The following is a 57,491-nucleotide window of genomic DNA, read 5'->3' as shown; positions in this document are numbered from 1 at the left end:
GCCCCCTCATCGGCAGGACAGGGATCCCCGCCCGACGAAAGAAGCTGGATGACGTCCGAAGAACCGACATGGATCGACTACGCCGAATTCGGCGAGCGGTTCGTGGCGGCGGCGGTGACGGAATCCCGGATCGAGTCAGCGGTCTCGAGCGTCGCCGGACGCGGGATGACCATCGGTCCCTTCGGAATCGGCCCCGCCGGACTCGCCCGCTTCGTGGCCAAGGGCAGCATCGGGAAACCCAGCATCGTGCGCCGCGGGCCACACGTGCACTTCGACGTCATGCTCCCGGTGAAACTGCGGGTCGACGTCACCCTGGGCGGGCAGCGGCTGCGCCTGGAAGCCGTGGTGGAGATCGACCTCGACATGCACGCGCGCACCGCCGACCCGCTGCTCATCGTCATCGACATTCCCCCGGTCACCGGCCGCGACGTCAGCTTCGTGATGCGCGCGCAGGCCATCGGCACCGCCTGGGAAGTGCTGCTCGACCCGATCGCCAAGCTCATCCAGAACGAGGTCGCCAACCGCGTCAACGGCATTCTCGCCGACCCGGATTCGCAGCGCGGCCGCACCTTCGACGTGGAAGCCATTCTCAACGGGACGGATTCGGCCTATCGCGGCCGCCCGACCCACGACTGGATCGGCTACGACGAATTCGGCCGCCGCTTCTTCAGCCGCATCGTGACCGCGGACCGGGTGCGGGAGGTGGTGGAGAACCTGGCGGGCAAGCCGATCGAGGTCGGCCCGCTGCGCACCGGACCCGGCAACAAGGCCGAGGTGTGGGTGCAGGGCAGTGTCCGGCTGCCCAAGGTGTCGGACCCCCGGCCGGTGCTGCCGCAACCCGAACCGCGGATCGCCGAATTGCCCAGCACCGCACCGAAACCCGAGGTCGAGCCGGAGCCGCACGATCCCGCGCTGGTGCGCTTCGAGCTGACCATTCCGGTGACCCTCGACATCTCGGTGGATGTGCTCAAGACCAACCGCTATCGGGCCGAGGTACAGGTGCCGGTCGCGCTCACCGCGCGGGCTGCCGAACCGTTGCTGATCGTCATCGACGCGGTGCCGCCGTCGGCGCGGGACATCGATCTGGAGATGACCGCCGAGGGCTGGCGGGCCGCCGCGCTGGGCAAGATCGCCGGGATGCGCAAGCAGATCGCCGTGCAGGTGGCGTCGGTGGTGCGCAAGGAGGTGGCCGACGTGTCGCGTCGGACCATCGATGTCGGCGCGCGTTTGAACGCCACCCGCGTCCGTTAGCTGCACATTCGCCAATTTTTCGATTCCGCCCGTTTTCGTGGGGATGTGACATATGGTGCCGTTGTGCCTCATGAGCCTGGCGATTCCAATGTGAGTGTGGTGAAATGAGGACACGTTCAGGGCTCCCGGCGCACGGATGATCTTGTTGTTCATCGGGGAAGGTGCGCCGGGCACGCCGCAGTAGATCCACCGGTCGCGGATCGGGCAGTCTCCCGGCATTCGCTATCGGCAAGTTCGACCAGCGAGTGTGCGAAGGAGCCCGTGATGCGTACTGTCCATGTCAATCGCCGGAACTTCTTGACCGGCGCGACGATTCTCGCGGCCGCGGGCGCCGCCGGGCTGACGCTCCCGCCCGCCACCGCCGCGGCCAAACAATCCCTCGGCACCCTGCTCGACTACGCGGGCGGCGTGCCCTCGGCCCAATCCATCAGTGACGACGGACATCTCGGCGTCATCCGCTACGTCTCCGACCGGCGACCCGGCGCGGAATGGATGGAGGGCAAGCCCCTGCTCTCACGCGAAGTCGACGCGCTGCGCTCGTCCGGGCTGTCGGTGGTGTCCTGCTACCAGTTCGGCAAGGGACCCAGCGCCGACTGGCGCGGCGGCTACGAAGCCGGATTGAAGCACGCCGCAAGGGGATTGGTGCTGCACAAGGCGGCCGGCGGCCCCGACGCCGCACCCATCTACGCCTCCATCGACGACAACCCCAGCGACGAGGAATTCGACACCCTCATCCAGCCCTATCTGCGCGGTTGGGAAACCGTCATCGGCCACGGCCGCACCGGCGTCTACGCCAACTCCCCGACCATCGACAACCTCACCGACACCGGCCTGGGCGCCTTCTACTGGCAACACAATTGGGGCACCCCGGCCGGATACGTCCACCCCGACGCCCACCTGCACCAGTTCGAGATCGACAAGCGCCAGGTGGGCGGCATCGCGGTCGACGTGAACTCGGTCCTGGTCCCGCAATACGGCCAGTGGTGGTGATCGCCACCTCTCGGCGGCTCTCGTGCCTCGCTGCCTGACGGCAGCGAGGCACGAACAGACAAGGGGAAGAGGCGCTCTCGGCTTGCCCGCCCACAACAAGGAGCCCGAGTCAGCGCCCAGGGGTGGGCTCGGCGGGCAGGGCCACAGCGCTCGAAGTCGCAGTGCGCGAGTCTGTTCAGTGCTGTTCGAGTACTAGGTCTGGCAGTGGCAGGTGGGGTCCGCCACGAGATCCGGCTCTTCGGGGACTACACGGAGGGTGTAGTGGGGGTCGGGGGTGTCGCGGTCGTTCGAGAAGACCTGGCGGTCACCGGCCCAGGAGAACAGGGAGAAGCGGGACAGGCCGGAGAAGGCCGAGCTGAGGCTGGCGAACGAGGCCGAGGAGAGGATGGAGCCGAAGGAGCCGGCGGATCCGATCGACAGCACCGAGCCGACGCTGCCGATGGAGAGGATCGAGTACGCCGAGCCGATCGACAGGATCGATCCCTCCGAGCGAATCGAGAGGATCGATCGGCGCGATTGCAGTCCCCGCGAAGGGTGAGTCACAGCGGCCATATATAGCGGTCTACCACAGGCGGCACTCGACGGAAACGATTTCGCCCCCGTCCGCACCGACCGGAGTCGAGGGCGAACGGGGGCGAAAAGCTTCGCTACGTTTGAGTTTTCGCTCAGGCGACGGTGAAGAAACCGATGGTCGGCAGGAACGAGCAGGTGATCGGCTGCGTCTCCGGGTCGGCCTGGGTGGTCAGCGAACCCGAGACCACCGCGACCACGCGGCCGGAGCCGGTGTTGGCGATCGCCGACATGGTGGCCGGTCCGCCGGGGTTGATCTTGGCGTCGTCGGTCAGGTTCTGCACCCCGCTGGCGCGGGTGTCCAGGTTGAGCCACTGCACGGTCATCGGGGACGGCTGCGGGTCGGTCGGGCTCTTGGTGCCCAGCGCGGTGAACACGAAACCGGTCTGACCCGCGCCCGGTCCGGGCGGCGGCAGGGTGGCCGGGCCACCCACGGCCAGCGCGGTGCCCACCGAGTCGGCGGAGGCCGAGATGCAGCCCTTGCCGATGGTCGGCCACAGGAACTGCGAGATGACCGGGCCGTCCTTCGGAATGTCCGGTCCGCCACCGCCACTGCCGTCGAGGAAGGTGATGATCGCGGTCAGCGTGGTCTTGAGCGAATCGGGCAGATTCGACGACAGCAGCAGCTGCTTGGCCTGCGCGAGAATGGCGTTCTTGGGCCCGGCGTCGGCGATGTCGGCCGGACCGGCGGCCGCGCCGATGATGGCCGGAACCAGTGAAGCCAGCGCGTCGACGGGGACGCCCTCGGGGACCATCGGAATGGACGAGGCGGGCTGAGGGGCCTGCGCGGGCTTCGCGTAGGCGGTAGGCACGGCGACGGCGGCGCTGGCCGCAAGAGCCAACGCGGACATCGCGAATCGCGATCCTCGGGTGCGAAGCACTGGTGTAGCCGTCCTTACCTTCGGGTACATCTAGCGGCGATGGAGACATCGCTCCGCGCCACTCTAGGGACCGGGTTGCCTTGTTGTACAGCCACGGTGTGATCTTGGCGAACTAGATCAGGCCACGCTATCGAACGGCTGACCAGATTCCGTGTTACTGATGTGGTCAGTGATGCAAATGTTACAGACAATGACCCGCGATCCCCGGTATATCCACGGGTGCGGCTACCCTTGACCGCGCCCGCCCGCCGCGTTCGTCGGCATCAATTCCGCCGCTGACCGCCCGAGCCGAAAGTCCGTGCCGTGAATCGACGCGTCCTGTGAATCACCGTCGCCTGGCCGTCGCGGCACTGGGTATTTCGGTGCTCGTCCGCCTGCTGTGGGTGCTGCTGCTGCCCAACGGCATGAACTTCGTCGACCTGCACGTCTATGTCGACGGCTCCGCGAATTTCGGCAGCGGAACCCTCTATGACTACACGGATTCCAGTAAGACACCGGACTTTCCGCTGCCGTTCACCTATCCGCCGTTCGCGGCGCTGGTGTTCTATCCGCTGCACTTCCTGCCGTTCGGCGTGATCGCCATCGGCTGGCTGCTGGCGACGGTGGCCGCGCTGTTCGGTGTGGTGTGGCTGTCGTTCGAGATGCTGGTCGGTAGTGAGGCCATGCGTGAATCGTCTTGGCGCACAGCGGCTGTCGCGTGGACGGCGATCGGTCTGTGGCTGGAGCCGGTGCGCACCACCCTCGACTACGGACAGGTCAATGTCTTCCTGGTGCTGCTGGCCATGCTGGCGGTGCGCAGCACCCGGTCCTGGGTATCGGGCCTGCTGGTGGGCGCGGCGGCCGGGGTGAAGCTGATTCCGGCGGTGACGGGTCTGTACTTCCTGGCCCGCAGGCGCTGGGCGGCGGCGGTCTACTCGGCGCTCGCGTTCGCCGGGACCATCGTGCTGACCTATGCGATCTCACCGGACGAGACCAACAAGTACTTCCGCGAGTTGCTAGGTGATGCCCGGCGCATCGGACCGGTGGGCTCGGCAACCAACCAGTCGCTGCGCGGCGCGCTCAGCCGCCTGGTCGGCCACGATGTGGTGTCCGGACCGCTGTGGCTGGCGGCGGTGCTGGTGACCGCGGTGCTCGCGTTCTTCGCCTGGCGCGCACTGGCTTCCGACGATCGGCTGGGCACCCTGCTCATCGTGCAGCTGTTCGGCCTGATGGTGTCGCCGATCTCGTGGTCGCACCATTGGATCTGGCTGATCCCGGTCATCCTGTGGCTGCTCTACGGTCCGCTGCGGGAGGCGGCGGGGGCGCGGGTGCTGGCGGGATTCTGGTTGACCGTCACCGTGATCGGCGTGCCGTGGGTGCTCGGGTTCTTCCAGCATTCGATCTGGACCATCTCCCGGCCGGGCATCCTGTCGTGGCTGGGCGCGGTGGACGTGATCGGCGTGCTGGCCCTGTTCGTCTGGATCATCCGGGCCGGGCGGCTCAGCTCTGCGCCGCTTGCCGATCGATCTCGTGAGCCAGTGCCACATCCAGCGGGGTGAGGCCGCCCGCCGAATGGGTGGAGAGCGTGAAAGTGACTCGCCGCCAACGGATATCGATATCGGGATGATGATTGGCGGCCTCGGCGGCGAGCGCGACCCGGCGCACCAATTCGACGCCGCCCAGGAATGACGATGCTTCCACCGTGCGGGTGAGGCTGTCGCCCACGTGATTCCAGCTCGGGAGTTCGGTGAGGGCCTTGGCGATGTCGTCTTCGGAGAGCAGCGCGGGACTCATGGTCCCGGTCTACTCCGGATTCACGCGGCGCGCGCGGCTTTGAGGCCCTTCTTCAGATCTTTGCCACAGCATCCGGTGGCCTCCAGCTTTTTCATGCGCATGATGACCACGGGACATTTGAGGCACCGCGTCTTCTTACGGCAGCACTTCTTCTTGGGTTTCAACCCCGAGACGTGCTTCGCCTTCACCTTGCCCATGTTGGTTAGCTTAACCTAACTCGTGGGCGCTAAACCTGTGAGTTGGGGCTCCCGGTAATGTGTAGCTCGCCGCATGCCCGGTGGGCGCTCGCCATGTCTCGAAGTAGGCAGCCCCACGCATGAGACCCACCCGGGTCGGCATCAGACTTTTCACCAGGAGGAATCAAACGTGTCGTCTGTCGAGTTCCGCAACGTGGCCATTGTGGCGCACGTCGACCACGGCAAGACAACACTGGTCGACGCCATGCTCCGGCAATCCGGCGCGTTCGCCGAACGCGCCGAACTCGTCGACCGAGTGATGGACTCGGGTGACCTCGAGCGCGAGAAGGGCATCACCATTCTCGCGAAGAACACCGCTGTTCACCGGCATAATGCCGACGGATCGGTCACCGTCATCAATGTCATCGACACCCCCGGCCACGCCGACTTCGGCGGCGAGGTGGAACGCGGCCTGTCCATGGTGGACGGCGTCGTGCTGCTCGTCGACGCGTCGGAAGGTCCGCTCCCGCAGACCCGCTTCGTGCTGCGCAAGGCGCTGGCGGCCTCGCTGCCGGTGATCCTGGTGGTCAACAAGACCGACCGCCCGGACGCTCGCATCGAAGAGGTCGTCGAGGAGAGCCACGACCTGCTGCTCGACCTCGCTTCCGACCTCGACGACGAGGCCAGCGAAGCCGCCGAGCTCGCCCTGGACCTGCCGGTCCTCTACGCCTCCGGTCGCGCGGGCGTCGCGTCCACCAAGCGTCCCGAGAACGGCAACGTGCCGGACGCCGAGAACCTCGACGAGCTCTTCGAGGTCCTGATGAAGTACGTGCCCGCCCCCAAGGGCGACCCGGACAAGCCGCTGCAGGCGCACGTCACCAACCTCGACGCCTCGCCGTTCCTGGGTCGTATCGGCCTGGTTCGCATCTACAACGGCACCCTGAAGAAGGGCCAGAACGTGGCCTGGATGCACGGTGACGGCGTCAAGACCGTCAAGATCACCGAACTGCTCAAGACCGTCGGCGTCGAGCGTCTGCCGGGCGAAGAGGGCGTGTCCGGTGACATCGTCGCCATCGCGGGCATCCCGGACATCATGATCGGCGACACCCTCGCCGACGTCGAGAACCCGGTCGCGCTGCCGAAGATCACCGTCGACGAGCCGGCGATCTCCGTCACCATCGGCACCAACACCTCGCCGCTGGTCGGGCGGGTGTCGGGCCACAAGCTCACCGCCCGCATGGTGAAGTCCCGCCTGGACCAGGAACTGGTCGGCAACGTGTCGCTGCGCGTGCTCGACATCGGCCGTCCGGACGCCTGGGAGGTCCAGGGCCGTGGTGAGCTCGCGCTCGCCATCCTGGTCGAGCAGATGCGTCGTGAGGGCTTCGAGCTGACCGTCGGCAAGCCGCAGGTGGTCACCAAGAACGTCGACGGCAAGATCCACGAGCCGTTCGAAGAGCTGACCGTCGACTGCCCGGACGAGTACCTCGGTGCCGTCACGCAGCTGCTGGCCGCCCGCAAGGGCAAGATGGTCCAGATGAGCAACCACTCCGCCGGGTGGGTGCGCATGGAGTTCATCGTGCCGTCGCGCGGTCTGATCGGTTTCCGCACCGACTTCCTCACCGACACCCGCGGCACCGGCATCGCCAACGCGGTGTTCAACGGCTACGCGCCGTGGGCCGGCGAGATTCGCGCCCGCCACACCGGTTCGCTGGTGTCGGACCGGGCCGGTTCGGTCACCCCGTTCGCCATGATCCAGCTGGCCGACCGCGGTCAGTTCTTCGTGGAGCCGGGCGCCGACACCTACGAGGGCATGGTCGTGGGCATCAACCCGCGCTCGGAGGACCTCGACATCAACGTCACCCGTGAGAAGAAGCTGACCAACATGCGGTCCGCCACGGCCGACGTGTTCGAGACCCTCGCCAAGCCGCTGCAGCTGGATCTCGAAGCGGCCATGGAGTTCTGCACCGACGACGAGTGCGTCGAGGTGACCCCGGAGAACGTGCGCGTGCGCAAGGTCATCCTGGGCGCGACCGAGCGTGGTCGCGAACTGTCTCGCCGCAAGGCCCGCGATCGCGCTGTGACCAACTAGCGATCGCGTCACCGTTCGTGTAGTCAAGATGCGGATGCCTTTGGGTCACAACCCAAAGGCATCCGCATTTCGGTCGCCCACCTGAGGTTCGCGGCCCGCCCCGGTCTGGACTGACCGGAGCGGGGGAGCGAAGCGGAGGAGTGTAGGGAGGGAAGACCGGGGCCCAGAGGGCCGCGAACAGCCGTAGCGAAGCGGAGGCAAATTGGCACAGAAGGTGGATCCAGTAGAGTGCCGAACGTGAGCAAAGGGCCGCGGAAGCATGCAACGTTGCGTGCGCTGCTGGTGCTGGTGGCGACCCTCTTGGCGGTTGCGACCGGGTGCACCGCGAACCCGCCTCCGCCGATCGAATCCACCGACAGTCCGAAGACTCAGCCCGCCAAGCCGGGCAAGAATTCGGTCGTGGTCGCGGTGGACGACATCGGGATCGGGTTCAATCCGCATCTGCGTTCGCAGCAGTCGCCCGCGACGGCGGCCGTCGCGTCGATGGTGTTGCCGAGCCCGTTCCGGCCCAGCCCGACGCCGGGTGTGGCGGGCGGTACCGACTGGATCCTGGATCCGGCGCTGATGGTGTCGGCGGATGTCACCTCGCAGGAGCCGTTCACCATCACGTACTCGATCAAGAACGAGGCGTCCTGGTCGGATGGTGCGCCGATCGCGGCCGAGGATTTCAAATACCTTTGGCAGCAGATGATCTCGTATCCCGGTGTGGTCGATCCGGCGGGTTATCGGCTGATCTCCGACATCGCGTCCTCGGCGGGCGGCAAGACGGTGACTGTCACCATGAACGAGCCGTATCCCGCTTGGCGGCAACTGTTCTCGGATCTGCTGCCGCAGCATCTGATCAAGGATTCCGGCTTCGAACAGGGCCTGGTCGACACGATTCGGGTGTCGGGCGGGCAGTTCCGGATCAAGCAGGCCGATCGCGGTCGCGAGGAGATCCTGCTCGAACGCAACGACCGCTACTGGGGTACACCCGCGGTGCCGGATCAGATCCTGTTGCGGCGCGGCGGAACTCCCGCGCAGGTGGCGGAGTCGCTGCGGGTCGGGGACGCGCAGATGGCGCTGGTGCACGGCGGGGTGGCGTTGCAGGCGCAGCTGGCGGCGATTCCGTCGGTGCGCACGGCGATGATGCCGCAGTCGCGCGAGATGGCCCTCGTATTGAACGGCCGCACCGGCGATCTCGCCGATGTGCGGGTGCGCCGCGCGGTGCTCGGCCTGCTCGATCCGGTGCTGCTGGCCACGGTCGGCGCGCAGACGGGCAGCTGGGTGGAGCCGGTGCGGGCGCAGGTGCTCGCGCCCTCGGACCCGGGCTACGTGGCGACCGAGCCGCCGCGGTTGAGTCAGGACGAGGCGTTCGGGCTGCTGGCCGAGGCCGGATTCGCCCGTGGGACAGAGACTCCCGCCGCGCCGTCCTCGACTTCGCCCGCGCCGCAACCGCGTCCGCTGGCCAAGAACGGCAAGTCGCTGACGGTGCGGCTGGGCGCGGTCGACGGTGACACCACCACGCTGGCGGTCGCGAACACCGCAGCGGACCAATTGCGCAGTGCCGGAATCGATGTGATCGTGCGCAGCGTGACGGCGTCGCAGCTCTACGGCAAGGATCTGACCGACGCCGGGATCGACGCCGTGGTCGGCTGGGAGCGCACCGGCGAGGATCCGGCGACCGTGCTGGCCTCCCGCTATGGCTGCGCCCCCGTGCAACCGCCGGGCGACAGCGGCAGTTCGGCCGTGGTGGAGGGCGCGAAGAAGGCTCCCTCCAACCTGTCCGGCGTCTGCGATCCGACCTTGCAGCCGGAGATCGACAACGCGCTGCGCGGCATCGACCTGCCCAAGGCGATCGGCGACGCCGAGCCCAGGCTTTGGGACATGGCGACGTCCCTGCCGATCGTGCAGGACACCCAGGTCGCCGCGGCCGGTCCGCGGGTCGACGGCGCGTCGCTGAGCGGTGCCATCCAGACCGGCATCTTCGGTGATGCCGCGAACTGGCGGCGGCTGCCGTGACCGGTGCTCACCCGGGTACCGCGACGCACGGCCTGCTGCTGGTGCACGCGCATCCCGACGACGAATCCATCACCACCGGCGGCACCATCGCCCTGTATCGCCGCCGCGGTATCCCGGTGACCGTGCTGACCTGCACCCTCGGTGAGGAGGGTGAGGTGATCGGCGACGAGTACGCGCACCTGGTCGCCGATCAGGCGAATCAGCTGGGCGGCTACCGCATCCACGAATTGACCGGTGCGCTGGCCGAATTGGATGCCGGGCCGCCGTCCTTCCTGGGTGGTGCGGGCCGCTGGCGGGATTCGGGCATGGCGGGCACGCCGTCGGCGCGCAACCCGCGCGCGTTCGTGAATTCGGGGACGGCCGCGCTGGACGCGCTGGTGCAGGCGATCCTGGAGCTGCGGCCGCGGGTGGTGGTCGGTTACGACCCGCGCGGCGGGTACGGGCATCCCGATCACATTCGCGCCCACGAGATCACCATGGCCGCGGTCGCGACCGCCGCCGAGTGGGGCTGGACGGTCCCGAAGCTGTACTGGACGGTCACCGACGCCGCCGTGCTCGGCATGCACACCGAGGCGCTCAAGCGGCGCACGGTGGATCAGTTGCCGGGTGCGCTGCCGCGCGGCTGGCGGCTGCCGCACAACGGTGAATTGGCCTGTGTCCCGGCCGAATCGGTGACCACCACGGTGGACGTGTCCGAGGTGCTGGCGGCCAAGCGGGCGGCGTTGCGCGCGCATGCCACCCAGGTGACGGTGGCCCCCTCGGGCCGGGAGTTCGCGTTGTCGAACGACATCGCGCAACCGGTGCTGCCGGAGGAGCATTACATTCTGGTACGCGGGGAGCGCGGACCGCTGGGCCCCGACGGCCGTGAACACGATCTTTTCGCCGGGCTGGAATGAGAGACTGAACCTATGTACAACTGGGACCTTCAGAACGCGATCGCGGCGTTCGTCGAGAGCCAGCGCCCCAACTTCCAGGCGCAGCACGACCTGTACCTGTCGGTCCTGTACGGCTTCCTGGACATGCAGAGTCACCTGCTGACCCTGCTCGGCTTCCCGCCGGTGCCGTGACGACGACCGTCGAGGCCCGCGAGCGCGAATCACTGCTCGACACGCCACCGCTGCGTCAGCTGCTCGGTGGCGTGATCGGGGTGCTGCTGGTGGCCGACGCGGTGATCACGCTCGGCTTCGAGGTGCTGTTCCTGCCGATCTACGCCGGGCACGCGAACCTGCCGGAAACGGCTCCGGTGCTGGCGTCCGGCCCACTGGCCTCGTCGGCGACCTCGGGTGCCATCGCGGTCCCGGTGACGGCGCTGGTCGCCGCCGTGGTGAACGTGCTGCTGGTGATGGGCATGGGCGCGGTGTCGCAGAAGCCGTCGGTGATGGCGTTGCCGATCCTGGTGTGGGCGGTCGGTTTCCTGGTGTGCGCCGGGTTCAGTCCGAGCGGTTACAGCCTGCTCATCGGTGACTGGCCGACCATGCTGTTGCTGATCTGCGGTCTGCTGCCCGCCGGGTTGTATCTCTACTACCGTGCCACGGTGCGGCTGGCCGCGGCCGGGAAGTGACCCCCGCCGGATCTCGATCCGCGAAGGTCATGTCACACCTTGTCGGTGTACTTCGTCATCCTGGTGAAGCTGACTTTCGGAGCTGATACGAGGAGTGGCGATGGGTTTCGACGAACTACGCGAGACGGTCCGGGGCCGGGTACTGGTCGCGGGCGACGCGGATTTCGAGGACGTGGCGCGACCGTGGAACGTGGCGGTGACGCAGCCGGTGGCCGCTGTGGTGGAGGCCGTCGATGTCGCGGACGTGGTCGCGGTGGTGCGTTTCGCGAGCGACTCCGGCCGTGCGGTGGTGACGCAGCCGACCGGGCACGGCGCGAGCGGTGATGTCGCGGAAGCGATTCTGCTGCGCACCGGACTGCTGAACGAGGTGCGCGTCGACGTGGCCGCGCGGCGGGCGTTCGTGGGTGCGGGTGCGCAGTGGGGGCAGGTGCAGGCGGCGGCGGCCGAGCACGGGCTGGCCGGGCTGTCTGGCAGCAATCCGGTGGTCGGCGTGACCGGCTACACGCTCGGCGGCGGCCTGGGCTGGTTCGGCCGCAAGTACGGCTGGGCCTCGGAGGCGGTGCGGGCGTTCGAGATCGTGGACGCCGAGGGCGTCGAGGCGAAGGTGACGGCCGAGTCGGATCCGGAGCTGTTCTTCGCGCTGTCCGGTGGCGGCGGTGACTTCGGTGTGGTGACGGGTCTGGAATTCGATCTGTTCCCCGTTCCGGTCGTGTACGGCGGGCGCGTGACGTGGCCGGGTGAGCGGCTGCCGGAGGTGTGGGAGTTGTTCGTGGAGTTGACCTCTCATGCTCCCGACGAGCTGTCGGTGTGGTTCGAACGCTTCCAGTTCCCGGGTGCTCCCGAGATGGTGGCTCTCGATGTCGCCTACCTGGGCGATGCGGAGCCGGGGCGCGAGCTGGTGGCGGGCATCGATCGCCTCGGGGGCGCGGTGAGCGATACCCGGGCCGTGCTGTCGGTGGCCGAGATCGGGGCGATCACCGCGGAGCCGACCGCTCCGAGCCCGTCGATCTCGCGGGCGGAACTGCTCACCGAGATCGACGACGATGCGGTGAAGGCACTGTTGCAGTCGCCGGTCGCGCCGCTGATCAATATTCAGGTCCGGCATCTCGGTGGCGCGCTGGCGCGTCCGACCGCGGGCGCGCGGGGTCCGGTGACCGCGCCGTACGTGGTGTACCTGCTGGGCCTGGGGCTGCCGCAGCTGCGGGATGCGGTGCGGGACAAGGTCGATGCGGTGGTGTCGGCGCTCGGCGGGGTGATCGCGCCCGCGAAGCCGTTCACCTTCCTGGCCCCCGGCGAGTCCGCTGCCGCGGCGTTCGCTGAGCCGACGCTGGACCGGTTGCGCGAGGTCAAGCGAAACCGGGACCCGCACAGGGTGATTCGGTCGAACTTCCCGGTATCCGCCTGAATAAACCTCCGAATCCCGCAGGTTCAGCCAAATGATTTCAGACTGTGGTTGATTCGGGATCTATCCGTTATTCTCCTGCAAAGGAAGCGTGACGAATCGCTCAATTCGGCGGTGCGGTGCGAGGTGTGGCGCGGCAGCGTTCGAATAGCGGGAAGATTGACAGTGGGCAGTTGGCGGAATCTGCGGCAATCGTTCGGTCACCGCACCGATTCGAGTGACCGCAGGATCCGGGGCTGGCTGAGCGTCCGGGTCCGGCTGCTGTCCATCGTGCTCATCTCCAGTGTCACCCTGATGGCCATCGGCATCGGTGCGGCCGTCTATCTGGTCGAGACGGCCCGCGAATCCAAGCAGTGGGCCGAGTTGGCCAGCAGCACAACCTCACCCGCGATCCTGATGGTCTCGGCGTTCCAGGAGGAGCGGCGGCTGTCGATGCTGCGGCTGGCCGGTGACCCGGACGCGGCGACCGCGCTGGTGGAGGCCCGGCAGCATTCGGACGCGGGGCTGGCGGCGGTCAAGGCCAAGGGCGACGCGGCCGCGGCGCTGAACCCGGACGGTTCGGCCGCCGAGATCGAGGGCTACAGCAAGCTTTTCGCAATGGTGCCGACCATCCGGGCCGGAGTCGATGCCCGGCAGGCGCCCGCGGATCAGGTGTTCGCCTTCTTCACCGGCGTGATCGGCACCATCATCGCCGCCTCGATGCTGGCGGCCCGGGTCGCGCCGGAGGCCAAGCTGGGCATCGAACTCAGCTACGGGGTGGAGCCGCTGCGCGCGGCCGAAGCGCTCTCGCAGGCCGATACCCTGGGCGCGGTGGCGCTGACCGAGGAGGAGCTGTCCTCCACCCAGCTGGTCGAATTCAGCCACCGGGTGGGCGAATTCCGCGGTGAGGTGGCCTACGCGGCCAGCGTGCTGAAGGGGCAGCGCCTCGATCAGCTGACCGCGATCATGGGCGGCCCGGCCTGGCAGCAGGTGACCGCCATGCAGGACGCCATCCTGGTACGCGGCCCGTTCGTCCAGAGCCTGTCCGACAGCACCGACACCGGCGCGAAAACACGTGATACCAAGACGGTTTCGAAGCCGGCACCGCTGCCGATGTCGCTGGCCGTCTGGCAGGACGCCTCCGGTCAGGTCGGGGCGGCGTTGCAGAAGCTGTGGGAGGACCAGAGCCGCGACGCGCACGTGGTGGCCCGCGAGCAGGGCGACAAGGACACCCGGAATTCGATCCTGGGTGGCACCGCGGTCGCGTTGGTCGCGACGCTCGCCTTCCTGGCGGCGCTGGTGCTGGCCAATCGTTTCATCGGCCGCATGCGCCGATTGCGGCGCGACACACTGGAATTGGCCGACGAGCGGATGCCGGAGCTGATCAACCGGATCGGCCGCGGCGAGACCGTGGACGCCGCCGAGGTCACCCACCTGGACTTCGGCACCGACGAGGTGGGCCAGGTGGCCCGGGCCTTCAACCGCGCCCACCTGGCGGCGGTCAACGCGGCGGCGGCCGAGGCGCGCACGCATGCCGGAATCAACGCGCTGTTCCTGAATATCGCGCATCGCAGTCAGGGCGTGGTGCACCGGCAGTTGGCGCTGCTGGACCGTGCCGAGCGCGAGGAGCGCAATGCCGATCAGCTCGAATTGCTGTTCCAGCTCGACCATCTCGCGACCCGGGCCCGGCGCAGCGCCGAGAACCTGATCATTCTCGGCGGCGAGCAGCCGGGGCGGCGCTGGCGCAATCCGGTGGCGCTGGTGGATCTGGTGCGCGGCGCGGTCGCGGAGAGCCTGGACTACAAGCGGATCGAACCGGCCCGGATGCCGGAGGTGTGGATCGCCAGTCACGCGGTGGCCGATGTGATCCACCTGCTGGCCGAGCTGATGGACAATGCCACCGCCTGTTCGCCGCCGCAGTCGGCGGTCGCGGTGTCCGCGGTGGTGGTGGGTCGCGGGGTGGCGGTGGAGGTCATCGATCAGGGTCTCGGCATGTCGGAAGCCGAGTTCGCGCAGCGCAATACGCTGCTGGCGAGCCCGCCGACCGCGGATGTGGTGAGCCTGTCCGGTGATTCCCGGCTCGGCCTGTTCGTGGTCGCGAAATTGGCTGTGCGACACCATATCGCGGTGCGGCTGGCGGACTCGGTGTATGGCGGTGTGCGAGCCGTGGTGCTGATTCCGACGGCGCTGCTGGTGTCCGCTGCGCGCAGACCGGAGCCGAATCCGGGGATCTTCGATTGGCCGACCGAGCCGCAGACCGACTCGGTGCCGATGCCGCGCATCCCGTCGTTCCAGGGCAATGCCGGGTCCGCGACGGCCACCCGACCCCGCACCGCGGATGCCCGCCCGCCGATGGCGGTGATCAGCCTGCCCGCCTCCCCGCAGCTCCCCGGCGATCGCCCGGAACTGCCACGCAGACAGCGGAACTCGGCGGCGACCGGCGACCGGGATCCGGCGGGCGACGGCTCCGCGCCCGCCGACGGTCCGGCCGCCGCGCCCGCCGACGGCATCGCCACTCGGCATCGCACCGCCGATGAGGCCCGCAACCGGATGAGCGCGATATCGCAGGGCTCCCGCCAGGGACGCCGCCCGCTCACCGACCCCGACTCGAATCCTCGGCAATGACAGTTTCGACGAGAGGGCGACCATGACCACTTCCCAGCGAATCGACCTCGGCTGGCTGCTCGACGAGCTGATCAACAAGCTGCCCGACGCGAGAGTGGCGGTGCTGCTGTCCACCGACGGTCTGCTGCTGGGCAGTTCGGCCGGGCAACAGCGCGCGGACGCCGAGAAGTTCGGCGCCATGGCCTCGGCGCTGCACAGCCTGGCGCGCACCGCCGGGCACCACTTCAATGCCGGTGGCGTGCATCAGACGGTGGTCGAGCTCGACGACGCGGTGCTGTTCATCACCGCCGCGGGCACCAATGCCTGTCTGGCCCTGCTGGCCGCGGATTCGGCGGATCTGGGGCTGGTGGCCTACGAGATGAATCAGACGGTGCAGCGGGTGGGCACGCATCTGGGTGTCGACGCGCGCGGCTACCTCGATTCGCCCCGACCATGAGCGATTCGCGCGAGCACTGGTACGAGGAGGACGCGGGACCGCTGGTCCGGCTCTACGCCGTGACCCGGGGCCGCGGCCGGGCCGATCGGCCCGATCTGAACATGGACACCATGCTGGTGGATTCCGGCCGCGGCCTCGGATTGCGAAGACCAGAACCGGAATACGCGGCCATCGTCGCCATCTGCCGCCATCCGGTCTCGGTCGCCGAGGTCTCCGCGCACCTGCATCTGCCCTTGACCATGACCAAGGTCCTGATCGGTGATCTGATCGACGACGGTCGCCTGCGTTTCCGGATGCCGCCCGCGGCCGCGGAGAACGCCTCGGATCTGGGTGTGCTGCACGCGGTGCTGGCCGGCATCCGGTCGCTGTGAATCGCTACTTCAACTGTGCCGCCAGACGATTGGCGTTCATATAGGCGATCGCCTCGATGCTGACCATGGGATTGACGCCGGGCGCGGTCGGGAAGCTGGAGCCGTCGGCGACGACGATGTTGGGGACGTCCCAGGTGGCCCCGTCCGGGTTGGTGGCCGACAGGGCGGGGGAGCCGCCCATCCGGGCGGAGCCCATGATGTGCAGTGCGCCCATGGCGCACTGGCCGGGACCGTATCCGGCCCGCTGTGCGGCGGTGGCGAATTCGGTGAGGGAGCCCCGGGTGCCGGGTTCGTAGGAGACTCCGGCCTGATGTCCGGAGGTGATGCGGCGGGCGCCCGCGGCCTCCAGAAGTTCTGCCGCGCCGACGATTCCGGTGTGCAGGTGGGCGGCGTCGTAGTCGGAGAGGCGGTACTTCACGATGGGTTCGCCGGTCTTGTCGACGGTGACGGTGCCGGAGTCGCGGTCGCGGGTGATGATGCCGATGGCGTTGGAGTGGGCGAAGTCGCGCATGGCGGCGCGGTGGGCGTCGGCGCCGCGCCAGCCCATGAAGCCGGTGCCGAGGCCAGGATGGGTGGGGCCGGTCTCGTAGATGACGCCGTAGCCCTTGCCGTCCAGGTCGGCGTGGTGGCGGCTGATGCGGGCCTGCATCGCGCCCTCCCACGGCCGGATCTCCTCGTCGAAGACGCCGAAGACGGCGGCGGCCGGGTGCAGGCGCAGGTGACGGCCGATGTTCTTGTTGCGCAGGCCCGAACGCTTCAGCAGGGCGGGGGTCTGGATGGCGCCCGCGGCGACCACCACCGCGCGGGCGTACACGGTGATCTCGACGCCGTCGGAGGTGCGCGCGATCACGGATTCGGCTCGGCCGCCGCTGATTTCGACGCGTCGCACGTCGGCATCGACGACCAGGCGGGCGCCGTGTGCGGCCGCGTCGGCGAGCCAGGTCTTGGCGACGGACTGCTTCGCACCCAGTCGGCAGCCGTAACCACAGCGGCCGCAGTCGATTCCGGCGTCACAGGCGTCGGTCACGTTGCGCGGCAGCGCATCCACGTCCCAGCCGAGCGAGCGGGCGGCCCGGTCGAGGACGTCGTCGCGCTTCGAGAGCGGTGAGTGCCGGTCGTTGACGTTCAGGCGTTTCAGCACCACCTGTAGCGCGTCACCGAATTCGTCGGTGGCGAACTGCGGTGCGCCCAGCTCGGCCCACTCCTGGCGGACGCCGTCGGGGGTGGGCAGCGAGGTGCTCCAGTTGACCACGGTGCCGCCGCCCAGGCAGGTGCCCGACACCAGGGTGATCTGGCCCTCGGCGGAGGCGGCCGGACCGGGGGCGTAGAGGTTGAGCAGCCCCTCCAGTTCGCCGGTGCCGAAATCCCGGTCGTCGTAATAGTTTCCGCGTTCCAGGACGATGACGTCGAGCCCGGCCTCGGCCAGGACCGCGGCGGCGGTGCCGCCGCCCGCGCCGGAGCCGACGATCACCACATCGCAGGTGAGCGTGGTGGATTCGGTGTACCGCAGCGGTTTCAGCGCGGGTTCGGGAGCCTGGGCGAGCGGCCCGGCCGGGGCCGGGTAGCCGATCTCCTTCCACAGCGGGTTGACGCCGGTCGGGCCGGGGGTGACGTTGTAGGCCAGCAGCGCAGCGCCTTTGAGCGCCTGGAAGACGGCGCGCACGGGGGCGAGTCGGGAGTCACCGAGCCGGATCAGGGCGTCTTCGCGCTGCTGCTGCGACAAGCTGGAGAAGTGGCGGGGACCGCGGCCGGTGAGCAGCCCGAACAGCCGGGAGTCCCACAGTCCGAGCAGGGTGGCCAGCTGCTTGCGTTCGGCCTCACGGGGATTGCGGCCGAGGATCCGGAAGATGGTGTCCACCGCGCCGAGGTCGCTGGCCGGAGGCAGGGCCAGGCCGTCGCCGGGCAGGAACGTATCGCAGATCAGTTCCAGGGCCGCGCGCTGCTCGGCTGTCGGTTCCATGACGAATCCACCCTTCGTGAAGCTCGGCTGATTTCTATCATGCGTGAGCGAATCCCCGCTCACTTTCCAAGGTGTTCAACTGCTCGAAGTTGAATCTCCACAGCAGAATTCACGGTCACTTGACCCGGGGCGTACCGAGCTGCCCCGGCGTCACCGCCTCGATCAGCGCCCAGGCCTGCTCGACCGGCAGGTCCAGCACGTGATACCGCTTCTTGCCCGCCGCCGACGCGGCCACCACGGTCGCCACCCCGGCCCGCCGCTGAAAGAACGTCTGCCGCACCGTCCACCCGATGATCCCGGGCGCCTCGAGGCAGTCCCGGTCCCGATCCAGCGACCCACTGCGGGTGACCAGCCACGCGGGCTTACCCCCTGCCGCGGGGATCACCGCATGCCCGAGCCCGCGATACCGATCCCACGCCAGCACGGCGGCGAACGGCGTCAGCACCACGAGCACCACCCACAGCCACCCCGGAATCTCCCCGCCCGCAAGCGATATCACGGCCAACAGCACCGCGACCGCCGCGAGCGGCCCCAGCGTGCGCGTGTACCGCCGCCGCATCGCTGCCGCACCGTGCGCCCGCAGTGGCACCGTGACAGCGGCTGGCAGGCCGAACTCCCCGCTACCCGGATAGCCTCCGGCGACACGGAATGGCTGTGTCGCAGCCGCATTCGCTGCCGATCCGATGCCCAGCAGGTAGGCGAGGGTGCGGTCGACGGCGGGGCGGGGGGCCTGGGGGAGGATCTTCTGGCGGGGGCTGGTGCCGGTCATGATGGCTTCCAGTTCGCCCGCGCGGGCCAGGCGCAGCAGCAGGGGTTCGTTGACGGTCGCACCGCGCAGGCGGGCCAGGTCGAGGGTGGTCTGGCGGGTGGTGAACAGGCCGTGGCGGACGGTGAGGGTGGTGCCGTCGTCGAGGACGCGCAGGCCGTACCAGGTCATCAGGTAGCGGACGCAACCGGCGAGGCTGACGATGATGAGCAGGGCCACGAACAGCAGCGCGATCACGCCGGTGATCACCGCGGCGCTGCTCTGCCCGACCTCGTGCGCGGTGTCGGACTTGAAGAAGATCTGCGCGAACCCGTATTGGAAGGCCAGACCCACGACGGGGGCGATGATCGCGAACCCGGTGAGCGACAGCGGCGCGTAGCGGACCCAATCCGACTGCCAGTGCGCGATTTCCACCGGCTCGTGTGCGGTGGATCGCCCGGATTCCCGGGGTCCACCGGTGGTGATCGGTGCACCGTTCGGATCGGTCTGCGAAATCGACTGTTCCGCAACGTTTTCCGCGCCGTCGCGGGTGTGGGCCAGCAGTGCGGTGCGTAGCGGCGGCACCAGTTTCGCATCGAGGGAGTCGAGTTTGAACTGGTCGCGCTTCTCGGCGTGCTGCCCGGTGCCGATGGTGAGCACCGCCAGTCCGAGCACCCGGTGCAGCAGGTCGGCCTGCACATCCACCGATCGGACCCGGTTGCGCGGCACCGAAAGCCGTTTGCGCTGTAGCAGTCCGGTGCGCAGCTCGACGTTCTCCGGAGTGATGCGGTAGGTGGTGGTGAACCACCGGGTCAACGCGAATCCGACGATGACGGCCACCACCGCGAGGCTCCACATCGGGCTGTCGCTGCGCGCGCCCGCGAACAGGGTGGCGATCAGGACCGGGATGTAGCGGATGAGTTCGGTGACCGGGTGCACCAGCAGCATGCGGCGATCGAGACGCTGCCAGGCGTCCGGGGCGCTCGCGCCGAGCGGCGGCATCGGTGAAAGCACTTCTGTCGGATATTGATCCGTGTACTGATCGGGTTCGCCCGGCTGGTTCACGTCGCGTCTCCCCGGTGCCGCGCGGCGATGGTGGTCAGCTGCGCGACGGTCTCGCGCGCGTCGTCGAGGGCGAGTGCGCTGATGTGCACCGCGCCCGCCGAGGATGCCGTGGTGACGGTGACGGTCGCGAGCCCGAGCAGCCGTTCCAGCGGTCCCCGATAGGTGTCCACGGTCTGCACCCGGGTGATGGGCGCGACCCGGCTCTCCTGGGTGAGCCAGCCGGTGCGGGTGTACACGGCCTCGTCGGTGATCTCCCAGCGGTGAACCGCGTAGCGCCACAACGGGATCACCGCGATGCTGACCGCCGCGGCCAGCAGCACCAGCACGAAGACCAGGGTCTGCACCCCGCGTCGATGGCTGTCGAACAGTGCCCAGATGCCGAGTCCGAGCACCGGCACCACCCACGACAGTGCGGCGCTGATCGCCCACAGCAGTTTCGCGCGCGGGCTGGGCCGCCGGGCCGGGGCGGCCAGGATGCCGCCGGGACTGCGGCCCGCCCGGCTCCCGGCGAACGGTGCCGGGTCGACCGGCGGCGGGCTGCCCGCGGCGGTCCAGGTCGGATCACCGGTGGCGGACCACGCCGAGTCGCCGGGGCCGGGCTGCGCGGGGCCGCCGGCGGCGGGGGGCTGGGACATGCCCGTCATGCTTCCACGAATCGGGGGATGCGGGCGGGCGATACGCCCGACATCCAACCGACTGCCCGGTTACGGGAACTAGTTGGGCGTGATCCGGAACAGCCCACTCACGGTGCCCTGGTACTGGATTCGCCCCGGCGCGATGGTGCCGACCATCTGCAAGGTGTCGTTGATCGTCGTCGCACCGATGGTCTGCTCGGTGTCGATATTGCCGGTGTTGGCGTCGATCACGGTGTAGCTGTAGTGGTCGAGCACCCCGCCGCTGCCGGAACCCGCGCTGCCGCTGGAGCTGCCCGAACTGCCGCTGCCGCCACTGCCGGAGCCGAGGCCCGAGCGCCGGGTGATGGTGTAGATCTTGCCGTCCGGCACCGAAAGTCGCGGCACCGCCGAGGACGGGACGGTATTGGTCCACACCACGTTGCAGCCCGAACCGCTCACGTCGATGCGGGTCATGCCGCCGGTGAAGTTCGCGCTCGCGGGCTGGCTGGTGCCCGCGTTGGGTGGCAGCTGCGGGTACGGGTAGCCGTAGGTGCTGGCCACGAAGACGCTGTTGCCCGAGCCGATCGGCGAGTTCTCGCTGCCGTCGATGGCGGGGACGGAGCACACCTGGTTGCCGGTCGCGGTGTTGTAGACCAGCAGGTTCTCCTTGTTCGCCGCATTGTCGACGATGGTCAGGTATTCGGTGCCGTCGCCCGGGCCGAAGAAGGTGGGCGTGGAGCCGGTGCCCCAGCTCAGCTGTCCGGGTTTGCGCGCGGGCCCGCGGTCGTAGGCTTGCCGCCACACGATGTGCGGGTTGCCGCTGCCGTCGACGTTCAGCAGGTACAGCGCGTGGTCGGTGGCGACGGCGACGCCGTCGGGTGCGGTGGCGATGGAGTTGGCCACCATCTCACCGGGTGCGAGCACGATCGACTTGGCGGTGCCGTCGGTGTCGACGAATCCGGCGGCGGCATTGTCGGTGGCGAACCACACCCGCCCGTTCCAGTCGGGGGACACCGAGCTCACCGAATCGCAGGTGCCGCCGCCGCAGTGCCCGGCAACCGCCTGCGACACATCGGTTTTCGAGGCGATGAACAGTCGCGGCGAGCCGCCCGAGCCGCCGTTGTCGTGCCCGATGCGCAGCAGGTTGCCACTGCCGTCGACGGTGACCATGCGGTCGTTGTTGTCGAGGTAGGCGTACACGCCGCCGAGCAGACTGCCCTTGGTGAGATCCAGCGAGGCCAGGGTGTTGCCGTTGGCGGGATCGAGCAGCAGCACCTCCGGCGCACGGTCGCTGATCTTGGTGCACAGCGCCTGCGGGAATCCGTCGGCCCCCTGCATGATCGTCGGGCAGGCCGCCGCGAGTTCGTGGAAGTCGGCGTGCACGTTCCCGGTTCCGGGTCCGGGCAGCGGCGTGGTGTCGGAGGCCTCGGCGTCGCCGTGCATGGTGGCGGTGCCGATCGGCCCGAGATACGGGTTGGCGGGCGGCACCGGTCCGAAGGCGGCGGCCGACCCCGTGCTGACGGTCAGCAACATGGTGGCGCCCAGCCCGGCGACAGCGGCGGCGTGGCGGATCTTCGCGAGCAAGAAGGGTTCCCCTCTGGTCTACGGGGTAGGTGTGCCCGCGAGGCTATTTCATCGGGACTGAAATTCAAATAGCTGAACTCATGCGTACGAATATTCACACGCCACAGAACGCGACACCTTGGGATGACTGTGGAATATTCGGGGAGGCAGTCAGGAATAGGTTGGTGCCACGCCCGGTTGGGCAGTTCCATGGCACCCGAGTCGGATCAGCCGGATGGATGGCGCATGATCGAGGACGTGACGGATCTACCGAACCCGAGCCTGCCGCTCGCACCACCCTCCGCGTCCGGCATGCGCCGAGCGCTGCGCCGGGCGCGAGACGGTGCGACGCTCAACCTCGACGAGGCCGTGGTCCTGCTGCACGCGCGCGGCGCGGACCTCGAGGATCTGAGCGGTTCGGCCGCCCGGGTTCGCGACGCCGGACTGCGAGCCGCCGGCTACGCGGGGGAGACGTTGCCGATCACGTACTCCCGCAAGGTATTCATCCCCATCACCCACCTGTGTCGCGACAAGTGCCACTACTGCACCTTCGTGACCGTGCCCGGCAAGCTGCGCGCACAGGGCAAGGGCCTCTACATGGAGCCCGACGAGATTCTCGAGGTCGCCCGCAAGGGCGCCGAACTCGGTTGCAAGGAAGCGCTTTTCACCCTCGGTGACCGTCCGGAGGACCGCTGGCCGGAGGCCCGGCAGTGGCTCGACGAGCGCGGCTACGACTCCACCCTGGATTACGTGCGCGCCATGGCGATCCGGGTGCTCGAGGAGACCGGCCTGCTGCCGCACCTGAATCCGGGCGTGATGAGCTGGGAGGAGCTCTCGCGGCTCAAGCCGGTGGCCCCGTCCATGGGCATGATGCTCGAGACCACCTCCACCCGCCTGTTCACCGAACCCGGTAAGGCGCACTACGGTTCGCCCGACAAGGATCCGGCGGTGCGCCTGCGCGCGCTGACCGACGCGGGGCGCCTCTCGGTCCCGTTCACCACCGGCATCCTGGTCGGCATCGGCGAGAACATCACCGAGCGGGCCGAGTCGATCCTGGCGATCCGCAAGGTGCACAAGGCATTCGGGCACGTGCAGGAGGTGATCGTGCAGAATTTCCTGGCCAAGCAGGACACCGCCATGCGCGATACCCCCGACGCGGGACTCGAGGAATTCCTGGCCACCATCGCGGTGACCAGACTGTTGCTGGGCCCCAAGATGCGCATTCAGGCGCCGCCGAACCTGGTGTCGCTCGACGAGTGCCGGGCGCTGCTGGGCGCGGGCATCGACGACTGGGGCGGGGTGTCCCCGCTGACCCCCGATCACGTGAATCCCGAACGGCCCTGGCCGAACCTGGACACCCTGGCGCAGGTCACCGCCGACGCGGGCTTCGTGCTCACCGAGCGCCTCACCGCGCATCCCAAGTACGTGCTCGCCGGTCACCCGTGGATCGACCCTCGGGTGTCGAAGCATGTTGCCGCGCTGATGGATCCGGCCACCGGCCTGGCCGCCGACGTCAACCCTTCGGGTCTGCCCTGGCAGGAGCCGGACCACGACTGGGAGTCGGTCGGCCGCATCGACCTCAACACCGCCATCGACACCGAGGGCCGCAATACCGAATCCCGCAGTGACTCCGGCATTGCCGATGATTCGCTGGGTGCCTTCGGCGACTGGGAATCCATTCGCGAGCAGGTCCTCGAACTGGCTGTCGCCGCGCCCGAGCGCTTCGACGCCGACGTGATGTCGGCGCTGCGGGCCGCCGAGAAGGATCCGGCGGGCCTCACCGACGACCAGTACCTGGCCCTGGCCACCGCCGACGGCGCGGCCCTGGAAGCCGTCACCGCGCTGGCCGATCAGCTGCGCCGCGACACCGTGGGCGACGACGTCACCTACATCGTCAACCGGAACATCAACTTCACCAATATCTGCTACACCGGCTGCCGCTTCTGCGCGTTCGCCCAGCGCAAGGGCGACGCGGACGCGTTCAGCCTGAGCCCGACCGAGGTCGCCGACCGCGCCTGGGAGGCCTGGGTCGAGGGCGCGACCGAGATCTGCATGCAGGGCGGCATCGACCCCGAACTGCCGGTCACCGGCTACGCGGACCTGGTGCGCGCCATCAAGGCCCGCATCCCGGACATGCATGTGCACGCGTTCAGCCCGATGGAGATCGTCAATGGGGCTTCCCGCGGCGGTCAGTCGGTGCACGACTGGCTCTCGGCGCTGAAAGAGGCCGGGCTGGGCAGTATTCCGGGCACCGCCGCGGAGATCCTCGACGACGAGGTGCGCTGGGTGCTCACCAAGGGCAAGCTGCCCGCCTCGGCGTGGGTCGATGTGATCAGCACCGCACACAAACTCGGCATCCGCTCCAGCTCGACCATGATGTACGGGCATGTGGACAACCCGAAGCACTGGGTCGGCCACCTGCGTGTGCTGCGTGGAATCCAGGACGAGACAGGCGGTTTCACCGAATTCGTGCTGCTGCCGTTCGTGCATCAGAGCGCCCCGCTCTACCTGGCGGGCGCGTCCCGGCCGGGGCCGACGGTGCGCGACAACCGGGCCGCGCACGCGCTGTCGCGGATCATGCTGCACGGCCGTATCGAGAATATTCAGACCAGCTGGGTCAAACTGGGTACCAAGGGAACTCAGCTCATGCTCAACGGTGGCGCCAACGACCTCGGCGGTACCCTGATGGAGGAGACGATTTCCCGGATGGCCGGATCCGAGCACGGGTCCGCCAAGACGGTCGAGGAACTGACGGAGATCGCTTCCGGCATCGGCCGCCCGGTTCGGCAGCGCACCACCACCTACGGTGAGCCGGCCCATCGCCCGCTCGCACACCTGTCCGCGACATTGGCGGACGGCTGAGCGCGGAAAAAGTATCGCGCGAAAGTTAGGGCAGGCTTGCCGGTAGTAATGTTGGCTGGCCGGGATAGGGTTTTCGCCGGGCGGAGTATCCGCATGTGAGGACAGACTAGGAGAACGGCAGTGCCGTACATCATCGCTGAACCGTGCGTTGACGTGAAGGACAAGGCGTGCATCGAGGAATGCCCCGTGGACTGCATCTACGAGGGTGGCCGCATGCTGTACATCCAACCGGACGAGTGCGTGGACTGTGGTGCGTGTGAACCGGTCTGCCCGGTGGAAGCCATCTTCTACGAGGACGACACCCCGGATCAGTGGGCCGGTTACGTGAACGCCAACGTCGACTTCTTCGACGACCTCGGGTCCCCGGGTGGGGCCACCAAGGTCGGCAAGGTCGACTACGACCCGCCGTTCATCGCCGCACTACCGCCGATGGCCGCCGAGTAGGCCGGAACATTGACCGCGCGTGGCCGGGTGAGCAGTCTCCTACCCGATTTTCCCTGGGACACCATCGCTTCGGTGAAGGCGAAGGCCGCCTCGCATCCGGGCGGCATCGTCGATCTGTCGGTGGGCACACCGGTCGATCCGGTGGATCCGCTGATCCGCGAGGCACTTTCGGCGGTGGCGGAGGTGCCCGGGTATCCGACCACGCACGGCACGCCCGAACTGCGCGAAGCCGTTGTCTCGGCGCTGAAGCGTCGGTTCGGGATCACCGGGGTGGATCCGGCCGCGGTGCTGCCCGCGATCGGCACCAAGGAGTTGATCGCCGGTCTGCCGCGGTTGCTGGGCCTGGGCCCGGACGACCTGGTGGTGATTCCGGAGGTGGCGTACCCGACTTACGAAGTCGGCGCGCTGTTGTCGGGTTCGCGCTACCTGCGGGCCGACGGCACCACCCAGCTGGGTCCGGAACGCCCGGCGTTGATCTTCCTGAATTCGCCGTCCAACCCGACCGGCAAGGTGCTCGGCGTCGATCACCTGCGCAAGGTGGTGCAGTTCGCGCGCGAGCGCGGCGCGGTGCTGGCCTCCGACGAGTGCTACCTGGGTCTGGCCTGGGAGGGACACGCGGTGTCCATCCTGGATCCCGAGGTCTGCGACGGTGACCACACCGGTCTGCTGGCCATCCACTCGCTGTCCAAGACCTCCAATCTGGCGAGCTATCGAGCCGGTTTCGTGGCCGGTGATCCGGAGCTGGTCGCCGAGTTGCTGGAGGTGCGCAAGCACTCCGGCATGATGCTGCCGTACCCGATCCAGGCCGCCATGACCGCGGCCCTCGGCGACGACGCGCACGAGGCGCGGCAAAAGGACCGCTACCGGGCGCGGCGGGCGGTGCTGCGAGATGCGTTGCAGCGCGCCGGTTTCCGCATCGACGATTCCGAGGCCGGGCTGTACCTGTGGTCGACGCGCGGCGAGCCGTGCCGCACCACCCTCGACTGGCTGGCCGAACGCGGCATCCTCGCGGCCCCCGGCGAGTTCTACGGGCCGCGCGGCAATGAGCATGTGCGCATTGCCCTTACGGCCACCGACGAGCGCATCACAGCGGCCGCTGATCGCCTGACCAGCTGATTTACGGTTACCGACGGCCTCGTGATACCGTCTACCACGTCGTGAGGCCCGGTGGCCGAGCGGTCGCAAGGCCCTGTGGCGCAGTTGGTTAGCGCGCCGCCCTGTCACGGCGGAGGTCGCGGGTTCGAGTCCCGTCAGGGTCGCAATATCATCTCTCTCTGCAACTTCAGCGGACGGCCCCGGTGCCGTCCGCTGTTGTCGTTTTCGGGCCTGTTGTCGCCGCACCGATTTCGGTCGTCATCCCGGCGAGTTCCCCGGACTCTACGAGATCGGTCGTGGCGTCGGTGGGCAATCGCGGCTTTTCTCAAAAGTGACACACAGGTGCTTCACAGCCTCTATAACAGGTTCTCATCGAGTCTCGATGAGGAGCCTTCAGTGCGTGGATTGTCTTATGAAACCCCCGGTAAGAGTGTCTTCGGCAGCAATGCCGGGCTGGGTAGGGGTGTCAGTCGACGGGGATTTCTAACTGCAACAGGTGTCATTTTGGGTGGGGTGGCGCTAGCCGGACGGGGGATCGCGCGAGCTCTGCCGACCGCGAACATCAACAACGGGGACACCATCCCGGTTCTCGTTATCGGGTCCGGATACGGCGGTGCGGTGGCCGCGCTGCGACTGGCGCAGGCGGGGCAGACGGTCGCCATCGTCGAGAAGGGCATGAGCTGGACGCAGCCCGGCTCGGACGGAAATGTGTTCTCCAACTTGCTGAAACCGGACGGGCGGTCGTACTGGCTGCGGTCCAAGACCGATCAGCCGGTCAACCACTTCATGGGCGCGGACTACAACAAGTCCATCTCCATCTACACCGGTGTGCTGGATTCCGAGGCGTTCAGCGGGATTCGCGTCTACCAGGGGCGTGGCGTCGGCGGCGGCTCGCTGGTCAACGGCGGCATGGCGGTCACGCCCAAGCAGGACTATTTCCCGAGCATCCTGCCCTCGGTGGATCCCGGCGAGATGTACGGCACCTACTACCCGCGCGCCAATGCCGGGCTCAAGGTCAACCAGATCGACCAGAGCTGGTTCGAAACCGCCGACTGCTACCAGTACGCCCGCGTCGGACGGAAACAGGCTCAGCGGTCCGGGTTTTCGTACACCTTCGTGCCCAACGTCTACGACTTCAACTACATGAAGCAGGAGGCGGCGGGCACCGTCACCAAGTCCGCGCTCAACGCGGAAGTCATCTACGGCAACAATTACGGCAAGCAGTCCCTGGACAAGACCTATCTGGCCGCCGCCGTCGCCACCGGCAAGGTCAACATCACCCCCCAGCACGTCGTCACCACGGTCTCGCCCGCCAACGGCGGCGGCTTCACCGTGGTGATGAACCAGATCGACACCAGCGGCAAGACCGTCACCACCAAAACCGTTACGGCACAGAAGGTCTTCTTCGCGGCGGGCAGCGTCGGCACCAGCAAGCTGCTGGTGACGCAGAAGGCCACCGGCAAGCTGCCCAACCTGCCCGACTCGGTCGGCACCGGCTGGGGCAACAATGGCAATGTCATGGTGGCGCGGCAGAACCAGGCCTGGGATGCCACCGGGACGCTGCAATCCACCATTCCCTGTCTGGGCATCGACAACTGGGCGGACGCGGGCGGTCCGGCCTTCGCGGAGGTGTCGCCGTTCCCGGCGGGCATCGAAACCTTCGCCAGCCTCTACCTGGCCATCACCAAGAACCCCAATCGCGGCACCTTCACCTACAACTCCGGCAGCGGCGGCGTGGACCTGAACTGGCAGACCGCCTGGAACCAGCCGGGCATCGACGCTGCCAAGCGCATCTTCGACAAGATCAACAGCAAGGAAGGCACCATCTACCGCACCGACCTGTTCGGTGAATACAAGACCTGGGGAGACGATTTCGCGTACCACCCCCTCGGCGGTGTGGTGATCAACCAGTCCACCGACAACTACGGGCGGCTCACCCAGTACCCAGGGCTGTACGTGATCGACGGGTCGCTGATCCCGGGCTGCACCACGGTGAATCCGTTCGTGACGATCACGGCGCTGGCCGAGCGCAATATCGAGAAGATCATCGCGCAAGATTTCCACTGACCCGCTGGTCCCGGGCGCGTGTCAGCCCCGGTCGATGACCGCTGCGCGCGTTAGCGTGTCGGCATGGACGCTGTCACGGTTGTCCCAGCTCCCGGCAACGAACCGGTGCACACCTACGCACCGGGCAGTCGCGAACGCGGCCTGTTGAAGAACAGTCTCGCGGACCTCTCCGCCGCCTCCGTGGAGGTGCCGCTCGTCATCGGCGGCAACCACCGCGCGGGCGACGGGGAGCGGCTGAACATCGTGATGCCGCACCGGCGCCGGCACGCACTCGGGACCTACACCAACACCACCCACGACGAAGCCCGCGCGGCCGTCGCGGCGGCGACCGCCGCCGCACCCGGCTGGCGGGCACTGCCTTTCGAGGAACGCGCGGCGATCCTGCTGCGCGCCGCCGACCTGCTGGCCGGGCCGTGGCGCGAGACCATCGCCGCGGCCACCATGCTCGGACAGTCGAAGACCGCGCAGCAGGCCGAGATCGACGCACCCTGCGAACTGGCCGACTTCTGGCGGTTCAATGTGGCCTTCGCCCGGCAGATCCTGTCCGAACAACCGCAATCCGGTGCGGGCGTGTGGAATCGGATGGACCATCGGCCGCTCGAAGGCTTCGTGTACGCCATCACGCCGTTCAACTTCACCGCCATCGCGGGCAACCTGCCCACCGCGCCCGCGTTGATGGGCAATACGGTGGTGTGGAAACCCTCTCCGACACAGACGCTTTCGGCGTACTACACGATGAAGCTGCTGGAAGAGGCGGGACTGCCGCCCGGGGTCATCAATATGGTGACCGGTGACGGCAAGCAGCTGTCGGAGGTGGTGCTCGACGATCCGCGGCTGGCGGGCATCCACTTCACCGGATCCACCGCCACCTTCCGGTTCCTGTGGCGCGGCGTCGCCGCCAATATCGACCGCTACCGCACCTATCCGCGGCTGGTGGGGGAGACCGGCGGTAAGGATTTCATCGTCGCGCACGCCTCGGCGGACCCGGATGCGTTGCGGACGGCCATGATTCGCGGCGCGTTCGAATATCAGGGGCAGAAATGTTCGGCCGCCTCCCGCGCCTACGTTCCGGCCTCGGTGTGGCGGCGGATGGGCGACGACTTCCTGGCCGAGACGGCCGGGCTCACCTACGGTGACGTCGCCGACCTGTCGAACTTCGGCGGGGCGGTGATCGACGACCGCTCGTTCGCCAAGTGCGCGGCGGCCATCGACGACGCCAAGGCCCGCGACGTCGATGTCCCGGCGGGCGGCACCTACGACGACAGCGAAGGCTGGTTCGTGCGGCCCACCGTGCTGCTCGCCGACGATCCGCACGACGAATCCTTCGCCACCGAGTATTTCGGGCCGATCCTGTCGGTGCACGTCTACGACGACAACCGCACCGACGCCTTCGCCAACGTGCTCGCCGCCGTGGACGCCACCTCGCCGTACGCGCTGACCGGCGCGATTTTCGCCCGCGACAGGTTCGCCGTCGAAACCGCCGCGGCCGGACTGCGATTCGCGGCGGGCAACTTCTACATCAACGACAAACCCACCGGCGCGGTGGTCGGCCAGCAGCCGTTCGGTGGGGCGCGCGCCTCGGGCACCGACGACAAGGCGGGGTCGTACCTGAACCTGCTGCGCTGGGTGGCTCCCCGCGCCATCAAGGAAACCTTCGTTCCCCCAACCGATTACCGCTACCCGCACATGGAGGCGTGATGACCGGAGCAGTGGGTTACCAGATCGGGCAGCGATGAACCCGCTGCGCCCGGTGATCCTGGCGGCGGCCGGATCCGACCGGATGAAGAGCGCCGTCACCCGGGTGCCCGCGACCGCCGCCGTGGTGCGACGCTTCGTCGCGGGCGAGACGCGGGCCGAGCTGTCGCCGGTGGTGCGGGAGCTGCTGGCGAGCGGGCGGATGGTGAGCGTCGACTATCTCGGTGAGAACACCACCGAGCGGTCGATGGCGAATGCCGCTGTGGGTGAATACTTCTTGCTCATCGATGATCTTGCCGAAGTAGAGCACGCGGTCCCCGACCCCCGGTCGTCCCGGGAGACCCCGCGCGTCGAGGTGTCGGTCAAACTGTCGGCCCTGGGTCAGTCCCTGGGACAGGACGGACCGGCCATCGCCGCGGAGAACCTGCACAAGCTGTGCGCCAAGGCGGTCGAGCAGCGGGTGTGGGTGACCGTCGACGCCGAGGATCACACCACCACTTCGGACACCCTGCTCGCGGTGCAGCAGGCGCGCACCGAATTCCCCTGGCTGGCAGTGGCATTGCAGACCTACCTGCGCGAGGCCGAGGGCCGCGCCCGCGACCTGGCCGCCACCGGAACTCGAATCCGCCTGTGCAAGGGGGCGTATCAGGAACCGCGGACCGTCGCCTACCAGCGTCGAGGCGAGGTCGACACCTCCTACCTGCGCTGTCTCGAGGTGCTGCTGCGCGGCGGCTGGCATCCGATGATCGCCTCCCACGATCCGGCGATGATCGACGCGGCCCTCACCCTGGCCACTGAGAACAACCGCACCCCAGCGGATTTCGAGTTCCAGATGCTCTACGGAATCCGCGACGGTGAACAGCGCCGCCTGGTCTCGGAAGGGCACGCCCTGCGCGTGTACATCCCCTACGGCACCCAGTGGTACGGCTATCTGATGCGGCGACTGGCCGAGCGCCCCGCCAACCTGGGCTTCTTCCTCCGCGCCCTGACCGATCGCGGCTGAAAAGTGTTGCGGGCGGGCGGGAGTCCGGTTCCCCCGCCTGCCCGCGCTCCGATCGCGGGCGTCGACCGGTGCCGGGCACAGGCTCGGTCGATCCCGCGATCAGGTTCGGGGTGCCGCGCGGCTAGACCAGGGGTCGGCCGAAGCGGCGGCGCAGGCGCATGTCGTAGAGGTAGAAGTTGTAGGGGAACAGGCGAAGTGGGCCGGGGAGACGGGTCCAGACGGCGGAGATCAGGCGCAGCAGGCCGGCGAAGAGACGCTCGTCGCGGGCGGACCAGCTCATCGACATCTCGGCGCGCAGGTGCGGGGGCAGCAGGGCGGTCACGATGAAGCGGTGCACACCGCCGAATGCGAAACGCAGTGGCCACGCCAGCATCTTGAGGTCGGTGAGGTCGTTGAAGTAGACGCGGGTGCGCTCGTCGATCGACTTGGTGGCCAGGTTGGTTTCCCAGTAGGCGTAGAAGTCGTCGCGGGTGGCGGGCCACATCTCCTCGCGCATCTGCAAGGTGGTGCCGAGGCGGGCGCTGTAGCGGTAGAGCGCCTCCGCGGTCACGGGATCCATCGGTCCGCGCATGCGGTGGATGAGATCGTCTATGCCCCAGTACAAGCAGGCCGCCACCCACAGTTGCAGCTTCGGATCGAAGGCGTTGTATTTGACCGGGCTGCCGGGCTTGGTGTGCACGGTGCGGTGCGAGGTGTTGACGGCTTCGCGGTAGGCGCTGCGGTCGTCGTCGTTTCCGAGCAGCGCGACCGCGATGTAGGTGAGGGTGGTGCGCAGCCGCTTGGCCGGGCGCAGGGTGACCTTGCCGCTGTCGACGTCGCTCTCCATCACGCCGTAGGCGACCGGTCGCAGCGAGAGCTGCATGACCACATTGGCCGCGCCGCCGAGGAAGGCCGCGACGCCGTCGATGTGTTCCCGGACGGTGGCCGGGGTCATGGTCTGAATAGGGTCGACCGGTTGGTATTCGTCGAAATTGCGCAGGGGTGCGGTCATCGTTGACACGGCTCCTCGTCGGTCACCCCTCGCCCACGAGGAGAGAGTGTGAGAACTTTCGCTTTTCACCTTCTCACCGCGGTGGGGTGGTGTCAATGTGCGAAGATTAATGCCTCAGTCTCTCGTCGCGACCGGAAAGGGCCCGGATCATGGCCAAACTGGCCAACCTGCTGCCACTCGTCCGGGGCTCCGCGCCCGAGGATCGCAATCAGGCCAAGGTCCTCGACGCCGCGCTCATGGCCTTCCTGGACTTCGGCATCAAACGCACCAGCATGGTCGAGGTGGCGCGCCGCGGCGGACTCTCACTGGCCACGCTGTACCGGCGCTTCGCCGGGAAGAACGATCTGATCCAGGCCGTGGCGCTACGGCAGACCCGGCAGTTCATCGCGGATGCCGATGCCGCCGTGCGGGCCGAGGTCGAGCGCGACGCCAGCGCCGAGGATCAGATCGTCGCGCTGTTCATCGCCTGCATCGAGGGGCTGCGCGGCAACCCGCTGCTCGAACGCCTGCTGGCCACCGAACCCGAGACGATCCTGCCGTACATGACCGTGCAGGGCGCACCCGTGATCGAGCTCGGGCGCGACTACCTCGCCGAGTTCATCGCGCGTTTGCAGGCGGAAGGCAAAGTGCCGCAATATGATCCGCTGCCGCTGGCCGAGATGATCGCGCGCACCGCGCTCTCACTGGCGCTGACTCCGCAGACCGTCATCCCGCTCGACGACGACGCGGCGCTGCGGCGGTTCGCCCGTGACCACGTGATTCCGGGTTTTCGGATTCTGTAGGGCCGCAAGCGGTCTCAGACCAGCCGCAATCCCAACCGGCGGCGCAGGCGCATGTCCAGCAGGTACGCGTTGAGTGGGAAGCTGCGGATCGTCGCGGGAATCAGCGACTCCGCCGCGCCCGCCGTCCGCATGGCGCGGGCCAGCAGGCGATCCTGACGTGGCGACCAGGTCATCCCCATCTCGTCCCGAAGATGTTGCGGCAGTAGGCCGGTCACGAAGAAGCGGTGTACGCCGCCGAAGGCGAGACCGAACGGGCGGGGCAGCATGCGCAGGTCGATGAGATCCTCGAAGTACGCCTTGATCTTCGGATCGATGCGGGTCGCCGCGAGATTCTCGTCCCAGTAGCGGTCGAAGGCGGCGCGATCGGCGGGCCACATCTCCTCCCGCACCTGCAAGGTGGTGCCCAGGCGGGCGCAGTAGTGATAGAAGGCGTCGGCGTCGAATTCGTCCATGGGGCCGTGCATTCGCTCGTACAGGTCGCGCGCGCCCCAGTACAGGCAGGCCGCGACCCACAGTTGGAGCTTGGGGTCGAAGGCGTTGTATTTGACCGTGCTGCCCGCGCGAGAGCGGACGTGGCGGTGCACGGAATCGACGGCTTTGCGGTACGCCTCGCGATCGTCCTCGTCGCCGAGCAGTGCGACGGCCAGATAGGTGAGGGTGGTGCGCAGCCGCTTGATCGGATGCACCATCACATTTCCGGACTCCACCGGGCTCTCCACCACGCCGTAGCCGACCGGGCGATTCGACAGCTGCATGATCACATTGGCCGCGGCCCCGAACAGTCCGGCCGCGCCGTCGAGGAATTGGCGGACATCGATCGGCGGCTCGGGGACGGGGGAGTCGAGCGGGTGCACGGCGAGTGGGCGCTCGGGCTGCGGGCTGGTCATCATTGACCACATCCTCTGGTGAGAAGGTTGTACAGAAACTGTCTTACCCACTCGCTACGCCTGTCAACCGAGCGACGGTGTTCGCAAGCGATTCGTGTCCTGCCCGGCCGGGCCGCACCGCGCCTCCGGTAGCGTGGCGGCGTGTCGCCCCTGCTGCTGAGCTCGCTGAATCCGGCCGCCATCGCCGCCGGAGCCGATATCCCCGACGCCGTCACCATCGACGGGGAAACGCTGTCGCGCAGCGACCTGCTGGGCGCGGCCACCTCCGTCGCCGAGCGTGTCGCCCGGGCTCAACGGGTGGCGGTGCTGGCCGAGCCGACCGTCACCACCGTGCTCGCCGTGATCGGCTGCCTGATCGCGGGTGTCACCGTGGTCCCGGTGCCGCCGGACGCGGGCAGCGCGGAACTCGCTCACATCCTTGCTGATTCGGGTGCACAGGCGTGGCTGGGCAAGGCCCCGGAAGGCAGCGACCTGCCGGTGGTGCCCGTGCGCAAGCACGCCCGCTCCTGGCATCGATATGCCGAACCCGCCGGGGACAGTACGGCTTTCATCCTTTACACCTCCGGCACCACCGGCGCGCCCAAGGGTGTCGTGCTCAGTCGCAAGGCCATCGCCGCCGGACTCGACGCCCTGGCCGACGCGTGGGCGTGGACCTGGAAAGACACTCTGGTGCACGGGCTTCCGCTGTTCCACGTGCACGGCCTGATCCTGGGCGTCCTGGGTCCGCTGCGGGTCGGCAGCCCGCTGGTGCACACCGGTAAGCCCACGCCGGCGGCATACGCGGCGGCCCAGGGCAGCATCTACTTCGGCGTACCCACGGTCTGGTCGCGCATCGCCGAAGACCCCGCTGCCGCAAAGGAATTGGCTGCCGCACGCATCCTGATCTCCGGCAGTGCGCCGTTGCCGGTACCGGTCTTCGAGCGTCTCACCGAACTCACCGGCCACGCCCCGATCGAGCGCTACGGCATGAGCGAAACCATGATCACCCTCTCCACCCGCCCCGACGGCGAACGCCGCCCCGGCTGGGTCGGCACCCCCGTCGCCGGAGTCGAGACCCGACTGTGCGACGAGGCCGGAAACCCCGTCCCACACGACGGCGAAAGCGTTGGCGGACTTCAGGTTCGAGGCCCCATGCTGTTCTCCGGCTACCTCGGCAAGCCCGAGGTGACGGCCGCCAACTTCACCGCCGACGGCTGGTTCATCACCGGCGACGTCGCGGTCATCGACGCGGAAGGCTTCCACCGCATCGTCGGCCGAGAATCGGTGGACCTCATCAAATCCGGCGGCTACCGCATCGGCGCGGGCGAAATCGAAACCAGCCTCCTGGGCCACCCCGCCGTAGCCGAAACCGCCGTCGTCGGCCTCCCCGACCCCGACCTCGGCCAACGCATCGTCGCCTTCGTAGTCCTGCGCGACACCACCCCTTCAGAGCCCGGCATAGCCGAACAACTGATAGCGCATGTGGCGAGCCAGCTTTCGGTGCACAAGCGGCCCCGGGAAGTGCGGCTGGTGGATTCGCTGCCCCGCAATGCCATGGGCAAGGTCCAGAAGAAACTACTGGCTTGACCTCGACCATACTCGAGGTCCTACGGTGATCTCATGACCGCAGCCCTCTCGCCCGCCCAGATCGAGTACCTGACCAGTCAACGTCTCGGCCGCCTCGCCACCATCCGCCCCGACGGCTCCCCCCAGAACAACCCCGTCGGCTTCCGCTACAACGTGGCCCTCGGCACCATCGACATCGGCGGCCACAACCTCGGCGCCAGCCAGAAATTCCGCAACCTCTTCAAAGAAGACCGAGTCTCCTTCGTCGTCGACGACATCCCCTCCGTCAACCCCTGGACCGTCCGCCAAATCGAAATCCGCGGCACCGCACAGGCATTGCGCGACGTAGAACCCTTCGGCCCGGGCATGTCCCCGGAACTCATCCGCATCACCCCGGAACGAGTCATCGCCTTCGGCCTCGAATAGCGCAGATGGCGGGCGAAACCCTCTCGTGTAGAGCAACGTTGGGCCGTTCGCGATACCAGGCCTTCGCGCGGGTGCTGGCTCGGGGCATTCCGGCTCCGAACCAGCCCGGCGTCAGCAATTCCGGGTTGCCTCGGTACGGCGCGCCGCAATCCCCGCCAAGCATCCGAACACCGTTGCGGGGTGCAGTCGCATTGCCCGGAGTTCAGCGGCCGGAATCAAATTCGGGTCATGCAGTAGCGCAAGCAGCAGATGCTGGATGCCCATCTGAGTGGATCCTGCGGCGCGGACCAGTGGCACGGCATGCTCGAGCAACTGCCACATGCGGTGATCAAGGACGATAGGTTCCCCGTCGTCGATGTCGGTCACGACTGCCCGCTCTCCGCCCGGAGACCGGTGGCGGTTCGTGTGTAGGTACTCACCGGCGACACCGTGACGACATCGGCAACCGCGACGACTTCGCCCGGTACCTCGCCCTCGAAATGATCGATGCTCGGTACGAACACCGCCGCCGCCCCGGTGCGGCTCACCGCCACGCGCAACCGGTGCACCTTGCCATCGACATCCGGACCGAAAACCAGGGTCTTTCGGTAGTCGTATCCCATTCGTCCTGCGAGGCTGCGCATCTGGGTCTCGTCCCATTGCTGGCGGGTACCGGAGATATCTTTGCGCAGGTATCCCACCGCTGCGGGCAGCGAGGCCATGATCATCGCCTCTGAACGAAGACTGGGGTGCGGGTGCGCTCGTGGCCGAGACGGGCCTCGAGTTCGGTGAAGGGTAGCCCGACGTGGTGGCGGGCTGTTCGGGTCGTACGAGTGGGTACGCACAGCATGGCGAAAAGCAGTGCGGCGAAGGCAATCATGAAGGCTTCCATTTCCGGTCTCCCTGTCCGGCTATCACGATCGGGGCTGCGTCCGACACCTCGTGGACCGCTCGATCGACCTGTCGGACCTCGATGGCCGATGACTCTGGGCGGGTATCGGTCCACTCGATGCCTGGACAGGCCTAACGTATGTCGCTGAGCGGAGACCGACCCGGTCTCGGAGACCGGGTGGCCTGCCGGACCGGGTCAGACCGGGATGCCGAGGCGGTCGGCCAAGCGCGCGGCCTGTCCACGTGTCGGTGTGCGAGTGCCTGCGAGAAGGTGGCGGACCATGTTGTGCGCGGCAGGGTTGTACTGCAGATCCTCGGGCGCAACATGTTCGGCGTCGAGCAGGTGCAGCAGCGTCCCGGTTTCCTGCCGACGCAGTTCGTATGCCCGCGCCAGATCGAGCGCGAAGGTGAATCGCCGCTCTACCGACGGGCATTCGGAGGTGTCCAGTTGCTCGGCGATACGGAGCGCCTCGATCGCGTCTCCGGCCTGAAGCTCTATCGCAATTGCGTGCAAGCCGACATTCAGCGGGCCGAACATGGTGTGCCCGACGTTGCCCGCAGCCCGGGCGCGTACCGCGACCGGATGCACTGTGTTCAGCCGCTCGCGCGCAGCCCACAACCGACCGGCTCGTGCTTCCGACATCGCCGCCACCAACTCGAGCGCGCCTGTCATGGCGACCGCGGCCGGAGTCGAACCGGCCTCGGCCATGACCGTTGTCGCAGCGAATGTCGCGAGTTCGATGGCGGCCTCGTACTCATTCGAGACCAACAATGTATGGCCGAGATTCCATCGAGCCACAGCGAGCAGGATCGGGTCGTCAGTATCCTCGGCGGCCCGTATTCCTCGGTCGGCGACGAGATACGACAGATCAGAGCGCCCGACCCGTCGGGTCACTGTGCGCAGCAGGCCGTACAGTTCGCTTGCGACCGCGGCAACCCGCCGATGCTCCGGCCTGTTGCGCACGCCTCGCATCGTCGCTTCTGTATCCCGAATCAAATCGGGAAGCTCGGGAAGCACCTCGCTATAGCGGTGAGCACTGTGTTGCCATGTCTCCCAGGTGGATTGCACACGAGTCACGAGTTCGGCCGTGTCGACAGATGCACCACCTCCGGACAGCAGTGCGAGTGCCAATCGGTCACCACCGGCGGTAACAGGCGCCGCGGTTTCGGTGCATGTGTCGCCGAGCAGCACCCCCGCCGGAACGCGCAGGGCGGCTGCCAGCGCCTGGATCACCCCTGAACTAGGTCTTTTTCGGCCGCGCTCGATCTGACCGAGGTAGTCCTCACTGATCCCGCTGAGCCCTGCGACAACTGCTTGTGACTTGCCTGACCGCTCCCGGTGCAAGCGGACCCGCCCGCCGATATCGTCATTGGGTCGAGGCGCTTTGGCCATACCCGCCACAGTAGGACCGGAGGTGATGTGTTCGCATGGCATTCACTCGGAACGACGGCGGCCACGTTCTGATCCTGTGGGACATCGACCACACGCTGATCGAAACCGGCGGCGTTGGCCGCGCGGCTTTTGCCGCCGCTTTCGAGCAGGTAACCGGTAGGCCGTTGGAGCAAATGCCGCACATCACAGGCCGAACCGAACCGGATATCTACGCCGCCACCGCAGCGTTGCACGGAATCGATACACCGCCGCCGTTCCGGGCTTTCGCCGAGGCGCTGGCCGTTGCCTACATCGAGCGCCAAGACCAGCTTCGCGATCGAGGCCGCGTCATGCCGGGCGCCGAAGACGTACTGGCGCACCTCGAGGCGGTTGCGGGTGTTCACCAATCGGTGCTCACGGGAAACACTCGCCAAGTCGCACGAACAAAGCTCGAAACCTTCGGTCTACGAACATATCTCGATCTAGAGACTGGGGCATACGGGGATGACAATGGGTACCGCCCCGCGCTGGTCGCGATCGCACAGACTCGCGCTGTAGTCCGTGGCGGCGAATACAACCGGTACAACACAGTGTTGGTCGGTGACAGCGTCGGCGATATCGAAACCGCACGTCTGGGCGGTGCACAGGTCATCGCCGTTGCCGCCGGTGGAACGACCGCCACGGACTTGTCATCGGCGGACGTGGTTTACGCCGACCTCACCGACGTCCTCGGGATCGAGCGCACAATCCGAACACTCACTGGCTCTTGATGATTCTGCCCAGCCGGCGCGGATTCTCCAGGTAGGCGATGCATGTGGCGAACTGGTCTAGGCTGATCCGGTCGAAGGCGCGCAACGTCGGGCCGGGGAGGCAATTGCATTGTTGGGCAAGATATTTCGATGTCTGGTGATTTTGCTGCTGGCCTCGACGGCAGGTGATGTCGCTGCTCGGGCCGAACCGGCTCCGGCGCAACAGGAATCGGTGGTGGTCACGCTCCCCGAGCCGACCGGGCCCGAGGCGGTCGGTGTGGTTGATCTGCATTTGGTCGACTCCTCTCGTCAGGATCCGTACGTCCCGGCGCGGGCACGCGAGTTGATGGTCAGCGTCTGGTATCCCACGGCTGATCGGGCGCCAATGCCGTTGCGGCCCTGGTTCTCCGAACGGATGGGCCAGGTCTATGCGGACGGGCTGGCCCAATTGGCGCCGACCATCACCGGGTCGTGGACGTTGGGGCTCAGCCATGGTCGGGTGGATGCGGTTGCGGACAGCGCCGGTGGGCGGCGGCCGATCGTGCTGTTCTCGCCCGGGATGGGGATGCCGCGCGAGGCAAGTACCGCGCAGGCCGAGGATCTCGCCAGTCACGGATTCGTCGTGGTCGCCATGAGCCACACCTACGAATCGCTGGCGACCGAATTCCCCGGTGGGCGGGTCGAAAAGAGCATGCTGCCGCAGACCGGCGATGTCGACGAGGTCAAGGCGCAGGTCGGGCAGGCGATGCAGGTCCGCGTCGCCGATACGCGATTCGTGCTCGATCGCCTCGCCGACCTGAGCGTGGGCATCGACCCGGACGCGGAGGGCCATCCGCTGCCCTCGAATCTCGCCGGAATGCTCGACCTGTCGAAGATCGCGATGTTCGGTCATTCACTCGGCGGCGCCACCGCCGCCCAGGTGATGCACGACGATCCGCGCGTCGCCGCCGGCGTGGATCTCGATGGCTCCCTGTGGGGTTCGGTGCTCACCGATGGATTGGACCGCCCGTTCGTACTGATCGGCGGTACCGATCACGAACGAACCCAAGACCCCAGCTGGCAGCAGTTCTGGTCCGCCGACCACGGCCCGAAACTGGACTTCCGCCTCGACGGCTCACAACACCACTCCTTCTGCGACAACCAGTTGATCCTCCCCGTCCTGGCCGCCGCAGGCATCGTCCCCGCCGATTTCGACACCGAAATGGTCGGCACCATCGACTCCCGAAACTCACTCGACCTACAGCGCGGCTACCTGCGCACCTTCTTCGACACGACACTCGGTCGATACGGCGACATCGCGAAATCCCCAGCCACCCTGCTGCATTCGGAAATCATCCTGGTTCCGTAGGCCCTCACCCGTCGACAGTCCGCGGCCCGGGGCACGCGAAGTTCTGCGACACGCCCTGTGAAGCCGGGCTGGCGCAGCCGCGACCACCACGGCGAACATAATGCGCTGATGGAGGTCATTGCCGCATGGTGCGGGTTCATCGGTGCGTGGGTGTTGGTGGCTGCTGCCACCCGTCGCCTACGTGCTGACCCAGCGCAACGAAAGTGCTTGGCAACAGCGAGTACTGGAGTCGCTCTCCGAGCAACAGCGCGCCGAATACGTGACCTACTCGAACAAGGCAGCCGGATGGTTCGTGGTGGGCGGCGGGGCCGCGCTGATCGGCATCAAGGAAGCCGTCGAACTGGTCGACACCCTCGAATGGCCGACCGCGATCACGTTCGTCCTGATCGTCACCGCAGCCGCCATCGCGCTCGCATTCACAGTGCGCCGCATACACCTGACCGAATCCGTCCTGAGCCTGACCGGCGTAACCAATTGAGCCGATCCGAGTTCCCGTCACCCAACTGATCGCCTAGCGGTCGTGACCGGCTGAGCTGAGGAATGACAGCGTTGGTCGAGTGCGCCTTTGTCACGACGGTGCGACAAAGGCGGCGATGTACGTGGCGGTGAGCTGGTCGGTCAGTCGTTTGTTCGACCAATGTCGTTGGTGGGCCAGGCGGTCGAGTAGGTCGAGCGACATGAGCGCCCACAGGAGATCGGTCGCGGTGTCGACGGTCAGGTGTGGGGCGAGCGTCCCCTCCCGCGCCAGCCGTTCGACGACGCGGCGGCTGCTCTCGAGCCAATTTCGCTGGGTGATCCGCCACAACGCTGCCGCATCCGGATCGGTGTGTTGGGCTTGCTCCAAAGCGCGCAGCACCGCCAGGACCCGCAGGTTTATTCGCACCAGGTGGGCGGCCCATGCACGCAGACCCGACACGGCGTCCGGGGCGTCCCACACGACCTGAAGCGATTCCGCGAGGTTCTCGCTCTCGGCGAAGCTGCGGTAGAGCGCCGTGACGAGGTCGGTCCGCGATGCGAAATGCAGATAGACGGCTCGGCGGGTTACGCCTGCGCGCTCGGCGACGGCTGCCATGGTCAAGGCGGGCATGCCGTCGTTCTCGATGATGTGGCGGGTCGCCGCCAGCAGGGCGATGACCGTGCGGCGGCCTCTGGCGTTCTGTGGGTCGGTCACATCGGTCTCCCGGTGTTCGTGCGATGTGGCGTGAGCGCGTGCAGGAGTTGCACACCGCGTGTAGTTTAGTTTCTACACACAGTGTGTAGTTCGTTTAGGTGGTCATGTCAGCTGCAGCGCCCCGGATATCCGCGGTCGGATCGGGTCGGGGCCTCGGCGATGGTCACAGGCGCGACGGAACAGCAAGGGGCGGTCGGGAATTGAGCGGAAGAATCAGTCGTCGGGCATTCATCGGTGCGGCAGCCATCGGCGTCGTCGGCGCGACGGCCTGGGCGACGGACAGTCTTGTCACGGCGCGCTCGACGGCAGCAGGTGGCGACAATCTGCGCGCGATCGTGCGGGGTTCGGTGTCCCTGCCGGGAGACCCGGGATTCGTGGCGGCGTCCCGGCCGTGGAGTACCGCCATCACGCAGCAGGTACGGGCGGTGGTGGAACTCGCCGACGCTGACGATGTCGCCGCGCTGGTGCGGTACGCCCGCCGCGAAGGACTGTCACTGTCCGTCCAACCCAACGGTCACGGCGCCAGTGGCGATCTCAATGGCGTAATCCTCGTTCGCACAAGCAAACTCGACATGGTTCAGGTAGACGCCACCGCGCGAACTGCACGGGTCGGCGCGGGCGTCCCATGGGGTCGAGTGCTCGCCGAGGCGGGACCGCACGGATTGACGGGGCTGGCGGGCAGTTCGGCGGCGATCAACGTGACCGGGTTCTCGCTCGGCGGCGGATTGAGTTGGTTTGGGCGCAAGCATGGTTGGGCTGCCGACAGCGTGACCGCTTTCGACATCGTCGACGCCGACGGGCGTCCTGACCGGGTCACCGGCAGCTCCGACCCGGAACTGTTCTGGGCAATGCGCGGTGGCGGTGGCGATTTCGCTCTCGTCACCGCGGTCGAGTTCGATCTACACCCGGCTCCGGCCGTTTTCGGCGGCAGAATGCTGTGGCCGGGAACCGCCGCACCCGCGGTCATGACCGCCTTCCGGGAGGTGACCGCGCAGGCACCCGACGAATTAACGGTGTGGTTCCAGCTGGTTCAGCTCCCTGGCTCGCCCACCACGCTCACCACCGTTCTCGTCACCTATCTGGGCGACGAGGCCAGTGGGCGGGCATTGCTTTCTCGCTTCGACGCGATTGCGGGCAGGCTGCAAGACACCCGCCGCATGATGCCGATCGCCGACCTCGGCGAAATCGCCTCCGAGTCAACCGATCCCAGTCCCGGAATATTGTCCTCGGAGCTGCTGACCGGCATCGACGATCACACCGCCGAACAGCTGCTGGAGCCGATAACGCCGCTGCTCGGCATGGAGATCCGCCACCTCGGCGGCGCGTTCGCCGGACCATCCGACAGCGCGGCCGGGCAGGTCACGGCACCCTACTGCCTCATCCTGATCGGAATGGTCCCCACACCAGAATCCAAGGCGGCGTTCGAGACCCGGCGACAGCAATACCGCGACGCACTGCGCCCAGTTCTGGCCAACCGCGCCCCTTTCACGTTTCTCACGCCGGGCGACACCGCGGCCCGCGCATTCACGCCCGCCACCCTGGCCCGCTTGCGCGCAATCAAGCAAAATCGTGATCCCCACGCGGTCATCCGCGCCAACTACCCCGTTCTGTCCTGAAGTGACACCCGCATCGGCCCTGACCGAAAACACCTGCACCTGAACGGAAATGAGCAGTTGGCCAACCGGGCTGAATCTATCCACAAGTCTGACACCCAACTGGCCATGTCGATCCGAAGGCCGGCTGAGTGTTCGATGCTGCTCAGTTGAGTACGGTGCAGGTGGCGGAAGATTGGTGCCTATCGGTCGAGAGGGAGTCGCGTTGTCCGAGGAGTTGCACAGCGCCAATGATGTTGAGGCGACCGAGGTTCGGGTTCGTGAGAGTTTCGGCAAGCAGGGGTTGATGCGGCTGCTGGGTGCTGAGCTTGTGGAGATCGGGCCGGGGCACGTGCGGATCGATCTGGCTCGGCGTGATGAGGTCAGTCAGCAGCACGGGTATATCCACGCGGGGGCGACGAGCGCGATCGCTGACACTGCGGGTGGGTATGCGGCTTTGACCATGATGCCTCTGACCGCGGATGTGCTCACGGTCGAGTTCAAGCTCAACCTGCTCGCTCCGGCGGCGGGGGATCGGCTGGAGGCGATCGGTACGGTGCTCAAAGCTGGTCGCACGCTTACTGTTTGCCGACTCGAGGTTTTCTCCGTCACTGACAGCGAGCGCATATTGGTTGCGGCGGGCCAGCAGACCCTCATCAGCCTGACTGTCCGGCCCGTGGACTGATCATGTCCGGAGAATCAGCTGCCGAGGGCTGCCTCCACTACCATGGCCGCGTGTCTGTTCCGCCTGAGCAGCGGCCCGAACTCCCCGAATACCTGACCGGGGAGGACCTCGAGCGCCTGCCCGAGGAGATCGCCGCACACATCGAACTGTGGGACGGACGAGTGGTGTGGCGTCGTCGGGGCCCCGCAGAACATCAAGCGTTCATGTTCAACGTCACGAGTGCGTTGAAGCAGCGCGCACGGCGGGCTACGACGGAACAACCCGAACGGTGTTGGCGGGCAGACCTCGAGACGAACGTCTTTTTCGGCCAGACCGGCAAATCCGATTTCATGACGCCCGATTTCGTTGTCTATCGCTGCCTTTCAACCCCGTATCAGGACATTCGTGCCGACGATGTGGTTCTGGTCGGGGAAGTGCTCTCTCCGTCCAACACTCAGTCCGATATCGAGGCGAAGAAGGCTCGCTACGCGAGTGGTGGCATCCCCTGGTACTGGGAGGTCACCCTGGCTCGGGAGGCGAGTGCCATCGAGACTGTTCGGGCCTATGTGCTGGAGACCGAACCTGGTCGGCTGCCGGACGGCGTTCGGCCACTGCGTCGTGCCAACTATCTGGTGGCCGGTGAATGGGCTCCATCGGACAGTGCGGGCATCGAGATCTCTTTCCCGTTCGCGATCGATATCCCTTGGTCCGATCTGGAATTCTGAGCCGTGCTCGCCCGTGCTGCGTGGTGTGGACGTGCGAAACCCCCTGTGGCGCTGGGCCGCAGGGGGTTTCGGGGAAGAAATGTCAGTCGTTGGCGTGCAGGGCCGCGTTCAGTTCGATGCCGGTGCCCTTGCGGGGGCGGACCTCGACGGCGCCGGTCTGTGAGTTGCGGATGAACAGGAGGTTCGAATTGCCGGACAGCTCAGCGGCTTTCACGATCTCGCCGCCGGGGAGCTTCACCTTGGTGCCCGCGGTGATGTAGAGGCCGGCCTCGACCACGCAGTCGTCGCCGAGGGAGATGCCGACGCCCGCGTTGGCGCCCAGCAAGCAGCGTTCGCCGAGGGAGATGATCTGCTTGCCGCCGCCGGAGAGGGTGCCCATGATGGACGCGCCGCCGCCGACGTCGGAGCCGTTGCCGACCACGACACCGGCCGAGATGCGGCCCTCCACCATCGAGTTGCCGAGGGTGCCGGCGTTGAAGTTGACGAAACCCTCGTGCATGACGGTGGTGCCGGACGCCAAGTGGGCGCCGAGGCGGACGCGGTCGGCGTCGGCGATGCGGACGCCGGAGGGCAGGACGTAGTCGACGAGGCGGGGGAACTTGTCGACGCCGTAGACGGTGACGGGGCCGCGGGCGCGCAGCTTCAGGCGGGTGAGCTCGAACTCCTCGGTGGAGCAGGGGCCGTGGTTGGTCCACACCACGTTGGCGAGCAGGCCGAAGAGGCCGTCCAGGTTCGCGCCGTGCGGGCGGATCAGGCGGTGCGAGAGCAGGTGCAGACGCAGGTAGGCGTCGTGGGTGTCGACCGGCGCCGAGGACAGGTCGGCGATGGTGGTGCGGACCACGACCACCTCGACGCGGCGGGCATCGTCGACAGCGGCACCCGCGGCGAACTTCGCGTATTCGATATCGGAGGCGTCCAGGCGCTTGCTGCCGGTATCGGCGAACTCGCCGAGCGCGGGATACGGGTACCAGGTGTCGAGCACCGTGCCATTCGCGGTGATGGTGGCCAAACCGACTGCTGAAGCTCCCTGAGTACTCACGTTCCCCCACATTACCGGGCTGTGAATTCGTACCGCATACGGTGCCGATTTGTGCCGTCACAGCCGTCGTACGAAGAACGGAGGCGATTCCTCCCTTAGGGTGGAGTGGGTGACCATCGATCTGAGTGCCGACCCGATATCACTCACCGCCGCGCTGGTGGACATTCCCAGCGTGTCGAAGAACGAGACGGTCATCGCCGACATCGTCGAAAAAGCGCTGCGCGAACAGACCACCGGGTTCGAGATCCTGCGCCACGGCAACACCGTGCTGGCCCGCACCCACCGCGGCCTGCCCACCCGGGTCATCCTCGCCGGGCACCTCGACACCGTGCCCATCGCCGACAACGTGCCCAGCCGCTACGAGACCACCCCCGACGGCGAACGCCAACTGTGGGGCTGCGGCAGCGTCGACATGAAATCCGGCGACGCGGTCTTCCTGCACCTGGCCGCCACCGTCGCCGAACCCGTGCACGACCTGACGCTGATCTTCTACGACTGCGAGGAGATCGCCGCCGAGTTCAACGGACTCGGTCGCATCGAACGCGAACTGCCCGAATGGCTCGAGGGCGACCTCGCCGTCCTGGGCGAACCCTCCGGCGGCTGGATCGAAGCCGGCTGCCAAGGCACCATGCGGGTTCGGCTCACCACCTCCGGCGTGCGCGCGCACACCGCGCGAGCGTGGCTGGGAGACAACGCGATTCACCGGCTCGCCCCGATCCTGGAACGGCTCGCCGCCTACGAGGCCCGCGAGGTCGAGATCGACGGCTGCACCTACCGCGAGGGCCTCTCGGCCGTCCGCGTCGAAGGCGGCGTCGCCGGCAACGTGGTGCCCGACGTGGCCACCGTCGACGTCAACTTCCGCTTCGCCCCCGACCGCACCCTCGACGAGGCCACCGAGCATGTGCGCGAGGTCTTCTCGGGCCTGGAACTCGAATTCGAACGCACCGACGGCGCACCCGGCGCACTGCCGGGCCTGTCCAACCCGGCCGCCAAGGACCTCATCGAGATCGTGCACCGGCACGGCAGCGGCGGCGTGCGCGCCAAATTCGGCTGGACCGATGTCTCGAGGTTCGCCGCGCGCGGCATCCCGGCCGTCAACTTCGGCCCGGGCGACCCGAACCTGGCGCACAAGCGCGACGAGCACCTGCCCGTCGATCAGATCACCGAGGTCACGTCGATGCTGCGCAGTTACCTCACCGGAGCCGAAGCCTGATCGAATGTTCGCCACGGCGCTGGTCAAGCGACCGTTGACGGTTACACGAGCCCTGTACGGTTGGCTGCATGTCTGCTGACGCCGAGTTCGAAGGTGTGCGTTCGCCCAAGACGCCGCGGTTCCGGGGGCCGATAATGCTCCGGCGGGACCGAAAGAAGGGGATCGGAACCACCGATCAGCATCTGCTCGATGGGCAGGAGTCGGCCGACTGGCTGCACACCGATCCGTGGCGGGTGCTGCGCATCCAGGCCGAATTCGTCGAGGGCTTCGGCGCTTTGGCGGAGGTGCCCAGCGCGGTCGCGGTCTTCGGGTCGGCGCGCACGGCACCCGATTCCCCCGAGTACCAGGCCGGCGTGGCCATCGGCGGCGCCCTGGCGCGCGCGGGTTTCGCGGTGATCACCGGCGGCGGGCCCGGCGCCATGGAGGCCGCCAACCGCGGCGCGTCCGAGGCGGGCGGATACTCGATCGGGCTCGGCATCGAGCTGCCGTTCGAGCAGCACCTCAACGAGTGGGTCGACCTCGGCATCAACTTCCGGTACTTCTTCGCCCGCAAGACCATGTTCGTGAAATACGCGCAGGCCTTCGTCTGTCTCCCGGGCGGATTCGGCACCCTCGACGAACTCTTCGAGGCGCTCACCCTGGTGCAGACCCGCAAGATCACCCGCTTCCCGATCATCCTGTTCGGCACCAAATACTGGTCGGGACTGATGGATTGGATGCGCGACTCGCTGCTGGGGTCGGCCAAGATCGCGCCCGGTGATCTGAGCCTGCTGCACGTCACCGACAGCGTCGACGAAGTGGTGCGCATCATCGTGGAGGCCGCGCAGGCGCGCGCCGAACAGGACGAGGCCGGAGTGGAGGACGAGTGGTGAGCGATTCGTACGCGGTGTGCGTGTACTGCTCGGCGAGCGTGGACGACGCGGCGACGCTGGAGCTGGCCGCCCGGGTGGGCGCCGAAATCGGCCGTCGCGGTTGGTCTTTGGTGTCCGGCGGTGGCAATGTCTCGATGATGGGCGAGGTGGCGCGGGCGGCCCGGGCCGCGGGCGCGCACACCATCGGCGTCATCCCCAAGCACCTGGTGCATCGTGAGATGGCCGATGTCGACGCCGACGAGCTGGTCGTCACCGACACCATGCGCGAGCGCAAGCAGATCATGGACGAGCGCGCCGACGCCTTCCTGACCCTGCCCGGCGGCATCGGCACCCTCGAGGAGCTGTTCGAAACCTGGACCGGCGGCTACCTGGGCGTGCACGACAAGCCGGTGGTGGTGCTCGATCTCGACGACCACTACCGGGGCCTGTTCGCCTGGATCGACGAGCTGCGCGGGCGCGGATACGTCGGGCGGGCCGCTCTGGACCGGGTGGTGGTGACCGACAATTTCGAGGCGGCCTTCGGCGCCCTGAAGCCGGGAATCTGACCGCGGCACCGGGATTCGGCCGCTCCAGCGCTTGACCGGATCGGCCGATCCCGAGACAATTCCTGCCGAGAGAAGCGAAACCAGCTGGTTTCACTCGACAAGATCGGGTGGATCGGCAAGGGTGGAGCCCGAGGCATGCGAACGTGACGAACCCGACACTCTGGGTATGGCGTGCATGCCGCGTGTGGAGCACGACCCGGTGAGGAGCACAGCGAAGTGAATACCGACGCCCGTTCGACGGTGGGCCTGACAGACCTGGCCCGCAGTCTGCCCGGCATGGCCCTGTCCGCCCCCGGCATGATCCGCAACGCCGTGCACATGCTGGTGAAATCCGGCGACAAGGCCTCGATCGGTCTGTATTTCCAGCGCGGCGCCGCCCGCCACCCCGACCGGGCGTTCCTGCGATTCGAAGGGCGCGAGTACAGCTGGGGCGACGCCAACCGCGAGGTCAACCGGTACGCGAATGTGCTTGCCGCACATGGCGTCAAGCGCGGCGACGTGGTCGGCATCCTGATGGCCAACCGGCCCGAGGCGCTGTTCACCGTGCTGGCCACCGTGAAACTCGGTGCGACAGCCGGACTGCTGAACCACAATCAGCGAGACACCGTGCTGCAGCACAGCTTCGGGCTGCTGAACTCGGTGCTCGACGTGATCGGCGAGGAATCCGCCGAGGCCCTCGACACTCTCACCGAGGCGCGGCCCGCGCTGCTGTGGTCGGAGCAGCTGGCCCTCGAGGCCCGCGCCGCCGATTCCGCGAATCCCGCTGTCACCGCGGAGGTTACGGCCAAGGAACGCGCGTACCTGATCTTCACCTCCGGCACCACCGGCCTGCCCAAGGCCAGCGTGATGACGCATCAGCGCTGGACCAAGTCCATGGCGGGCATCGGCGGACTCGGTGTGCGCCTCAACGGCAGTGACACGCTGTACTGCTGCCTGCCGCTTTATCACAACAACGCGCTCACGGTGGCGCTGTCCTCGGTGATCGCCGGGGGCGCGACCTTCGCGCTGGGACGCAAGTTCTCCGCCTCCCGGTTCTGGGAGGAGGCGATCGCCTCGCAGGCCACCGCTTTCGTCTACATCGGCGAGCTGTGCCGGTACCTGCTCAATCAGCCCGCGCGGCGCATCGACCGGGCGCACAATGTCCGGCTCTGCGTCGGCAACGGCATGCGCACCGAACTCTGGGACGAGTTCCAGCAACGCTTCGGCATCAAGCGAATCGTCGAATTCTACGGCGCCAGTGAGGGAAACGTCGCCTTCATCAACGCCTTCAGCGTCGACAAGACCGCCGGATTCACCCCGCTGCCCTTCGCCATCGTCGAATACGACGATGCCACCGGCAAGGCGCTGCGCCAGCCGGACGGAAAGCTGCGCAAGGTACCCGCCGGCGGCGTCGGCCTGCTGCTGGCCAAGGTCACCAACAGCTCGCCGTTCGACGGCTACACCGACGCCTCCGCCACCGAATCCAAGCTGGTCCGTGACGGTTTCACGACGGGCGACTGCTGGTTCGACACCGGCGATCTGGTGCGCGATCAGCGCTGGGGGCACATCGCTTTCGTCGACCGGCTCGGCGACACCTTCCGCTGGAAGGGCGAGAACGTCGCCACCACCGAGGTGGAGGGCGCGTTCGACGGCGTCGACTTCCTCACGCAGGCAGTGGTTTTCGGCGTCGAGGTACCCGGCACCGACGGTAAGGCGGGGATGGCCGCGGTGACGCTGCGCGACGACGCGGTGTTCGACGGCAAGATCGCCGCCAAGGTGCTCACCGAGCGACTGCCCGGCTACGCCGTGCCGCTGTTCATCCGCGTGGTCGCCGAACTCGAGCAGACCTCCACCTTCAAGAGCCGCAAGGTCGAACTCCGCAACCAGGGCTTCGCCACCGACGAGCACAGCACGCTCTACGTGCTGGCCGGGCGCACCGAGGGCTACCTTCCGGCCTACCCCGAATACGCCGCCGACGTGGCCGCGGGCAAGGCTCCGGCCAACTGAACCAGTAGCCGGACATCAGCCGGTCGGACCCCAGTTCCGGTCGGCTGCCCAGCAGGGCTGGGACAGCTCTCGGTACAGTCGAGGGCATGTGTGCGCCGTTGCCGACATTGTGCGGGAAGCCGGTGGCGACGGATCGGGCGCTTGTCATGGCGATTGTGAACCGGACGCCGGACTCGTTCTATGACAAGGGTGCGACGTTCACCGACGACGCCGCCATGAACGCCGTCGACCGGGCCGTCACCGAGGGTGCGGACCTGGTCGACATCGGCGGGGTGAAGGCCGGTCCCGGCTCGGACGTGGACGCCGCCGAGGAGGCGCGACGGGTGATCCCGTTCGTCGCCGCCATCCGCGAGCGCTACCCCGAACTGCTCATCAGCATCGACACCTGGCGGGCCGAGGTGGCGCGCTCGGCGGTCGCGGTGGGCGCGGACCTGATCAACGACACCTGGGCGGGCGCGGACCCGGAACTCGTCGAGGTCGCCGCCGAGCTGGGCGTCGGCATCGTGTGCAGCCACACCGGCGGCGCCATCCCGCGCACCCGCCCGCACCGGGTCCGATACGCCGATGTGGTGGCGCAGGTCACCGACACGGTGGTCGCCGCGGCCGAAAATGCTGCGGCCGCGGGGGTGGCCAAGGACTCGATTTTGATAGACCCGACGCATGATTTCGGAAAAAACACCTATCACGGTCTCGAATTGTTGCGGGCAATAGACGTTCTTGTGAAAACCGGATGGCCCGTCTTGATGGCGCTGAGCAATAAGGATTTCATCGGAGAGACCCTTGGTGTCGGCCTATCCGAACGATTGGAGGGCACATTGGCAGCGACCGCCTGGTCCGCCGCCGCTGGTGCACGAGTGTTCCGCGTGCACGAGGTTGCCCACACAAGAAGGGTGGTGGACATGATCGCCGCCATCCAGGGCCGACGACCACCCGCCCGAACCCTGCGAGGTCTGGCATGAACATGACTGATCGGCACATCACGAAGAACGACTGGGTGACGACCAACACCTTCGACCAGCCCGACTGGTCCATCGCGGAACTGGTAGCGGCCAAGGGCGACCGCACCGTCTCGGTGGTCCTGCCCGCCCTCAACGAGGAAGCCACGGTCGCCGCCGTGGTGGCCAGTATCAGGCCCCTGCTCGGCACGCTGGTGGACGAACTCGTGGTTCTGGACTCCGGGTCCACCGACGCCACCGCGGCGCGCGCACGGGCCGCGGGCGCGGACGTGGTGACCCGCGAGCAGGCGGTGCCCGAACTCGAGCCCGTCCCCGGCAAGGGGGAGTGCCTGTGGCGCTCGCTCGCGGTCACCACCGGTGACATCGTGGCGTTCGTGGACTCCGACCTGATCGACCCGGATCCGCTGTTCGTGCCCAAGCTGCTCGGTCCGCTGCTCACCGTGGACGGCATGCACCTGGTCAAGGCGTACTACCGCCGCCCACTGCGGCAGGGCGAATCGGTCGACCACCACGGTGGCGGTCGCGTCACCGAGCTGGTGGCCCGCCCGCTGCTGGCGGCACTGCGCCCGGAACTGTCGAATGTGCTGCAGCCCTTGGGGGGTGAGTACGCGGGCACCCGCGAGCTGCTCACCTCGGTGCCGTTCGCACCCGGCTACGGCGTGGAGATCGGCCTGCTGCTCGACACCTACGACCTGCTCGGGCTCCCGAGCATCGGACAGGTGAATCTCGGTGTCCGCCAGCATCGCAACCGGCCGCTGGCCGACCTCGGTGTGATGAGCCGCCAGATCCTGGGCACCGTGCTCGGCCGCAGCGGCATCGCCGACTCCGGCGCGGCGCTCACGCAATTCCCGCTGGTGTCAGGCGAATTCACCGCGCAGTCGACGGAGGTGTCGCTGGCCGACCGCCCGCCGATGAACACCCTGCGGCCCGCGGAGGCCGCCGCCTGAGCCGGTGAGCCCGCTCGGCAAGCATGAACGGCAGTGGCCCGGTGTCCCGAAAGACGCCGGGCCACTGCCGTTTCCGGGTCAGCGGTCGTGGCGGTAGATCGGGGTCAGCAGGTCGGCCTCGATCGGCTCGCCGGTGGAGCGGTCGTAGCGGACGCCCACCACGGCCGAGAACGGATGCGTGCTCGCGCGCTCGTGCAGGGTGGCCAGACGGGTCGCCAGCAGCCGGATCGCGCCGAGGCTGGCGGGCGGGTGCAGGCCGTCGATCACCAGCACGCTGCCCTTGCCGTCGGGGCGGGGGAGCCTTGCGAGATAGGCGATGTCGTAGGGCTCGGTGCCGCCGGGGCGGTAGACGCGGCGCGCGGCCCGGTCCTCGATGCCGCGGCGGACTCGTCCGGCGCGCGCCACGGTGCGGCGCAGGCGCGGGTCGGCGGCCACCAAATACCGGAGACTGGGCGACAATTCGGGCCCGCCGAGCACGATCAGGCCGTCGCGATCCAGGTCCAGCGGGCGGCCCGGGAGGAAGCGCTGCACGTTGGCGGTGAAGCCGAGTTCCCGTAGCAGCTCTACCAATCGGTGTGGCGCGGCGGCGTCCGGCGCGCCCACCAGGGCGATGGCGCGGGTGGTGCTGCGCACGTCCGGGGTGAGGATGGTGAGCGGTCCGTGCCCGAAGAACAGACCTTCCGGTACTGGCCCCTGGGTGCTGACCTGATGGATGCGTGCCCGGGAAAGTCCCGCGGCCGCACCGATTCTGGCGAACGTCCAGCCCTCGGCATGCAGTTCGCGGATCACGGCGCGGCGGATGCGAGTCAGCTCATTGATCTGCTGCTGCGCCGCCGCGACGCCTTCGGTGGCGGCTTTCAGGCGTTCGACCTTGTCCTCGATCGCGAATACCCGGGCCACCTCGTCGGCCGACATGAGCGCAGTCTAGATAGCTGGACAGCATCATGCGTCAAGACCGCTCGACATCGTTGATCTCAGGTGGCATCCGGATCCACCGGCGGACGTTCGTTGCGCTCCAGCGGTTTTTGCTCTTTCGGCATCGTGAAGTCACCGGAACCGGTGTTCGTGGAACCGTTTCCGCTGTTCGGCTTGCTCACCGGCTTGTCGAAATTGGTCAGGTCCGACAGAAACGAATCATCGCCGTCGAGCAGATGTTTCGTGACCATCGCCCGGGGATTCATCGACCGCAGTTCGTTCAACTGCTCGAGCGGTTTGCGAATCTCGTCGAATTCGGGACCGAGTTCGTCACGCAACTGTTGCGTCGCACCGGTCGCGTAATCGCGGACCTGCCGCAGGCTCTGCGCGGTCCAGCGAACGGCGCCGGGCAAACGCTCCGGACCGAGAATCACAAGTGCGGCGACGAGCAGGATGAGCATCTCGCCCCAGCCGATATTGCTGAACACAGGTCTATTTTGCCCTTTGCTCCGCGCGCACCGGTCTGCGGCCCGTCAGTCCGATTCCAGAGTGACCGGAAGTTCGACCTCGCGGCCGTCCCGGATCAGGCGCACGGTCACGGTCTGGCCGATCTCACGCGACTGCACGGCCACCTGGAGGTCGTCGGGACCCGTCACGTCGCGGTCGCCGAACTTCACGATGACGTCGCCCTCCACGATGCCCGCCTTGGCCGCCGGGCTACCGGCCTGCACATCGGCCACCGCCGCACCGCTCATCACGTCGTTGGCGACGATCTGGGTCTTGGCGCTGACACCCAGGCGGGCGTGATGCACCGAGCCGTCCTTGATCAACGCGGCCGAGATCCGCTTCACCTGATCCACCGGGATCGCGAAGCCCAGACCCACCGAACCGCCGCTCTCGGACTTGATCGCCGAGTTGATGCCGATCAGCCGACCCTGCATATCCACCAGCGCGCCACCGGAGTTGCCGTGGTTGATGGCGGCGTCGGTCTGCACGGCGTCCAGGGTGGCGTCGGTGTCGGTGCCCTCGCCGCCCACCTTCACCGGGCGGTGCAGCGCCGACACGATGCCGGAGGTGACCGTCTTCTCCAGGCCCAGCGGCGAACCGATGGCGATCACGTCGTCACCGACCTGCACATCACCGGAATTGCCGAGCTGGATCACCGACAGATTCTTCACATCGACCTTGAGCACCGCGAGATCGGTCTTGATATCGCGGCCCACGATGGTCGTCGGCACTTTCGAGCCGTCGGAGAACACCACATCCATCTTGGCCTTGCCCGACTTGTCGTTGGCGGCCAGCGAGATCACGTGATTGTTGGTGACGATGTAACCGCTGCCGTCGATCACCACACCCGAACCGGTGGAACCGGTGTCGCCCAGCCACGCTCGCACGGTGACCACCGCGGGCATCACCGCGTTCACCACCTTGGTCAGCTGATTGTGCGGGGCATTGCCCGCGGGCGCGGACTGCAGCGCGATCTTGCGAGAGGTCAGTGCCGAGGTGGATTCACCGGTGAGCCGCCCGACCAGCCCGCCCGCCAGCCCGATCACCAGGGCCACCGCCGTCAGGGTCGCCAGCGCCTTCCAGGACACCTTGCCGCCGAAGAGCACATCGCGCGCACCCAGCTTGCCGCCGGGCAGCAGCGGCGCGGTCTGCGCCTGCGCGACCGCCGGATTGCCGAGGCGCGCCGCCGAATTCGGGTCGCGCCACGGATCGGCGGGAGCGGCCGGGGCGGCCTGCTCACCCGGCGCGTCCGGATCACGCTGCAGCAGTTCGTCCGAACCCGCCGGGCGGCCGAAGGCCTCGGCCAGCACCGCGTCGGGCGGACGGTTCACGATCTCACCGCTCGGGGCGGCCGGCGCCGAACCATTGGACGACCGCGACGCGAACGAACCCTGAAGCCCGCCGGGGCGGCGGAAAGCCCGCGCGGTATGAGTGTCGACATGGGGGCGATAGACCGGCCGCGGCCCCAGCACCGGTGCGTCCGACGGCCTCAGGTTCCCCCTGGCCGCCGAATCGGAAACCGCGTCGCGCGGCGCATCACCCGCGGGCCCGTCACCCGGAATCGGGCCCGTGTTCTTGGATTCGGTGGTCACGCTATGGACTCTACTTGCGCCACCACGAGGTCCACCGCCTGCTGTCGAACGAATCTTGGCGCAGGCCGAAGGAACTCGTGCCGCGGCCCGGCAGGGAACGGGAATCATCGCCGGAATTCGCTCCGGCATGCGGGCCGCAATCCTGGCCCAGCAGCGCACGCGGAATCTTCGACAGCGTGTCGTGCAGGCTCAACGGTGCGGAAATCTGATCGGAGGACTGGCGTAGTACGCCCCGCGCCTGCTCCTGCGCCTCCACCTCGGCCATGCACTCCCGGCACACGGAAAGATGATGCGCGGCACGCAGATACGCGTTCATCCGCAATTCGCCGTCCACGTAGGCGGCGATAGCCTCACTGGCCAAATGCTCGGTGGGAGCGAAACGCGGGGGACGACGGTGCGGTCGATCCTCGCCACTCATACGCTGCACACCCTTTCGGACGACTCGAGCTGCCTCGGCCGATGCCGAGACACGGGCGCAATGCCCGCGGCTCACCCGACCTTTTCGGCGGCGATTGCGCGCCGCTCCACCCCATTATGCTCGAGGTGCTCGCGCAGTGCCTGACGTCCTCGGTGGATGCGACTGCGCACGGTGCCCAGCTTGACGCCCAGCGTCGCACCGATCTCCTCGTACGACAGACCTTCGATGTCACACAGCACGACCGCCGCACGGAACTCCGGGGCCAGCGCGTCCAGCGCCGATTGCAGCTCCGGATCCAGGTTGGCGTCGTGATAGACCTGCTCGGGGCCCGGACCGTCGGCCGGAACGCGGTCGTAATCCTCCGGCAGCGCCTCCATGCGGATGCGGTTGCGGCGGCGGACCATGTCCAGGAACAGGTTGGTGGTGATGCGGTGCAGCCAGCCCTCGAAAGTGCCCGGCTGATAGTTCTGCAGTGACCGGAAGACCCGGATGAAGGTCTCCTGGGTCAGATCCTCGGCGTCCTGCGGATCACCGGTGAGACGGTAGGCCAGCCGGTACACGCGGTCGGCGTGCTCGCGGACCAGTTCGTCCCAGGTGGGCATCATGCCGCGGTCGCCGGTGGCGTCGAACGCCGCGGTTCCGCTGAGTGCGGCCTCGTCGGCGGCCTCGGGCACGACGGCCTCGTCGGTGGACGTCGGGAAGTCGCTGTCCAGCAGGGTTTCGCTGTCCAGGTGCTTCGTCTGCTTGGGCAGGGTGTTGGCGTTTTCACGCGCCGCGGCGACCATGTGGATGGGGTTACCTCCTACTCGGGATCGCGAACTTCCGTATCGGTGTCAACCGATCCGTACGATCGGGTGTTCCCGGTACCTGGCTCGTGATCGCTGGCCTGGCGTGAGCATCACTCTGGTCCAACGTGATGTGGCCGCTGTATGTGGAGGCTGAGGGACACCTGAGAAAAATTGCCGCCCTGGCAGGTCGCCGCCACCCGATCGGAGCCCGACGCCATTAGCCTCTAGGACGTGAGCCAGCCTTCCGCCGCACAGAACCTGCAGCGAAACCTCGCCTACGTGGAGGAATCGGTCGCCGAAGACGAAGTACTCGTCGGCGCGCGCGAACGCGCCGTCGAACTGGGAGCGGCTCCCATCCCACCGGCCGTCGGTGCGCTGATCGGCATGTACGCCCAATTGCTGGGTGCGCGTGCGGTCGTCGAGGTCGGAACCGGGGCCGGGGTGAGCGGACTGTGGTTGCTCGACGGCATGCGCGAGGACGGCACCCTGACCAGCATCGACTCCGAACCCGAGCATCAGCGCGCGGCCAAGGAGGCGTTCCGGTCCGCGGACATTCCGCCCGCGCGCACGCGGCTGATCAACGGCCGGGCCCTGGATGTGCTGCCGCGACTCGCCGACGGCGCGTACGACCTCGTGTTCATCGACGCCGCGCCGCTCGAGCATCCGCAGTACGTGGCGCAGGCGGTGCGACTGCTGCGGCAGGGCGGGGCCATCCTGCTGCACAACGCGCTACTCGGGGGCCGGGTGCCAGACCCGGCCCAGCGCGATCCGCAGACCATGGCGGTGCGGGCCGCGACCCGTGCCATCGCCGAGGACCCGGACCTGACCAGCGTGTTGATACCGATCGGGGACGGGCTGCTGTGCGCGTCCCGCGGGTGATTCCGCGGGTGCGGCGTACACCGTCCTGCTGAATATTCGGAGCTGAAACCCCCACCAGCGGTGGGGGTTTCGTGCTTCTTCGGGTATTGCGCGGAGAAGCTTTCCGCGCGGCAATAGTTTGCTCGGCGCAGATTTCCCTGAGGGGAATGGATATGGTCTTGCCGTCTGATTGAACGAGTGTTTAATATGTTGAACATGCGTTCAACCGACGATCTGACCACCCGGGCCCGGATTCGCGACGCCGCGATCACCGTGTTCGGCGAACAGGGATTCGGGGTCGGCGTACGTGCCATCGCCGCTGCCGCGGGCGTGTCTCCCGGACTGGTCAACCATCATTTCGGGTCCAAGGACGGGCTGCGGGAGGAGTGCGACGAATGGGTCCGCGACACCATCCGGACCGCCAAGATGGAATACATCGAGAACCCCTCGCCCGGCGGGCTGCTGCGGCAGCTGGCCGAGATCGAGGCCTTCGCACCGCTCATGGCCTATCTGAT

57 protein-coding genes and 1 tRNA gene (1 of these 58 running past the window's edge) are annotated in these 57,491 nt (G+C 67.6%); 36 read left to right on the top strand and 22 right to left on the bottom strand.

Annotated elements, in window-relative coordinates:
• The first annotated feature begins 48 nt into the window (after positions 1–48).
• Together OG300_RS25840 and OG300_RS25835 are read left to right on the top strand one after the other, a co-directional pair.
• Entirely contained in the window at positions 49–1,251 is a 1,203-nt protein-coding gene (locus tag OG300_RS25840) for a hypothetical protein (protein WP_405485625.1), read from the top strand.
• Positions 1,252–1,515: 264 nt separating this feature from the next.
• Positions 1,516–2,241 (top strand): DUF1906 domain-containing protein, encoded by a 726-nt coding sequence (locus OG300_RS25835; protein WP_405485624.1) that lies wholly within the window; start codon positions 1,516–1,518, stop codon positions 2,239–2,241.
• A gap of 192 nt (positions 2,242–2,433) precedes the next feature.
• On the opposite strand, the gene OG300_RS25830 is transcribed toward OG300_RS25835, so the two are convergent.
• Together OG300_RS25830 and OG300_RS25825 are read right to left on the bottom strand one after the other, a co-directional pair.
• Entirely contained in the window at positions 2,434–2,793 is a 360-nt protein-coding gene (locus OG300_RS25830) for a hypothetical protein (RefSeq protein WP_405485623.1), read from the bottom strand.
• Between the two features lie 113 nt (positions 2,794–2,906).
• On the bottom strand, positions 2,907–3,662 hold the full coding sequence (locus OG300_RS25825) for a hypothetical protein (RefSeq protein ID WP_405485622.1): 756 nt from the start codon (positions 3,660–3,662) through the stop codon (positions 2,907–2,909).
• A 239-nt stretch (positions 3,663–3,901) separates the two neighbouring features.
• On the opposite strand from OG300_RS25825, the gene OG300_RS25820 reads away from it, so the two are divergent.
• The gene (locus OG300_RS25820; protein ID WP_405498677.1) at positions 3,902–5,230 is read left to right on the top strand and encodes a mannosyltransferase; all 1,329 of its coding nucleotides are present in this window, start codon (positions 3,902–3,904) and stop codon (positions 5,228–5,230) included.
• Here the strand turns inward: OG300_RS25820 and OG300_RS25815 are convergent.
• Positions 5,172–5,465 (bottom strand): 4a-hydroxytetrahydrobiopterin dehydratase, encoded by a 294-nt coding sequence (locus OG300_RS25815; protein ID WP_405485621.1) that lies wholly within the window; start codon positions 5,463–5,465, stop codon positions 5,172–5,174. The two genes, OG300_RS25820 and OG300_RS25815, sit on opposite strands and share 59 nt — an antisense overlap.
• Before the next feature lie 20 nt (positions 5,466–5,485).
• Positions 5,486–5,662, bottom strand: a complete 177-nt coding sequence (locus tag OG300_RS25810) for a hypothetical protein (protein ID WP_405485620.1) — start codon at positions 5,660–5,662, stop codon at positions 5,486–5,488.
• 169 nt (positions 5,663–5,831) lie between these two features.
• Between OG300_RS25810 and typA the strand changes: the two genes are divergently transcribed.
• The 9 genes from typA to OG300_RS25765 all read left to right on the top strand — a co-directional run bounded on the left by typA (position 5,832) and on the right by OG300_RS25765 (position 16,105).
• Entirely contained in the window at positions 5,832–7,730 is a 1,899-nt protein-coding gene (typA, locus tag OG300_RS25805; protein ID WP_405485619.1) for a translational GTPase TypA, read from the top strand.
• A gap of 228 nt (positions 7,731–7,958) precedes the next feature.
• Positions 7,959–9,731 (top strand): ABC transporter family substrate-binding protein, encoded by a 1,773-nt coding sequence (locus tag OG300_RS25800; protein ID WP_405485618.1) that lies wholly within the window; start codon positions 7,959–7,961, stop codon positions 9,729–9,731.
• A complete protein-coding gene (gene mshB / locus OG300_RS25795) occupies positions 9,728–10,627 on the top strand; it encodes an N-acetyl-1-D-myo-inositol-2-amino-2-deoxy-alpha-D-glucopyranoside deacetylase (RefSeq protein ID WP_405485617.1) in 900 nt (299 codons plus the stop codon). The genes OG300_RS25800 and mshB overlap by 4 nt, the downstream gene beginning before the upstream one ends.
• A gap of 12 nt (positions 10,628–10,639) precedes the next feature.
• Positions 10,640–10,798: a hypothetical protein gene (locus OG300_RS25790; protein ID WP_405485616.1), complete on the top strand. Its 159-nt coding sequence runs from the start codon at positions 10,640–10,642 to the stop codon at positions 10,796–10,798.
• Positions 10,795–11,292, top strand: coding sequence for a hypothetical protein (locus OG300_RS25785; protein WP_405485615.1), 498 nt, complete (start codon positions 10,795–10,797; stop codon positions 11,290–11,292). Before OG300_RS25790 ends, OG300_RS25785 begins: the two co-directional genes overlap by 4 nt.
• A gap of 100 nt (positions 11,293–11,392) precedes the next feature.
• Positions 11,393–12,697, top strand: coding sequence for an FAD-binding oxidoreductase (locus tag OG300_RS25780; protein ID WP_405485614.1), 1,305 nt, complete (start codon positions 11,393–11,395; stop codon positions 12,695–12,697).
• A 162-nt stretch (positions 12,698–12,859) separates the two neighbouring features.
• The gene (locus OG300_RS25775) at positions 12,860–15,298 is read left to right on the top strand and encodes a nitrate- and nitrite sensing domain-containing protein (RefSeq protein WP_405485613.1); all 2,439 of its coding nucleotides are present in this window, start codon (positions 12,860–12,862) and stop codon (positions 15,296–15,298) included.
• Positions 15,299–15,320: 22 nt separating this feature from the next.
• Positions 15,321–15,734 carry a roadblock/LC7 domain-containing protein gene (locus OG300_RS25770; protein ID WP_405485612.1) on the top strand — a complete coding sequence of 138 codons (414 nt, stop codon included), beginning with the start codon at positions 15,321–15,323 and terminating at the stop codon, positions 15,732–15,734.
• Positions 15,731–16,105: a DUF742 domain-containing protein gene (locus tag OG300_RS25765; RefSeq protein ID WP_405485611.1), complete on the top strand. Its 375-nt coding sequence runs from the start codon at positions 15,731–15,733 to the stop codon at positions 16,103–16,105. The genes OG300_RS25770 and OG300_RS25765 overlap by 4 nt, the downstream gene beginning before the upstream one ends.
• A gap of 4 nt (positions 16,106–16,109) precedes the next feature.
• Here the strand turns inward: OG300_RS25765 and OG300_RS25760 are convergent, their stop codons facing one another.
• From OG300_RS25760 to OG300_RS25745, 4 genes are all read right to left on the bottom strand, one after another.
• Positions 16,110–18,065 carry a GMC family oxidoreductase N-terminal domain-containing protein gene (locus OG300_RS25760; protein WP_405485610.1) on the bottom strand — a complete coding sequence of 652 codons (1,956 nt, stop codon included), beginning with the start codon at positions 18,063–18,065 and terminating at the stop codon, positions 16,110–16,112.
• A gap of 115 nt (positions 18,066–18,180) precedes the next feature.
• Complete coding sequence (locus OG300_RS25755; protein WP_405498676.1) at positions 18,181–19,812, bottom strand: PH domain-containing protein; 1,632 nt, start codon at positions 19,810–19,812, stop codon at positions 18,181–18,183.
• A gap of 59 nt (positions 19,813–19,871) precedes the next feature.
• Positions 19,872–20,351, bottom strand: coding sequence for a PH domain-containing protein (locus OG300_RS25750; protein WP_405498675.1), 480 nt, complete (start codon positions 20,349–20,351; stop codon positions 19,872–19,874).
• A 237-nt stretch (positions 20,352–20,588) separates the two neighbouring features.
• Positions 20,589–22,073, bottom strand: a complete 1,485-nt coding sequence (locus tag OG300_RS25745) for a hypothetical protein (protein WP_405485609.1) — start codon at positions 22,071–22,073, stop codon at positions 20,589–20,591.
• 225 nt (positions 22,074–22,298) lie between these two features.
• On the opposite strand from OG300_RS25745, the gene OG300_RS25740 reads away from it, so the two are divergent.
• The 7 genes from OG300_RS25740 (at position 22,299) to OG300_RS25710 (ending at position 31,218) form a co-directional block, all read left to right on the top strand.
• A complete protein-coding gene (locus OG300_RS25740; protein ID WP_405485608.1) occupies positions 22,299–24,914 on the top strand; it encodes a bifunctional FO biosynthesis protein CofGH in 2,616 nt (871 codons plus the stop codon).
• A gap of 120 nt (positions 24,915–25,034) precedes the next feature.
• Entirely contained in the window at positions 25,035–25,358 is a 324-nt protein-coding gene (gene fdxA / locus OG300_RS25735; protein ID WP_405485607.1) for a ferredoxin, read from the top strand.
• A gap of 27 nt (positions 25,359–25,385) precedes the next feature.
• On the top strand, positions 25,386–26,474 hold the full coding sequence (gene dapC, locus OG300_RS25730) for a succinyldiaminopimelate transaminase (RefSeq protein ID WP_405485606.1): 1,089 nt from the start codon (positions 25,386–25,388) through the stop codon (positions 26,472–26,474).
• Positions 26,475–26,543: 69 nt separating this feature from the next.
• Positions 26,544–26,617, top strand: a tRNA-Asp gene (locus OG300_RS25725).
• Positions 26,618–26,966: 349 nt separating this feature from the next.
• Positions 26,967–28,520, top strand: coding sequence for a GMC oxidoreductase (locus OG300_RS25720; RefSeq protein ID WP_405485605.1), 1,554 nt, complete (start codon positions 26,967–26,969; stop codon positions 28,518–28,520).
• 63 nt (positions 28,521–28,583) lie between these two features.
• Positions 28,584–30,218, top strand: coding sequence for an L-glutamate gamma-semialdehyde dehydrogenase (gene pruA, locus OG300_RS25715; RefSeq protein ID WP_405485604.1), 1,635 nt, complete (start codon positions 28,584–28,586; stop codon positions 30,216–30,218).
• Positions 30,219–30,252: 34 nt separating this feature from the next.
• Positions 30,253–31,218, top strand: coding sequence for a proline dehydrogenase family protein (locus tag OG300_RS25710; protein ID WP_405485603.1), 966 nt, complete (start codon positions 30,253–30,255; stop codon positions 31,216–31,218).
• A gap of 121 nt (positions 31,219–31,339) precedes the next feature.
• Here OG300_RS25710 and OG300_RS25705 read toward each other — a convergent pair whose 3' ends face one another.
• The gene (locus OG300_RS25705; RefSeq protein ID WP_405485602.1) at positions 31,340–32,209 is read right to left on the bottom strand and encodes an oxygenase MpaB family protein; all 870 of its coding nucleotides are present in this window, start codon (positions 32,207–32,209) and stop codon (positions 31,340–31,342) included.
• A 149-nt stretch (positions 32,210–32,358) separates the two neighbouring features.
• On the opposite strand from OG300_RS25705, the gene OG300_RS25700 reads away from it, so the two are divergent.
• Positions 32,359–32,991: a TetR/AcrR family transcriptional regulator gene (locus OG300_RS25700; protein WP_405485601.1), complete on the top strand. Its 633-nt coding sequence runs from the start codon at positions 32,359–32,361 to the stop codon at positions 32,989–32,991.
• Between the two features lie 14 nt (positions 32,992–33,005).
• Here OG300_RS25700 and OG300_RS25695 read toward each other — a convergent pair whose 3' ends face one another.
• Positions 33,006–33,881 (bottom strand): oxygenase MpaB family protein, encoded by an 876-nt coding sequence (locus OG300_RS25695; RefSeq protein ID WP_405485600.1) that lies wholly within the window; start codon positions 33,879–33,881, stop codon positions 33,006–33,008.
• Positions 33,882–34,028: 147 nt separating this feature from the next.
• Between OG300_RS25695 and OG300_RS25690 the strand changes: the two genes are divergently transcribed.
• Both OG300_RS25690 and OG300_RS25685 read left to right on the top strand, forming a co-directional pair.
• Positions 34,029–35,444 (top strand): acyl-CoA synthetase, encoded by a 1,416-nt coding sequence (locus OG300_RS25690; RefSeq protein WP_405498674.1) that lies wholly within the window; start codon positions 34,029–34,031, stop codon positions 35,442–35,444.
• 33 nt (positions 35,445–35,477) lie between these two features.
• Entirely contained in the window at positions 35,478–35,849 is a 372-nt protein-coding gene (locus OG300_RS25685; protein WP_405485599.1) for a PPOX class F420-dependent oxidoreductase, read from the top strand.
• A 111-nt stretch (positions 35,850–35,960) separates the two neighbouring features.
• Here OG300_RS25685 and OG300_RS25680 read toward each other — a convergent pair whose 3' ends face one another.
• From OG300_RS25680 to OG300_RS25665, 4 genes are all read right to left on the bottom strand, one after another.
• On the bottom strand, positions 35,961–36,215 hold the full coding sequence (locus OG300_RS25680) for a hypothetical protein (RefSeq protein WP_405485598.1): 255 nt from the start codon (positions 36,213–36,215) through the stop codon (positions 35,961–35,963).
• On the bottom strand, positions 36,212–36,550 hold the full coding sequence (locus OG300_RS25675; RefSeq protein WP_405485597.1) for a hypothetical protein: 339 nt from the start codon (positions 36,548–36,550) through the stop codon (positions 36,212–36,214). Before OG300_RS25675 ends, OG300_RS25680 begins: the two co-directional genes overlap by 4 nt.
• Before the next feature lie 2 nt (positions 36,551–36,552).
• Positions 36,553–36,720: a hypothetical protein gene (locus tag OG300_RS25670; protein WP_405485596.1), complete on the bottom strand. Its 168-nt coding sequence runs from the start codon at positions 36,718–36,720 to the stop codon at positions 36,553–36,555.
• 195 nt (positions 36,721–36,915) lie between these two features.
• A complete protein-coding gene (locus tag OG300_RS25665) occupies positions 36,916–38,112 on the bottom strand; it encodes a helix-turn-helix domain-containing protein (protein WP_405485595.1) in 1,197 nt (398 codons plus the stop codon).
• Between the two features lie 35 nt (positions 38,113–38,147).
• Between OG300_RS25665 and OG300_RS25660 the strand changes: the two genes are divergently transcribed.
• Complete coding sequence (locus OG300_RS25660) at positions 38,148–38,861, top strand: HAD family hydrolase (RefSeq protein ID WP_405485594.1); 714 nt, start codon at positions 38,148–38,150, stop codon at positions 38,859–38,861.
• Here the strand turns inward: OG300_RS25660 and OG300_RS25655 are convergent.
• A complete protein-coding gene (locus tag OG300_RS25655; RefSeq protein ID WP_405485593.1) occupies positions 38,848–39,132 on the bottom strand; it encodes a hypothetical protein in 285 nt (94 codons plus the stop codon). The two genes, OG300_RS25660 and OG300_RS25655, sit on opposite strands and share 14 nt — an antisense overlap.
• Here OG300_RS25655 and OG300_RS25650 point away from each other — a divergent pair.
• Together OG300_RS25650 and OG300_RS25645 are read left to right on the top strand one after the other, a co-directional pair.
• Positions 39,118–40,188, top strand: a complete 1,071-nt coding sequence (locus OG300_RS25650; RefSeq protein ID WP_405485592.1) for an alpha/beta hydrolase family protein — start codon at positions 39,118–39,120, stop codon at positions 40,186–40,188. The genes OG300_RS25655 and OG300_RS25650 overlap by 15 nt on opposite strands.
• A 142-nt stretch (positions 40,189–40,330) precedes the next feature.
• Positions 40,331–40,666, top strand: a complete 336-nt coding sequence (locus OG300_RS25645) for a hypothetical protein (RefSeq protein WP_405485591.1) — start codon at positions 40,331–40,333, stop codon at positions 40,664–40,666.
• Positions 40,667–40,756: 90 nt separating this feature from the next.
• Here OG300_RS25645 and OG300_RS25640 read toward each other — a convergent pair whose 3' ends face one another.
• Entirely contained in the window at positions 40,757–41,359 is a 603-nt protein-coding gene (locus OG300_RS25640) for a TetR/AcrR family transcriptional regulator (protein WP_405485590.1), read from the bottom strand.
• A 200-nt stretch (positions 41,360–41,559) separates the two neighbouring features.
• Between OG300_RS25640 and OG300_RS25635 the strand changes: the two genes are divergently transcribed.
• The 3 genes from OG300_RS25635 to OG300_RS25625 all read left to right on the top strand — a co-directional run bounded on the left by OG300_RS25635 (position 41,560) and on the right by OG300_RS25625 (position 44,340).
• Positions 41,560–42,975, top strand: coding sequence for an FAD-binding oxidoreductase (locus tag OG300_RS25635; RefSeq protein WP_405485589.1), 1,416 nt, complete (start codon positions 41,560–41,562; stop codon positions 42,973–42,975).
• A gap of 202 nt (positions 42,976–43,177) precedes the next feature.
• Positions 43,178–43,636: a PaaI family thioesterase gene (locus OG300_RS25630; RefSeq protein WP_405485588.1), complete on the top strand. Its 459-nt coding sequence runs from the start codon at positions 43,178–43,180 to the stop codon at positions 43,634–43,636.
• 50 nt (positions 43,637–43,686) lie between these two features.
• A complete protein-coding gene (locus tag OG300_RS25625) occupies positions 43,687–44,340 on the top strand; it encodes a Uma2 family endonuclease (protein ID WP_405485587.1) in 654 nt (217 codons plus the stop codon).
• 82 nt (positions 44,341–44,422) lie between these two features.
• On the opposite strand, the gene dapD is transcribed toward OG300_RS25625, so the two are convergent.
• Positions 44,423–45,379, bottom strand: a complete 957-nt coding sequence (gene dapD / locus OG300_RS25620; protein ID WP_405485586.1) for a 2,3,4,5-tetrahydropyridine-2,6-dicarboxylate N-succinyltransferase — start codon at positions 45,377–45,379, stop codon at positions 44,423–44,425.
• Positions 45,380–45,488: 109 nt separating this feature from the next.
• On the opposite strand from dapD, the gene dapE reads away from it, so the two are divergent.
• The 6 genes from dapE (at position 45,489) to OG300_RS25590 (ending at position 51,898) form a co-directional block, all read left to right on the top strand.
• Positions 45,489–46,592, top strand: a complete 1,104-nt coding sequence (gene dapE / locus OG300_RS25615) for a succinyl-diaminopimelate desuccinylase (protein WP_405485585.1) — start codon at positions 45,489–45,491, stop codon at positions 46,590–46,592.
• Between the two features lie 68 nt (positions 46,593–46,660).
• Positions 46,661–47,464 carry a TIGR00730 family Rossman fold protein gene (locus OG300_RS25610; RefSeq protein ID WP_405485584.1) on the top strand — a complete coding sequence of 268 codons (804 nt, stop codon included), beginning with the start codon at positions 46,661–46,663 and terminating at the stop codon, positions 47,462–47,464.
• On the top strand, positions 47,458–48,009 hold the full coding sequence (locus tag OG300_RS25605; RefSeq protein WP_405485583.1) for a TIGR00730 family Rossman fold protein: 552 nt from the start codon (positions 47,458–47,460) through the stop codon (positions 48,007–48,009). Before OG300_RS25610 ends, OG300_RS25605 begins: the two co-directional genes overlap by 7 nt.
• Before the next feature lie 216 nt (positions 48,010–48,225).
• On the top strand, positions 48,226–49,995 hold the full coding sequence (locus OG300_RS25600; protein ID WP_405485582.1) for a long-chain-acyl-CoA synthetase: 1,770 nt from the start codon (positions 48,226–48,228) through the stop codon (positions 49,993–49,995).
• Between the two features lie 86 nt (positions 49,996–50,081).
• A complete protein-coding gene (gene folP / locus OG300_RS25595) occupies positions 50,082–50,954 on the top strand; it encodes a dihydropteroate synthase (protein ID WP_405485581.1) in 873 nt (290 codons plus the stop codon).
• Positions 50,955–50,956: 2 nt separating this feature from the next.
• On the top strand, positions 50,957–51,898 hold the full coding sequence (locus OG300_RS25590; protein ID WP_405485580.1) for a glucosyl-3-phosphoglycerate synthase: 942 nt from the start codon (positions 50,957–50,959) through the stop codon (positions 51,896–51,898).
• Positions 51,899–51,976: 78 nt separating this feature from the next.
• Here the strand turns inward: OG300_RS25590 and OG300_RS25585 are convergent, their stop codons facing one another.
• The 5 genes from OG300_RS25585 to sigE all read right to left on the bottom strand — a co-directional run bounded on the left by OG300_RS25585 (position 51,977) and on the right by sigE (position 56,115).
• Complete coding sequence (locus tag OG300_RS25585) at positions 51,977–52,813, bottom strand: hypothetical protein (protein ID WP_354833617.1); 837 nt, start codon at positions 52,811–52,813, stop codon at positions 51,977–51,979.
• 59 nt (positions 52,814–52,872) lie between these two features.
• Positions 52,873–53,301 (bottom strand): Sec-independent protein translocase protein TatB, encoded by a 429-nt coding sequence (gene tatB, locus OG300_RS25580; RefSeq protein WP_405485579.1) that lies wholly within the window; start codon positions 53,299–53,301, stop codon positions 52,873–52,875.
• Positions 53,302–53,346: 45 nt separating this feature from the next.
• A complete protein-coding gene (locus OG300_RS25575) occupies positions 53,347–54,912 on the bottom strand; it encodes a S1C family serine protease (protein WP_405485578.1) in 1,566 nt (521 codons plus the stop codon).
• 10 nt (positions 54,913–54,922) lie between these two features.
• Entirely contained in the window at positions 54,923–55,330 is a 408-nt protein-coding gene (locus OG300_RS25570; RefSeq protein ID WP_405485577.1) for a hypothetical protein, read from the bottom strand.
• 71 nt (positions 55,331–55,401) lie between these two features.
• Positions 55,402–56,115: an RNA polymerase sigma factor SigE gene (gene sigE, locus OG300_RS25565; RefSeq protein WP_405485576.1), complete on the bottom strand. Its 714-nt coding sequence runs from the start codon at positions 56,113–56,115 to the stop codon at positions 55,402–55,404.
• Between the two features lie 234 nt (positions 56,116–56,349).
• On the opposite strand from sigE, the gene OG300_RS25560 reads away from it, so the two are divergent.
• Both OG300_RS25560 and OG300_RS25555 read left to right on the top strand, forming a co-directional pair.
• Positions 56,350–56,997 carry an O-methyltransferase gene (locus OG300_RS25560; RefSeq protein ID WP_405485575.1) on the top strand — a complete coding sequence of 216 codons (648 nt, stop codon included), beginning with the start codon at positions 56,350–56,352 and terminating at the stop codon, positions 56,995–56,997.
• Between the two features lie 195 nt (positions 56,998–57,192).
• On the top strand, positions 57,193–57,491 hold the start of the coding sequence (locus tag OG300_RS25555) for a TetR family transcriptional regulator (protein WP_405485574.1). Its footprint extends 337 nt past the window's final position; the window shows 299 of its 636 coding nt (coding positions 1–299); the start codon lies at positions 57,193–57,195; the stop codon falls past the right edge of the window.

It is taken from the genome of Nocardia sp. NBC_00511 (assembly GCF_045161165.1).
Lineage (GTDB): Bacteria > Actinomycetota > Actinomycetes > Mycobacteriales > Mycobacteriaceae > Nocardia.
Note: the sequence above shows the minus strand (reverse complement) of the source record. Positions and strands in the feature narration are given on the sequence as shown.

Coding starts and splice junctions, on each gene's coding strand:
- OG300_RS25840 (WP_405485625.1), top strand. CDS start 49: ATGACGTCCGAAGAACCGACATGGATCGACTACGCCGAATTCGGCGAG.
- OG300_RS25835 (WP_405485624.1), top strand. CDS start 1,516: ATGCGTACTGTCCATGTCAATCGCCGGAACTTCTTGACCGGCGCGACG.
- OG300_RS25830 (WP_405485623.1), bottom strand. CDS start 2,793: ATGGCCGCTGTGACTCACCCTTCGCGGGGACTGCAATCGCGCCGATCG.
- OG300_RS25825 (WP_405485622.1), bottom strand. CDS start 3,662: ATGTCCGCGTTGGCTCTTGCGGCCAGCGCCGCCGTCGCCGTGCCTACC.
- OG300_RS25815 (WP_405485621.1), bottom strand. CDS start 5,465: ATGAGTCCCGCGCTGCTCTCCGAAGACGACATCGCCAAGGCCCTCACC.
- OG300_RS25810 (WP_405485620.1), bottom strand. CDS start 5,662: ATGGGCAAGGTGAAGGCGAAGCACGTCTCGGGGTTGAAACCCAAGAAG.
- OG300_RS25790 (WP_405485616.1), top strand. CDS start 10,640: ATGTACAACTGGGACCTTCAGAACGCGATCGCGGCGTTCGTCGAGAGC.
- OG300_RS25780 (WP_405485614.1), top strand. CDS start 11,393: ATGGGTTTCGACGAACTACGCGAGACGGTCCGGGGCCGGGTACTGGTC.
- OG300_RS25770 (WP_405485612.1), top strand. CDS start 15,321: ATGACCACTTCCCAGCGAATCGACCTCGGCTGGCTGCTCGACGAGCTG.
- OG300_RS25765 (WP_405485611.1), top strand. CDS start 15,731: ATGAGCGATTCGCGCGAGCACTGGTACGAGGAGGACGCGGGACCGCTG.
- OG300_RS25760 (WP_405485610.1), bottom strand. CDS start 18,065: ATGGAACCGACAGCCGAGCAGCGCGCGGCCCTGGAACTGATCTGCGAT.
- OG300_RS25755 (WP_405498676.1), bottom strand. CDS start 19,812: ATGCCGCCGCTCGGCGCGAGCGCCCCGGACGCCTGGCAGCGTCTCGAT.
- OG300_RS25740 (WP_405485608.1), top strand. CDS start 22,299: ATGATCGAGGACGTGACGGATCTACCGAACCCGAGCCTGCCGCTCGCA.
- pruA (WP_405485604.1), top strand. CDS start 28,584: ATGGACGCTGTCACGGTTGTCCCAGCTCCCGGCAACGAACCGGTGCAC.
- OG300_RS25710 (WP_405485603.1), top strand. CDS start 30,253: ATGAACCCGCTGCGCCCGGTGATCCTGGCGGCGGCCGGATCCGACCGG.
- OG300_RS25705 (WP_405485602.1), bottom strand. CDS start 32,209: ATGACCGCACCCCTGCGCAATTTCGACGAATACCAACCGGTCGACCCT.
- OG300_RS25700 (WP_405485601.1), top strand. CDS start 32,359: ATGGCCAAACTGGCCAACCTGCTGCCACTCGTCCGGGGCTCCGCGCCC.
- OG300_RS25695 (WP_405485600.1), bottom strand. CDS start 33,881: ATGATGACCAGCCCGCAGCCCGAGCGCCCACTCGCCGTGCACCCGCTC.
- OG300_RS25685 (WP_405485599.1), top strand. CDS start 35,478: ATGACCGCAGCCCTCTCGCCCGCCCAGATCGAGTACCTGACCAGTCAA.
- OG300_RS25675 (WP_405485597.1), bottom strand. CDS start 36,550: ATGGCCTCGCTGCCCGCAGCGGTGGGATACCTGCGCAAAGATATCTCC.
- OG300_RS25670 (WP_405485596.1), bottom strand. CDS start 36,720: ATGGAAGCCTTCATGATTGCCTTCGCCGCACTGCTTTTCGCCATGCTG.
- OG300_RS25665 (WP_405485595.1), bottom strand. CDS start 38,112: ATGGCCAAAGCGCCTCGACCCAATGACGATATCGGCGGGCGGGTCCGC.
- OG300_RS25660 (WP_405485594.1), top strand. CDS start 38,148: ATGGCATTCACTCGGAACGACGGCGGCCACGTTCTGATCCTGTGGGAC.
- OG300_RS25655 (WP_405485593.1), bottom strand. CDS start 39,132: ATGCAGATCAACCACACCGACCGCCTCGGGCCCGGTCGGCTCGGGGAG.
- OG300_RS25610 (WP_405485584.1), top strand. CDS start 46,661: ATGTCTGCTGACGCCGAGTTCGAAGGTGTGCGTTCGCCCAAGACGCCG.
- folP (WP_405485581.1), top strand. CDS start 50,082: ATGTGTGCGCCGTTGCCGACATTGTGCGGGAAGCCGGTGGCGACGGAT.
- OG300_RS25590 (WP_405485580.1), top strand. CDS start 50,957: ATGACTGATCGGCACATCACGAAGAACGACTGGGTGACGACCAACACC.
- OG300_RS25585 (WP_354833617.1), bottom strand. CDS start 52,813: ATGTCGGCCGACGAGGTGGCCCGGGTATTCGCGATCGAGGACAAGGTC.
- OG300_RS25570 (WP_405485577.1), bottom strand. CDS start 55,330: ATGAGTGGCGAGGATCGACCGCACCGTCGTCCCCCGCGTTTCGCTCCC.
- sigE (WP_405485576.1), bottom strand. CDS start 56,115: ATGGTCGCCGCGGCGCGTGAAAACGCCAACACCCTGCCCAAGCAGACG.